The sequence below is a fragment of the Streptomyces durmitorensis genome (assembly GCF_023498005.1).
GTDB lineage: Bacteria > Actinomycetota > Actinomycetes > Streptomycetales > Streptomycetaceae > Streptomyces > Streptomyces durmitorensis.
In genome coordinates this window covers 5,124,500-5,178,800 of the sequence record NZ_CP097289.1, presented here as the reverse complement: position 1 = coordinate 5,178,800, position 54,301 = coordinate 5,124,500, and the positions used below count along the sequence as shown (strand labels likewise).

The 54,301-nt window shown below is 70.0% G+C and carries 61 protein-coding genes and 1 pseudogene (2 of these 62 cut by a window edge); 24 read left to right on the top strand and 38 right to left on the bottom strand.

The window, feature by feature from the left end; genetic code table 11:
- Both M4V62_RS23295 and M4V62_RS23290 read left to right on the top strand, forming a co-directional pair.
- A protein-coding gene (locus tag M4V62_RS23295) for a hypothetical protein (RefSeq protein ID WP_249589169.1) crosses the window boundary here: on the top strand, positions 1-264 show its 3' portion. 195 nt of this gene lie to the left of the window's left edge; the window shows 264 of its 459 coding nt (coding positions 196-459); its start codon lies beyond the left edge, outside the window; its stop codon occupies positions 262-264.
- Positions 265-290: 26 nt separating this feature from the next.
- A complete protein-coding gene (locus M4V62_RS23290; protein ID WP_249589168.1) occupies positions 291-1,022 on the top strand; it encodes a nucleotidyltransferase family protein in 732 nt (243 codons plus the stop codon).
- Between the two features lie 128 nt (positions 1,023-1,150).
- On the opposite strand, the gene M4V62_RS23285 is transcribed toward M4V62_RS23290, so the two are convergent.
- The 7 genes from M4V62_RS23285 to M4V62_RS23255 form a co-directional block, all read right to left on the bottom strand.
- Positions 1,151-2,788 (bottom strand): DoxX family protein, encoded by a 1,638-nt coding sequence (locus M4V62_RS23285; protein ID WP_249589167.1) that lies wholly within the window; start codon positions 2,786-2,788, stop codon positions 1,151-1,153.
- A 125-nt stretch (positions 2,789-2,913) separates the two neighbouring features.
- Positions 2,914-3,873 carry a 23S rRNA (guanosine(2251)-2'-O)-methyltransferase RlmB gene (rlmB, locus tag M4V62_RS23280; RefSeq protein WP_249589166.1) on the bottom strand — a complete coding sequence of 320 codons (960 nt, stop codon included), beginning with the start codon at positions 3,871-3,873 and terminating at the stop codon, positions 2,914-2,916.
- A gap of 124 nt (positions 3,874-3,997) precedes the next feature.
- Complete coding sequence (gene cysS / locus M4V62_RS23275) at positions 3,998-5,398, bottom strand: cysteine--tRNA ligase (protein WP_249589165.1); 1,401 nt, start codon at positions 5,396-5,398, stop codon at positions 3,998-4,000.
- A gap of 90 nt (positions 5,399-5,488) precedes the next feature.
- Positions 5,489-5,893: a PPOX class F420-dependent oxidoreductase gene (locus M4V62_RS23270; RefSeq protein ID WP_249589164.1), complete on the bottom strand. Its 405-nt coding sequence runs from the start codon at positions 5,891-5,893 to the stop codon at positions 5,489-5,491.
- 129 nt (positions 5,894-6,022) lie between these two features.
- Complete coding sequence (gene ispF / locus M4V62_RS23265) at positions 6,023-6,517, bottom strand: 2-C-methyl-D-erythritol 2,4-cyclodiphosphate synthase (RefSeq protein WP_249589163.1); 495 nt, start codon at positions 6,515-6,517, stop codon at positions 6,023-6,025.
- Positions 6,507-7,244 carry a 2-C-methyl-D-erythritol 4-phosphate cytidylyltransferase gene (gene ispD, locus M4V62_RS23260; protein WP_249589162.1) on the bottom strand — a complete coding sequence of 246 codons (738 nt, stop codon included), beginning with the start codon at positions 7,242-7,244 and terminating at the stop codon, positions 6,507-6,509. The genes ispF and ispD overlap by 11 nt, the downstream gene beginning before the upstream one ends.
- Positions 7,245-7,568: 324 nt before the next feature.
- A complete protein-coding gene (locus M4V62_RS23255; RefSeq protein ID WP_003953493.1) occupies positions 7,569-8,051 on the bottom strand; it encodes a CarD family transcriptional regulator in 483 nt (160 codons plus the stop codon).
- Positions 8,052-8,724: 673 nt separating this feature from the next.
- Between M4V62_RS23255 and M4V62_RS23250 the strand changes: the two genes are divergently transcribed.
- A complete protein-coding gene (locus M4V62_RS23250; RefSeq protein ID WP_249589161.1) occupies positions 8,725-9,459 on the top strand; it encodes a copper chaperone PCu(A)C domain-containing protein in 735 nt (244 codons plus the stop codon).
- 226 nt (positions 9,460-9,685) lie between these two features.
- Here the strand turns inward: M4V62_RS23250 and phoP are convergent, their stop codons facing one another.
- Together phoP and phoR are read right to left on the bottom strand one after the other, a co-directional pair.
- Entirely contained in the window at positions 9,686-10,366 is a 681-nt protein-coding gene (gene phoP / locus M4V62_RS23245; RefSeq protein WP_030362171.1) for a two-component system response regulator PhoP, read from the bottom strand.
- Positions 10,363-11,622 (bottom strand): two-component system sensor histidine kinase PhoR, encoded by a 1,260-nt coding sequence (gene phoR, locus M4V62_RS23240; RefSeq protein WP_249589160.1) that lies wholly within the window; start codon positions 11,620-11,622, stop codon positions 10,363-10,365. Before phoR ends, phoP begins: the two co-directional genes overlap by 4 nt.
- Before the next feature lie 283 nt (positions 11,623-11,905).
- On the opposite strand from phoR, the gene phoU reads away from it, so the two are divergent.
- The gene (gene phoU / locus M4V62_RS23235) at positions 11,906-12,586 is read left to right on the top strand and encodes a phosphate signaling complex protein PhoU (RefSeq protein ID WP_249592945.1); all 681 of its coding nucleotides are present in this window, start codon (positions 11,906-11,908) and stop codon (positions 12,584-12,586) included.
- A 124-nt stretch (positions 12,587-12,710) separates the two neighbouring features.
- Here the strand turns inward: phoU and M4V62_RS23230 are convergent, their stop codons facing one another.
- Positions 12,711-12,869: a hypothetical protein gene (locus M4V62_RS23230; protein ID WP_249589159.1), complete on the bottom strand. Its 159-nt coding sequence runs from the start codon at positions 12,867-12,869 to the stop codon at positions 12,711-12,713.
- Positions 12,870-13,109: 240 nt separating this feature from the next.
- Between M4V62_RS23230 and M4V62_RS23225 the strand changes: the two genes are divergently transcribed.
- Positions 13,110-15,122, top strand: a complete 2,013-nt coding sequence (locus M4V62_RS23225; RefSeq protein WP_249589158.1) for an Ig-like domain repeat protein — start codon at positions 13,110-13,112, stop codon at positions 15,120-15,122.
- Positions 15,123-15,129: 7 nt separating this feature from the next.
- Here the strand turns inward: M4V62_RS23225 and M4V62_RS23220 are convergent, their stop codons facing one another.
- Positions 15,130-16,416, bottom strand: coding sequence for an MDR family MFS transporter (locus M4V62_RS23220; protein WP_249589157.1), 1,287 nt, complete (start codon positions 16,414-16,416; stop codon positions 15,130-15,132).
- 212 nt (positions 16,417-16,628) lie between these two features.
- On the opposite strand from M4V62_RS23220, the gene M4V62_RS23215 reads away from it, so the two are divergent.
- The gene (locus M4V62_RS23215; RefSeq protein WP_249589156.1) at positions 16,629-17,390 is read left to right on the top strand and encodes a phosphoglyceromutase; all 762 of its coding nucleotides are present in this window, start codon (positions 16,629-16,631) and stop codon (positions 17,388-17,390) included.
- A 99-nt stretch (positions 17,391-17,489) separates the two neighbouring features.
- Here M4V62_RS23215 and M4V62_RS23210 read toward each other — a convergent pair whose 3' ends face one another.
- From M4V62_RS23210 to mshA, 5 genes are all read right to left on the bottom strand, one after another.
- A complete protein-coding gene (locus tag M4V62_RS23210) occupies positions 17,490-18,278 on the bottom strand; it encodes a polyamine aminopropyltransferase (RefSeq protein ID WP_249589155.1) in 789 nt (262 codons plus the stop codon).
- A 102-nt stretch (positions 18,279-18,380) separates the two neighbouring features.
- A complete protein-coding gene (locus tag M4V62_RS23205; protein ID WP_249592944.1) occupies positions 18,381-18,593 on the bottom strand; it encodes a hypothetical protein in 213 nt (70 codons plus the stop codon).
- Between the two features lie 166 nt (positions 18,594-18,759).
- The gene (locus M4V62_RS23200) at positions 18,760-20,424 is read right to left on the bottom strand and encodes a glycoside hydrolase family 55 protein (protein ID WP_249589154.1); all 1,665 of its coding nucleotides are present in this window, start codon (positions 20,422-20,424) and stop codon (positions 18,760-18,762) included.
- Between the two features lie 105 nt (positions 20,425-20,529).
- The gene (locus tag M4V62_RS23195; protein WP_249589153.1) at positions 20,530-21,027 is read right to left on the bottom strand and encodes a type III secretion system chaperone family protein; all 498 of its coding nucleotides are present in this window, start codon (positions 21,025-21,027) and stop codon (positions 20,530-20,532) included.
- Positions 21,020-22,366: a D-inositol-3-phosphate glycosyltransferase gene (gene mshA / locus M4V62_RS23190; protein ID WP_249589152.1), complete on the bottom strand. Its 1,347-nt coding sequence runs from the start codon at positions 22,364-22,366 to the stop codon at positions 21,020-21,022. The genes M4V62_RS23195 and mshA overlap by 8 nt, the downstream gene beginning before the upstream one ends.
- 177 nt (positions 22,367-22,543) lie before the next feature.
- Between mshA and M4V62_RS23185 the strand changes: the two genes are divergently transcribed.
- From M4V62_RS23185 to M4V62_RS23175, 3 genes are all read left to right on the top strand, one after another.
- Positions 22,544-23,386 carry a class I SAM-dependent methyltransferase gene (locus M4V62_RS23185; RefSeq protein WP_249589151.1) on the top strand — a complete coding sequence of 281 codons (843 nt, stop codon included), beginning with the start codon at positions 22,544-22,546 and terminating at the stop codon, positions 23,384-23,386.
- 217 nt (positions 23,387-23,603) lie between these two features.
- Positions 23,604-24,653, top strand: a complete 1,050-nt coding sequence (locus M4V62_RS23180) for a C40 family peptidase (RefSeq protein WP_249589150.1) — start codon at positions 23,604-23,606, stop codon at positions 24,651-24,653.
- 300 nt (positions 24,654-24,953) lie between these two features.
- On the top strand, positions 24,954-26,291 hold the full coding sequence (locus M4V62_RS23175) for a PP2C family protein-serine/threonine phosphatase (RefSeq protein ID WP_249589149.1): 1,338 nt from the start codon (positions 24,954-24,956) through the stop codon (positions 26,289-26,291).
- Positions 26,292-26,326: 35 nt separating this feature from the next.
- Here the strand turns inward: M4V62_RS23175 and M4V62_RS23170 are convergent, their stop codons facing one another.
- The 3 genes from M4V62_RS23170 to M4V62_RS23160 form a co-directional block, all read right to left on the bottom strand.
- Positions 26,327-26,665 (bottom strand): DUF2516 family protein, encoded by a 339-nt coding sequence (locus tag M4V62_RS23170; protein WP_249589148.1) that lies wholly within the window; start codon positions 26,663-26,665, stop codon positions 26,327-26,329.
- Between the two features lie 107 nt (positions 26,666-26,772).
- Positions 26,773-27,372 (bottom strand): hypothetical protein, encoded by a 600-nt coding sequence (locus M4V62_RS23165; protein ID WP_249589147.1) that lies wholly within the window; start codon positions 27,370-27,372, stop codon positions 26,773-26,775.
- 25 nt (positions 27,373-27,397) lie between these two features.
- Positions 27,398-27,877 (bottom strand): helix-turn-helix domain-containing protein, encoded by a 480-nt coding sequence (locus M4V62_RS23160; protein WP_249589146.1) that lies wholly within the window; start codon positions 27,875-27,877, stop codon positions 27,398-27,400.
- Between the two features lie 141 nt (positions 27,878-28,018).
- Here M4V62_RS23160 and M4V62_RS23155 point away from each other — a divergent pair, with 141 nt between their 5' ends.
- The 5 genes and pseudogenes from M4V62_RS23155 (at position 28,019) to M4V62_RS23135 (ending at position 29,925) form a co-directional block, all read left to right on the top strand.
- Complete coding sequence (locus M4V62_RS23155; RefSeq protein ID WP_249589145.1) at positions 28,019-28,561, top strand: NUDIX domain-containing protein; 543 nt, start codon at positions 28,019-28,021, stop codon at positions 28,559-28,561.
- 156 nt (positions 28,562-28,717) lie between these two features.
- Positions 28,718-28,840, top strand: a pseudogene (locus tag M4V62_RS23150) (membrane dipeptidase); the annotation flags it as partial.
- A gap of 49 nt (positions 28,841-28,889) precedes the next feature.
- Positions 28,890-29,027 (top strand): hypothetical protein, encoded by a 138-nt coding sequence (locus M4V62_RS23145; protein WP_249593235.1) that lies wholly within the window; start codon positions 28,890-28,892, stop codon positions 29,025-29,027.
- A gap of 51 nt (positions 29,028-29,078) precedes the next feature.
- Entirely contained in the window at positions 29,079-29,498 is a 420-nt protein-coding gene (locus M4V62_RS23140; RefSeq protein ID WP_249592943.1) for a helix-turn-helix transcriptional regulator, read from the top strand.
- A gap of 10 nt (positions 29,499-29,508) precedes the next feature.
- A complete protein-coding gene (locus M4V62_RS23135; RefSeq protein ID WP_249589144.1) occupies positions 29,509-29,925 on the top strand; it encodes a VOC family protein in 417 nt (138 codons plus the stop codon).
- A 50-nt stretch (positions 29,926-29,975) separates the two neighbouring features.
- Here M4V62_RS23135 and M4V62_RS23130 read toward each other — a convergent pair whose 3' ends face one another.
- Both M4V62_RS23130 and M4V62_RS23125 read right to left on the bottom strand, forming a co-directional pair.
- Positions 29,976-30,473 (bottom strand): pyridoxamine 5'-phosphate oxidase family protein, encoded by a 498-nt coding sequence (locus tag M4V62_RS23130; RefSeq protein WP_249589143.1) that lies wholly within the window; start codon positions 30,471-30,473, stop codon positions 29,976-29,978.
- Positions 30,474-30,484: 11 nt separating this feature from the next.
- The gene (locus M4V62_RS23125) at positions 30,485-31,450 is read right to left on the bottom strand and encodes a GlxA family transcriptional regulator (protein WP_425575281.1); all 966 of its coding nucleotides are present in this window, start codon (positions 31,448-31,450) and stop codon (positions 30,485-30,487) included.
- 131 nt (positions 31,451-31,581) lie between these two features.
- Here M4V62_RS23125 and M4V62_RS23120 point away from each other — a divergent pair, with 131 nt between their 5' ends.
- Positions 31,582-32,559 (top strand): NAD(P)-dependent oxidoreductase, encoded by a 978-nt coding sequence (locus M4V62_RS23120; protein ID WP_249589141.1) that lies wholly within the window; start codon positions 31,582-31,584, stop codon positions 32,557-32,559.
- A 91-nt stretch (positions 32,560-32,650) separates the two neighbouring features.
- Positions 32,651-34,126 carry a peptidoglycan D,D-transpeptidase FtsI family protein gene (locus M4V62_RS23115; protein WP_249589140.1) on the top strand — a complete coding sequence of 492 codons (1,476 nt, stop codon included), beginning with the start codon at positions 32,651-32,653 and terminating at the stop codon, positions 34,124-34,126.
- A gap of 14 nt (positions 34,127-34,140) precedes the next feature.
- On the opposite strand, the gene M4V62_RS23110 is transcribed toward M4V62_RS23115, so the two are convergent.
- The 3 genes from M4V62_RS23110 to M4V62_RS23100 all read right to left on the bottom strand — a co-directional run bounded on the left by M4V62_RS23110 (position 34,141) and on the right by M4V62_RS23100 (position 37,460).
- Positions 34,141-35,001, bottom strand: coding sequence for an SRPBCC family protein (locus M4V62_RS23110; protein ID WP_249589139.1), 861 nt, complete (start codon positions 34,999-35,001; stop codon positions 34,141-34,143).
- Positions 34,998-35,315: an ArsR/SmtB family transcription factor gene (locus tag M4V62_RS23105; RefSeq protein WP_249589138.1), complete on the bottom strand. Its 318-nt coding sequence runs from the start codon at positions 35,313-35,315 to the stop codon at positions 34,998-35,000. Before M4V62_RS23105 ends, M4V62_RS23110 begins: the two co-directional genes overlap by 4 nt.
- 69 nt (positions 35,316-35,384) lie before the next feature.
- The gene (locus M4V62_RS23100; RefSeq protein WP_249589137.1) at positions 35,385-37,460 is read right to left on the bottom strand and encodes a HelD family protein; all 2,076 of its coding nucleotides are present in this window, start codon (positions 37,458-37,460) and stop codon (positions 35,385-35,387) included.
- Positions 37,461-37,540: 80 nt separating this feature from the next.
- Here M4V62_RS23100 and M4V62_RS23095 point away from each other — a divergent pair, with 80 nt between their 5' ends.
- On the top strand, positions 37,541-38,239 hold the full coding sequence (locus tag M4V62_RS23095; protein WP_249592942.1) for a TetR/AcrR family transcriptional regulator: 699 nt from the start codon (positions 37,541-37,543) through the stop codon (positions 38,237-38,239).
- A 330-nt stretch (positions 38,240-38,569) separates the two neighbouring features.
- On the opposite strand, the gene M4V62_RS23090 is transcribed toward M4V62_RS23095, so the two are convergent.
- On the bottom strand, positions 38,570-39,367 hold the full coding sequence (locus M4V62_RS23090; RefSeq protein ID WP_249589136.1) for a TetR/AcrR family transcriptional regulator: 798 nt from the start codon (positions 39,365-39,367) through the stop codon (positions 38,570-38,572).
- A 174-nt stretch (positions 39,368-39,541) separates the two neighbouring features.
- Here M4V62_RS23090 and M4V62_RS23085 point away from each other — a divergent pair, with 174 nt between their 5' ends.
- Together M4V62_RS23085 and M4V62_RS23080 are read left to right on the top strand one after the other, a co-directional pair.
- Complete coding sequence (locus M4V62_RS23085; protein ID WP_249589135.1) at positions 39,542-40,579, top strand: ABC transporter ATP-binding protein; 1,038 nt, start codon at positions 39,542-39,544, stop codon at positions 40,577-40,579.
- Complete coding sequence (locus M4V62_RS23080; protein ID WP_249589134.1) at positions 40,572-41,318, top strand: ABC transporter permease; 747 nt, start codon at positions 40,572-40,574, stop codon at positions 41,316-41,318. The genes M4V62_RS23085 and M4V62_RS23080 overlap by 8 nt, the downstream gene beginning before the upstream one ends.
- A gap of 16 nt (positions 41,319-41,334) precedes the next feature.
- Here M4V62_RS23080 and M4V62_RS23075 read toward each other — a convergent pair whose 3' ends face one another.
- Together M4V62_RS23075 and M4V62_RS23070 are read right to left on the bottom strand one after the other, a co-directional pair.
- Positions 41,335-43,593: a phosphotransferase gene (locus M4V62_RS23075; protein WP_425575275.1), complete on the bottom strand. Its 2,259-nt coding sequence runs from the start codon at positions 43,591-43,593 to the stop codon at positions 41,335-41,337.
- Positions 43,594-43,757: 164 nt separating this feature from the next.
- Complete coding sequence (locus M4V62_RS23070) at positions 43,758-44,633, bottom strand: winged helix-turn-helix domain-containing protein (RefSeq protein ID WP_249589132.1); 876 nt, start codon at positions 44,631-44,633, stop codon at positions 43,758-43,760.
- Between the two features lie 183 nt (positions 44,634-44,816).
- Here M4V62_RS23070 and M4V62_RS23065 point away from each other — a divergent pair, with 183 nt between their 5' ends.
- Complete coding sequence (locus tag M4V62_RS23065) at positions 44,817-44,999, top strand: hypothetical protein (protein WP_249589131.1); 183 nt, start codon at positions 44,817-44,819, stop codon at positions 44,997-44,999.
- Here M4V62_RS23065 and M4V62_RS23060 read toward each other — a convergent pair.
- Together M4V62_RS23060 and M4V62_RS23055 are read right to left on the bottom strand one after the other, a co-directional pair.
- Positions 44,990-45,697 carry an HAD family hydrolase gene (locus M4V62_RS23060; RefSeq protein WP_249589130.1) on the bottom strand — a complete coding sequence of 236 codons (708 nt, stop codon included), beginning with the start codon at positions 45,695-45,697 and terminating at the stop codon, positions 44,990-44,992. The genes M4V62_RS23065 and M4V62_RS23060 overlap by 10 nt on opposite strands.
- Positions 45,698-45,726: 29 nt before the next feature.
- Positions 45,727-46,623 carry a GntR family transcriptional regulator gene (locus M4V62_RS23055; protein WP_249592941.1) on the bottom strand — a complete coding sequence of 299 codons (897 nt, stop codon included), beginning with the start codon at positions 46,621-46,623 and terminating at the stop codon, positions 45,727-45,729.
- A gap of 125 nt (positions 46,624-46,748) precedes the next feature.
- Here M4V62_RS23055 and M4V62_RS23050 point away from each other — a divergent pair, with 125 nt between their 5' ends.
- Positions 46,749-46,937: a hypothetical protein gene (locus M4V62_RS23050; RefSeq protein WP_249589129.1), complete on the top strand. Its 189-nt coding sequence runs from the start codon at positions 46,749-46,751 to the stop codon at positions 46,935-46,937.
- 9 nt (positions 46,938-46,946) lie between these two features.
- Here M4V62_RS23050 and M4V62_RS23045 read toward each other — a convergent pair whose 3' ends face one another.
- A complete protein-coding gene (locus M4V62_RS23045; RefSeq protein ID WP_249589128.1) occupies positions 46,947-47,852 on the bottom strand; it encodes a FadR/GntR family transcriptional regulator in 906 nt (301 codons plus the stop codon).
- Between the two features lie 213 nt (positions 47,853-48,065).
- On the opposite strand from M4V62_RS23045, the gene M4V62_RS23040 reads away from it, so the two are divergent.
- The gene (locus M4V62_RS23040; RefSeq protein ID WP_249589127.1) at positions 48,066-48,251 is read left to right on the top strand and encodes a hypothetical protein; all 186 of its coding nucleotides are present in this window, start codon (positions 48,066-48,068) and stop codon (positions 48,249-48,251) included.
- Between the two features lie 91 nt (positions 48,252-48,342).
- Here M4V62_RS23040 and M4V62_RS23035 read toward each other — a convergent pair whose 3' ends face one another.
- Both M4V62_RS23035 and M4V62_RS23030 read right to left on the bottom strand, forming a co-directional pair.
- Positions 48,343-49,320: an asparaginase gene (locus M4V62_RS23035; protein ID WP_249589126.1), complete on the bottom strand. Its 978-nt coding sequence runs from the start codon at positions 49,318-49,320 to the stop codon at positions 48,343-48,345.
- Positions 49,321-49,380: 60 nt separating this feature from the next.
- Positions 49,381-50,001 carry an RsiG family protein gene (locus M4V62_RS23030; RefSeq protein ID WP_249589125.1) on the bottom strand — a complete coding sequence of 207 codons (621 nt, stop codon included), beginning with the start codon at positions 49,999-50,001 and terminating at the stop codon, positions 49,381-49,383.
- 177 nt (positions 50,002-50,178) lie between these two features.
- Here M4V62_RS23030 and dtd point away from each other — a divergent pair, with 177 nt between their 5' ends.
- The gene (gene dtd / locus M4V62_RS23025; RefSeq protein WP_249589124.1) at positions 50,179-50,616 is read left to right on the top strand and encodes a D-aminoacyl-tRNA deacylase; all 438 of its coding nucleotides are present in this window, start codon (positions 50,179-50,181) and stop codon (positions 50,614-50,616) included.
- A gap of 81 nt (positions 50,617-50,697) precedes the next feature.
- Here dtd and ygfZ read toward each other — a convergent pair whose 3' ends face one another.
- The 3 genes from ygfZ to M4V62_RS23010 are packed head-to-tail and all read right to left on the bottom strand — an operon-like array spanning position 50,698 to position 52,769.
- Positions 50,698-51,663: a CAF17-like 4Fe-4S cluster assembly/insertion protein YgfZ gene (gene ygfZ / locus M4V62_RS23020; protein ID WP_249589123.1), complete on the bottom strand. Its 966-nt coding sequence runs from the start codon at positions 51,661-51,663 to the stop codon at positions 50,698-50,700.
- Between the two features lie 34 nt (positions 51,664-51,697).
- Positions 51,698-52,144: a Fur family transcriptional regulator gene (locus tag M4V62_RS23015; protein WP_249589122.1), complete on the bottom strand. Its 447-nt coding sequence runs from the start codon at positions 52,142-52,144 to the stop codon at positions 51,698-51,700.
- Positions 52,145-52,196: 52 nt separating this feature from the next.
- On the bottom strand, positions 52,197-52,769 hold the full coding sequence (locus M4V62_RS23010; protein WP_249589121.1) for a heme-binding beta-barrel domain-containing protein: 573 nt from the start codon (positions 52,767-52,769) through the stop codon (positions 52,197-52,199).
- A gap of 285 nt (positions 52,770-53,054) precedes the next feature.
- Between M4V62_RS23010 and M4V62_RS23005 the strand changes: the two genes are divergently transcribed.
- A complete protein-coding gene (locus M4V62_RS23005; RefSeq protein WP_160505840.1) occupies positions 53,055-53,417 on the top strand; it encodes a DsrE family protein in 363 nt (120 codons plus the stop codon).
- Here the strand turns inward: M4V62_RS23005 and M4V62_RS23000 are convergent.
- The 3 genes from M4V62_RS23000 to M4V62_RS22990 all read right to left on the bottom strand — a co-directional run.
- Positions 53,411-53,677, bottom strand: coding sequence for a DUF3099 domain-containing protein (locus M4V62_RS23000; protein WP_249589120.1), 267 nt, complete (start codon positions 53,675-53,677; stop codon positions 53,411-53,413). The genes M4V62_RS23005 and M4V62_RS23000 overlap by 7 nt on opposite strands.
- 92 nt (positions 53,678-53,769) lie before the next feature.
- A complete protein-coding gene (locus M4V62_RS22995) occupies positions 53,770-54,057 on the bottom strand; it encodes a DUF1416 domain-containing protein (protein ID WP_160505842.1) in 288 nt (95 codons plus the stop codon).
- 46 nt (positions 54,058-54,103) lie between these two features.
- On the bottom strand, positions 54,104-54,301 hold the end of the coding sequence (locus M4V62_RS22990; protein WP_249589119.1) for a sulfurtransferase. The gene runs 648 nt beyond the window's last position; the window shows 198 of its 846 coding nt (coding positions 649-846); its start codon lies off the right edge, out of view; the stop codon is at positions 54,104-54,106.

The window sequence follows — 54,301 nt, the reverse complement described above, 5'->3', positions numbered from 1 at the left end:
CCGGCCAAGTCCCGCGCGCCGCAGGACGTCCTGCGCGACCGGCTGCTCCTGGAGCTCCAGGACAGGAACCCGGGCGTCGCGCTCACCCACCTCCAGCAGGAGGTGAACCGCCACCCGTCGCTCGCCCGGCACTGCGTCTCCATCGCCCGTGCCCTCGGCCGCGCCGCAGTCCAGAAGTACGGCCCGAGCCGTGCCCAGTCGTACTCGCGCCCGGTCTGCGACACGTCCTTCGCGGCGGGCGTCGCCGCCCACCAGAACGGCTGACGGGGTCGGCACGTAGGGTTTCCGGCATGACCGGCGACCCTCACGCTCACAGACCCACGCAGGCCGTCATCCTGGCCGGAGGCCAAGGCTCGCGCCTCCGCCCGTACACCGACGACCGGCCCAAGCCGATGGTCGAGATCCCTGGCACAGGGACCCCGATCATCGGCCATCAGCTTTCCTGGCTGGCCGCCGAGGGCGTGACCGACGCGGTCGTCTCGTGCGGCCATCTCGCCGAAGTGCTCCAGGAGTGGCTGGAGTCGGCGGACCTCCCCCTGAACGTCACCACGGTCGTCGAGACCGAACCCCTGGGCCGCGGCGGCGGCCTCAAGTACGCCGCCCGCCACCTCCCGCACGCGGACCGCCCCTGGTACGCGACGAACGGCGACATCTGGACCCGCTTCTCGCTGCGCGACATGGCGGCCTTCCACGCCGAGCGCGACGCCACCGCGACCCTCGCCCTGGCCCGCCCCCGCATCCCGTGGGGCGCCGTCGAGACGGACGCGTTCGGCCACATCACGGACTTCATCGAGTCCCCGCCGTCCCCGTACCTGATCAACGCGGGCGTGTACGTCTTCTCCGCCTCCTTCACCGGGCTCCTGCCGGACCGCGGCGACCACGAGCGCACCACGTTCCCGCGCCTCGCCCGCGAGAAGAGCCTCGCGGGCTTCCCGCTGCCGCAGGGCGCGTACTGGCGGGCCATCGACACGGCCAAGGACCTGACGGAAGCGGCCAAGGAGCTCGCGGCACAGACCGGTTGAGGCCGCCCTCGCCGCCCTCTCCGCCCTCGCCGCCTCGCCACACGCGTCTCCGCATACGCCGACGGGGCCCCGCACAGTGTCTGTGCGGGGCCCCGTCGGCGTACTGCCGGTCACGCGCCTGCTCGGCCTCAGCCGCCGCCGAGCAGCCCGCCCACGAGCCGGTCGTTGCCGCCGCCGCCCGTGCTGCCGCCGCTCGTGCCGCCCTCGGGCGCACCGCCGCTGCCGCCGCTGGACGTGGGTCCTGCGGTGGCCGACGACGGAGGCTGCTGGGGCGAGGACTGCTGGGGCGGGGCCTGCCCCGTGGTGCCCTGCGTCTGGCTCGGCTGCCCCTGGCCCGCGCCCGCGCCCGCGGTCTCGCGCGCCGCGCCCGGCGTGGTCGCAGCGCCTGCACCCTGCGTGGGGCTCGCGGAGCTGCCCTGCGTCGGCGCCCCCGCCCCGGAGGCCGTGGGGCTCTGCGACTGGCCCTGGCGCTGCTGCTGCTTCTTCCCGGGCTCCCCCGGAAGCGGCGAGCCCGGCAGTTCGTTGCGCGGGGCCTCGCCGGGCCCCGGCACGGTCACGCGGTCGGCATCGCGCACCGCGCCGCCGAGCATCGAGCCGATGAGGAGCGTGAGCCCGACGACGATCGAGCCGATGAGCGCGCCGCGCCGCAGCACACGGCGCCGCAGCTCCCAGATGTCCACGCGCGGCCCGAGCGTCCGCCAGGCCTCGCCCGCGAGGCGTCCGTCGACGGAGTAGACGGGTGCGCCCGCGATGATCAGCGGCGACCATGCGGCCAGATAGATGATGTCCGGCGCGTCGTAGGCGGGGACGGTCTTCCAGCTGACGGTGACGATGAGCGCGGCGGACAGGAGCACGCCGATGCTGGCCGCGACCCGCTGCCAGAGCCCGAGCACCGTGAGCACGCCCACGATGATCTGGAGGAAGGCGATGCAGAGGCCCGCGCCCACCGGGTGCGAGAGCGCGAAGTCCCGCAGCGGCTCGGCGAGCGCCCAGGGGTGCAGCGAGTTGAGCCACTTGACCATGGAGCCGCGGTCGCCGCCGTCGAAGTACACGGGGTCGCAGAGCTTGCCCATGCCGGCGTAGATGGAGATGAACCCGAGGAAGACGCGCAGCGGGAGCAGCACGACGCCGAGGTTCATGCGGCGACCGGGGTAATAGGCGTGCCGCACGGGATCGGCCCCGTGCCGCCTGACGACCTGGCGCGTGTCGTCGTCGCCGTCGTCGAACTCGTCGTCCTCGTAGGGGAGCCGCTCGTCGAGGTCGCTCTGGGACATCGGCATGCGCGGGATGAGCCGGGTCTCGGGATCGGGGTGCCGCGGCCCGATGACGGCAGGCGTGGCCTGCGTGCTCTCGAGTTCGTCCTCGTCGATGCGGGGGATGACCTGCGTGGCACCTCCGTCGTCGTAGGAGGAGCCGCCGGCTTCGACCGAATGGCGCACGCCGGTGCCACGCACCGCCTGAAGGAGTCCGGTGGCTCCGGGGTCACCCGGCTCGGACTTCCCGCTCCAGACGACGGGCGAGCGGCGCCGTGCGGCGGAGCCGACTGCGGGGATGCGCACGGTGTCGTCGGCAGTGCTCAAGTGCCGTGCGATACGCGGGGATTGGGTCCGCTGCGCGGTGGGGAGCTGCACGCGGAAGCTCGCGTGATTCACGATGACCTGCGCCGGGTCGCTCGGCACCTTCACCATGCTCAGCGCGGGAGCTTCGTCGAACCCTGACGAGCTTCCCCCCGTGGGATTGCGGGGCGTTCTGGTGTCCACACTCATCTAACCGAGTGATGTGTGTTTAGGACACTGCCTTGACCGCGCGGAAATGTCCGGACCGCGTCAAGATCTCCCACGAACGCCCGTCGGCCCGAGAAATGCGGGCCGACGGGCGTCCGGGGTGCGGACTAACTCCGGCGCCGCGACGCCTCGTAGAGCACGACTCCCGCCGCCACACCGGCGTTCAGGGACTCCGTGCCGCCCGGCATGGGGATGCGCACGCGGTAGTCGCAGGTCTCGCCGACGAGCCGCGAGAGGCCCTTGCCCTCGCTGCCGATGACGATGACGACGGGACCGGACAGCGCCTCCAGGTCGCCGACCTCGTGGTCGCCGTCCGCGGCGAGCCCGACGATCGCGAGCCCGGCCTTCTTGTAGGCCTCAAGGACGCGGGTCAGGTTCGTCGCGCGCGCCACGGGCGTACGCGCCGCGGCACCGGCGGCCGTCTTCCAGGCACCGGCGGTCATCCCGGCGGCACGCCGCTCGGGGACGACCACGCCGTGACCGCCGAAGGCGGAGGCGGAACGCACCACGGCGCCCAGGTTCCGCGGGTCCGTCACGCCGTCGAGGGCGACGATCAGCGGGTCCTCGCCCTGGTCGAACGCGGCGGCCGCGAGCTCCTCGGGGTGGGCGTACTCGTACGGCGGCACCTGGAGCACGAGGCCCTGGTGGTTGAGGCCGTTCGTCATGCGGTCCAGCTCGGGGCGCGGGGCCTCCATGAGGTGGATGCCGCCGCGCTCACCGGCGAGCTGCAGCGCCTCACGCACGCGCTCGTCGTTGTCGATGAACTGCTGGACGTAGAGCGTCGAGGCGGGCACGCCCTCGCGCAGCGCCTCGACGACGGAGTTGCGCCCCACGACCATCTCGGACGTGCCCTTGCCGCGGCCCTTCACGGCACTGGGACGCCGGCCGCCGCCGGGGCCGCCGGAGGCCTTCTTGGCCGCGGCGTTGGCGATGCGGTTCTTCTTGTGTCCCTTGCGCGCCTCGGCGGGCGGCGTCGGGCCCTTGCCCTCAAGGCCGCGGCGTCGATTTCCGCCGCTGCCGACCTGCGCGCCCTTCTTGCCGGACATGCGGCGGTTGTTAGCGGCCATGACCTACCTGTCTCTGTGATGCGTGTGGCTGCCCGCGAACTGCGCGGCGGCCCACTGCGTGACTGCGTACGTATATGAAGTGTGCCGCCCGGGTCGCCGGGCGGCACATCGCGAGGTCAGACGCTCAGCGCGGGCCGAGAGTCCACCGCGGTCCGTTCGGGCCGTCCTCGATGACGAGACCGGACTGGTTGAGCTGATCGCGGATGGCGTCGGCGGTGGCCCAGTCCTTGCGGCCGCGCGCCGCCTCCCGCTGCTGGAGCACGAGGCGTACGAGGGTGTCGACGACCCCGTGGAGGTCTTCTCCGCGGTCGCCCTCACCGGCCCAGTGCGGGTCGAGCGGGTCGAGGCCGAGCACGCCGAGCATGGCACGCACCTCGGCGAGCCGCTCCACCGCGGCTTCCTTGTCGTCGGCGGCCAGGGCGGAATTGCCCTGCCGGACCGTCGTGTGGACGATGGCCAGCGCCTGCGGGACGCCCAGGTCGTCGTCCATCGCGTCGGCGAAGGCGGGCGGCACCTGGGCGGCGGGCTCGACGGTGCCCCCGGCCTTCTCGACCACGCGCTGCACGAAGCCCTCGATCCGCGCGAACGCGGACTCGGCCTCGCGCAGGGCCTCCTCGCTGTACTCGATCATCGAGCGGTAGTGCGGGGTGCCCAGGTAGTAGCGCAGGACGATCGGGCGCCACTTCTTGACCATCTCGGACACGAGGACCGAGTTGCCCAGCGACTTGGACATCTTCTCGCCGCTCATGGTGACCCAGCCGTTGTGCACCCAGTACCGCGCGAACGCGTCGCCGAAGGCCTTGGCCTGCGCGATCTCGTTCTCGTGGTGCGGGAAGATCAGGTCGATGCCGCCGCCGTGGATGTCGAACTCACGGCCGAGGTACTTGTGGGCCATCGCCGAGCACTCCAGGTGCCAGCCCGGACGGCCGCGGCCCCAGGGGGTCTCCCAGCTGGGCTCCCCCTCCTTGGCGGTCTTCCACATGGCGAAGTCACGCGGGTCGCGCTTGCCGGTCTCGCCCTCGCCCGACGGCTGGAGGAGGTTGTCGAGCTCCTGGTTGGACAGCTCCAGATAGCCGGGGAAGGACTTCACGTCGAAGTAGACGTTGCCGTCCGACTCGTACGCGTGGCCGCGCTCGATCAGGCCGCGCATCATCTCGACCATCTCGGTGATGTGGCCGGTGGCGCGCGGTTCGTACGTGGGCGGCAGGCAGCCGAGGACGTCGTAGCCGTCGTTGAAGGCCCGCTCGTTCTCGTACCCGATCGACCACCACGGGCGGCCCTGCTCGGCCGACTTCCGGATGATCTTGTCGTCGATGTCCGTGACGTTGCGGATGAAGGTGACGTCGTAGCCGCGGTGGGCGAACCACCGGCGCATGATGTCGAAGTTGAGGCCCGACCGGATGTGCCCGATGTGCGGGGCCGCCTGCACCGTCGCGCCACACAGGTAGATCGAGACACAACCGTCGATGAGCGGGCTGAAGTCTCGGATCTGCCGGGCGCTGGTGTCGTACAGGCGAATCGTCACCACTCCAGGGTAGTGGTCCAAGGACAGTGCCCTGCGACCTCCTGGGTCAACAGGGCACGGAACTGTGACATGCGCGGGGGCGAGCAGCCCTCAGAGGCGGCCGACGACCTTGCGCGGAGTGACGCGGACGACGACGCGGGGGTCGTCGTTCACGGAGGACGGATTGAACTCCACGTACTTCAGGCCGGTGTACTTCAGGGCCAGCTCGTCGATGAGCTCCTGCCCGCCCTCGGTGGTCATCGTCGCCTCGCCGCGGATCTCGGCGTACGTGTACGGCGAGTCGAAGGGCTGGAGCAGCACCGTCACGCGCGGGTCGCGGCGCAGGTTCTTCTCCTTGCGGCGGCCGAGGGTGGTGGAGAAGAGCAGGTCGTCCCCGTCGCGCTTCACCCAGACCGGTGAGACCTGAGGGCTGCCGTCGGGCTGGATGGTGGCGACGGAGATGAAGACGGGGGTGTCGAGAAGGGCCTTGAGCTTGTCGGACAGTTCGGCGGCCATGGCGGGTGCCTCTCTTCTGCTCTTCTGCGTCGGTGGATGCCGTGCGGCTGTGCGGGGCGTGCTGTCCCGATACTGCTCCAACACACCCCGCCGCAGCGGCATTTCCCCCCTCGCCGGTACGTTCCCCGGTCAGTCCGTCCGCACGACCAGTGCCGTCGCGATCGCGGCCAGGCCCTCGGCGCGGCCGGTGAGGCCGAGGCCGTCCGTCGTCGTGCCGGACACGGCGACCGGGGCGCCCGCTGCGGCGCTCAGCGTCTTCTGCGCCTCGTCGCGCCGCTTGCCGACCTTGGGTCGTACGCCGATGACCTGGACGGCGATGTTGCCGATCTCGAAGCCTTCGGCGCGCACGATCCTGGCCGCCTCGGCGAGCAGCGTCACACCGGATGCGCCGGACCACTCGGGCCTGCTGGTGCCGAAGTGCGCGCCGAGGTCGCCGATGCCGGCCGCGGAGAACAGGGCGTCGCAGGCGGCGTGCGCGGCGACGTCACCGTCCGAGTGCCCGGCGAGGCCGGCGCTCTCGCCCTCCCAGAGGAGCCCGGCACACCACAGCTCACGCCCTTCCTCGAAGGCGTGCACGTCGGTGCCGATGCCGACCTGCGGGAGACGCAGCTGCTCAGAAGCCATCGTTGGCCCTCCTGCGGGCGAGTACGGCCTCGGCAAGGACGAGGTCGAGGGGCCGCGTCACCTTGAAGGCCTCTTCGTGGCCGGGCACGACGACGACCTGGAGGCCCAGCTGCTCGACCATGCTGGCGTCGTCCGTGACGTTCTCGGTAACCGTCGCGTGGGCGCGCACGAGGGTGTCGCGGTCGAAGCCCTGCGGGGTCTGCACGGCGCGCAGGCGGGCCCGCTCGGGCGTGGCCACCACGGGCTCGGGCGCGCCCGGCTGTTTGGGGTCCCCCGGCTCGACCTGCTTGACGGTGTCGGCGAGCGGCAGCGCGGGGACGACGGCCGGTGCGCCCTCGCGTACGGCCTCGATGACGCCGTCGACGGTGTCCACGGGCACGAGCGGGCGGGCCGCGTCGTGCACCAGGACGACGCCGATGCCCTCGGGCAGGGCGTCGAGGCCGAGCTTCACGGACTCCTGGCGGGTCTCGCCTCCGGGGACCACCATGAAGTCGGTGCGCTCGGGCAGTGCGTGGTCGGCCAGGAGTGACTTGACCTCGGCCGCGCCCTCCGGTGGGGCCACGACGACGACGAGCGACACGGCGCGGGACGCGGCCATGGCCCGTACGGCGTGGATGAGCATGGGCGTGCCGTTCAGCGCGCGGAGCGCCTTGGGGGCGCCCGGGCCGAGCCGTACGCCGCGTCCTGCGGCGGGGATCACGACCGCGGTGCGGGATTCCTCAGACATCGCTTCCGTTCAGGTTTGTGGGCTCGGGCGAGGTGGGTATGGCCTCAGCGAGCCGGGCGCGAACGCCTTGACCGGACCCTTCCGTGACATCTGGTCGAGTCAGCTGCCCGAGCCCGGCTCGCACACCGAGCAGAACCGAGTACGTGACGTAGTACTGGGTAGTACGAGGCACGAATTCAAAGACAAAGGAACAGGGACTGCGCCTGGGCATGAAGTCCGGGTACGAACATGCCGCAGCGCCCGGCGACACCATTGAGGGTCAGCGGGCACCGCGGCATTCATGGCGCCAAGACGTATGCGTATGTTGCGTATGTCAGGACGCGATCAGGACGCGAGGACCTCGTCAAGCAGGGCCTCGGCCTTGTCCTCGTTCGTGTTCTCCGCGAGGGCGAGCTCGCTCACCAGGATCTGGCGAGCCTTGGCGAGCATGCGCTTCTCACCCGCGGACAGTCCGCGCTCACGCTCACGACGCCACAGGTCACGCACGACTTCCGCGACCTTGATGACATCGCCCGATGCGAGCTTCTCGAGATTTGCCTTGTAGCGACGGGACCAGTTCGTCGGCTCTTCGGCGTACGGCGCGCGCAGTACTTCGAAGACCCGGTCGAGCCCGTCCTGACCGACCACATCACGTACGCCGACGAACTCCGCATTGTCCGCAGGCACACGTACCGTCAGGTCGCCCTGGGCGACCTTCAGCACCAAGTAGGTCTTGTCCACGCCTTTGATCTGGCGAGTCTCAATGGCCTCGATCAGCGCGGCCCCGTGATGGGGATAGACCACGGTGTCGCCAACCTTGAACGTCATGTGACAGGTACCCCTTCCGTGGCTATCCATCCTAACACGAGAACCGCCTCTTCTGAATGGCGTTTTCGCAGGTCAGGGCATATCTCGGGGCTTGACAACAGCAACAGGAACGTGCTGCGAAGGGCTTGTGGAGCGAGGTATTCGCAGGTGGGAGCGGCTCTCCGGGGAAGCGGAAACGCGCCCGTCACACGCCCTCCGAGAGCGCTCCACGAGGCTGAACGTCCCGGTTTGCCAGGTTCCAAGCGGTGAACTTCCGCTACTCCGTTCGGCGACCGGAGACACGTGCCGGTCGCCGTTCGACGTGAATCCGGAATTGATCAAGCGCCCCGCGGTGATCAATTTCCGGGACTTCCCCGGACTTCCCCGGACCGCCATGCATTCCTTACCGGAAATCCGCAGGACGGGCCGCGGCGACCCTTGACGGCGCTTATGTGAATGGTGAACGAGAGGCCAATGGCGTCAGAGTGACGGAAGTGGCTTGTGCGGCGGGAACGGAAGCAACATGTGCGGCGGGACCGGAGTGCCGCGAGAGAGGCTCGCGGGCCGTAGGGGCGGGTCGGGTGCGGTGGCGCGGGAACGGCTCGGTAACCTAAGCCCGCTGACACACACTTAGGACGGCTTTACGGCCGCCCGCCCCTCCCGTACCGCCCTCGTTCAAGGAGTTGCCGCCGCCGTGAGCCGCAGCCTTCGACGTGGCGCCATCGCCGCCACCGCCATCGCGTTCTCGCTCGCGTCGCTCGCCGCGTGCGGCGCCGGTAACAACGCTCAGACGCACGAGATCAAGCCGGACAACGCCGCGACCGCCGTCGGCGACATCAAGATCCAGAACGCCATGGTGATCACCCAGCCCGACCTGAAGTCGACGGGTCCCGCCGTGGTCGCCGCCACGATCTTCAACAACGGCAGCACCGATCAGACCCTGGACGAGATCAAGGTCATCGGCACCGGCAAGACGGCCAAGATCACGCCGGCCAAGGACGACAAGACCTCCAAGCGCGGGGGTCCGCTGACCATCCCCGCCGGTGGCTCCGTCATCATCGGCGGCAAGGACAACGCGTCGGCCGTCCTGCCCAGCAGCCGCGAGGCCGTCAAGGACGGCAACGCGCAGCCGGTCACCTTCGCCTTCAGCAAGACCGGCGACGTGAAGATGAAGACCTTCGTCGTGCCGGCGGAGAGCTACTTCAAGAAGTGGGGCCCGACCGAGGTTCCCGAGGCCCCGGACGCGAAGCCGTCGACGAAGCCCTCGGGCTCCGCGAGCGGTGAGCCCACCGAGGGCGCGACCGGCGGCGCCAACCCTTCGGGGCAGCCGTCCGGACAGCCGTCGGGCAGCGCGTCCGGTGCGGCGAACACGGACCCGTCCGGCGCCGCGTCGCACGACGCGGCCGCGGGTGCTGGTTCCGGGCACTGATCGACGTACGTACGAGCGAGAGGGCGGGAACCCGGTGCCGGGTTCCCGCCCTCTCGTGTGTCCGCGTGCGCCCGTCTACCGGGGGCCGTCTACGGCTCGGACTTGTAGCCCAGACCCCCAGACCCCGCACCGTCACCAGGTAGCGCGGCGCGCCCGGGTCCGGTTCGAGCCTCTTCTTGACGCACCCCGTAGCGCGCCGACTCGGGGCGCTCCACCCATCTGCGGTTTACGGCTCGAACTTGTAGCCCAGACCCCGCACCGTCACCAGGTAGCGCGGCGCGCCCGGGTCCGGTTCGATCTTGGCGCGCAGGCGCTTGACGTGGACGTCGAGGGTCTTGGTGTCGCCCACGTAGTCCGCGCCCCAGACTCGGTCGATGAGCTGCATGCGGGTCAGGACGCGGCCCGCGTTGCGCAGGAGCATCTCCAGGAGGTCGAACTCCTTGAGGGGCAGGTCGACCTTGGAGCCGGAGACCGTCACCACGTGGCGGTCCACGTCCATGCGGACCGGGCCTGCCTCCAGGGCCTGCGGTGCGACCTCCTCGGGCTCGCCCCGGCGGCGCAGGACCGCGCGGATGCGGGCCACGAGCTCGCGGGACGAGAAGGGCTTCGTGACGTAGTCGTCGGCTCCTATTTCCAGGCCGACCACCTTGTCGATCTCGCTGTCCTTGGCGGTGACCATGATCACCGGGACGTTGGAACGGCTGCGCAGCTGGCGGCAGACCTCCGTGCCGGGCAGGCCCGGCAGCATCAGGTCGAGCAGGACGAGGTCGGCGCCGTTGCGCTCGAACTCGTCGAGTCCGTCGGGTCCGGTGGCCGCGATGGCGACCTCGAAGCCCTCTTTGCGGAGCATGTAGGACAGGGCGTCGCTGAAGGATTCCTCGTCCTCGACGACGAGCACTCGGGTCACGGAAGGACCTCCGGGGCAGGAATGGGTTCGTACGCAGTGGTCTCGTCGGGCCGTGCGGTGTCGGCTTCGCTGCCGACACCGCCGTGACCGGATCCGCGGTCGCGGTTCGCGGCTGCTTCGGGCAGCCGCAGGGTGAAGGTGGAGCCCTGTCCCTCGGAGCTCCACACGGTGACCTCCCCGCCGTGCGAGGCGGCCACGTGTTTGACGATGGCGAGGCCTAGGCCGGTGCCGCCGGTGGCGCGGGAGCGCGCCGGGTCCACTCGGTAGAAGCGCTCGAAGATGCGCTCCTTGTCCTTGTCGGAGATGCCGATCCCCTGGTCGGTGACGGCCACCTCGATGAGGTCTCCGCCCGGTGCGGTGACCCGGCGGGCGGCGATGCCCACGCGGGTGCGTGCGGGCGAGTAGTTCACGGCGTTCTCGACGAGGTTGCCGAGTGCCGCCGCGAGCTGGCCGCGGTTGCCCCATATCTGCAGGTCGGCGGTGCCGCCCGCGGCCATGGTGATCTGCTTGTGGGAGGCCTGGTGACGGCTGCGGTCGATCGCCTCCGCCACCAGTTCATCGACACGGACGGGTTCGGCGTCCTCCAGGGGGTCGTCGTTCTGGACCCGGGAGAGGTCGATGAGTTCCTGGACGAGGTTGGTCAGGCGCGTGGCCTCGATCTGCATGCGGCCCGCGAAGCGCTCGACGGCCTCGGGGTCGTCCGAGGCGTCCATGACGGCCTCGGAGAGGAGGGAGAGCGCCCCTACCGGGGTCTTGAGCTCATGGCTCACGTTCGCGACGAAGTCGCGTCGTACGGCTTCGATGCGGCGGGCCTCGGTGAGGTCCTCCACCAGGAGCAGGACCAGGCGGGAGCCGAGGGGGGCCACGCGGGCGGAGACGGCGAGGGCCTCGCCCCGGCCGGTGCCGCGGCGTGGCAGGTCGAGCTCGACCTGGCGTATCTCGCCGTCGCGCCGGGTGTCGCGCGCCATCTGGAGCATGGGTTCCACGGCGAGCTTGCCGCCACGGACCAGGCCGAGCGCGTACGCGGCCGAGCTGGCCTTGACGACGCTGTCCGCCTCGTCGAGGACGACGGCGGACGAGCGGAGCACGGAGAGCACCGTGTCGACGCCGGGCGGCAGTACGGGGTCTGTGTGCAGGGAGGTCCGGGTGGGGCGTTTCAGGTCGCGCTCGCTCCAGCGGAACGCCAGCATGGCGATGACACCGGTGCACACCCCGGCGATCGCTGCCGCTGCGGCGACCGCCGCGTTCACGTCCATGCCTCCAGGTTATGCGCCCTTTACGCACGGACCACAGCCATACGGGTGCGCACTCGAACACTCGTCGCCCAGAGTTCACCGAGGGGACGGTGATGGTTCACTTCCGCTGAACGGGTTACTCCGGTCCTCGCCGGTGCGGCTCCGGGGAGCGTGCCACGCGTCGCCCACAGTTCACCTCGGTGACAGGGGTGGTTCATTCGGGATGTCGGAAACGGACGCGTCCGACCCGCACCGTGGGAGCGTGGGGGTCACCCCCCGGGACGTACTAGAGAGGGACATCCACATGCGGGACGCGTACCACGAGGAACTTGACTCGATCGGCGAGGGCCTGGTCGAGATGGCCCGTCTGGTCGGGTCCGCGATCGGGCGCGCCACGACGGCCATGCTCGACGCCGATCTGAAGCTGGCGGAGAGCGTGATCGCCGCCGACCAGAAGGTCGACGATCTCCAGCACGAACTGGAGGCGCGCGCGATAGCCCTGCTCGCGCGGCAGCAGCCGGTCGCCACCGACCTGCGCATCGTCGTCACCTCGCTGCGGATGAGCGCCGACCTGGAGCGCTCGGGCGACCTCGCCCAGCACGTCGCCAAGCTGGCCCGGCTGCGCTTTCCGGCGTCGGCCGTTCCGCACGACCTGCACGCGACGATCCTGGAGATGGGCCAGCTGGCGCAGCGCCTCATGGCCAAGGCGGCGGAGGTCATCATCACGAAGGACGTCGACCTGGCGCTCCAGCTGGAGCAGGACGACGACGAGATGGACCTGCTGCACCGGACGCTCTTCCAGCACCTGATGGACGACCGCTGGAAGCACGGCATCGAGACGGCCGTGGACGTGACGCTCCTGGGCCGCTACTACGAGCGCTTCGCGGACCACGCGGTCTCGGTGGCGAAGAGGGTCGTCTACCTGGTCACCGGCGAGCACGCGGACGAAATCCAGACGGCTGGGACGCCGGTCGAGGGCGCCTGAGTCCGGCAGCGGTCGGCCTGCGCGCGAAGGGGTGTGCCCCGCACCATCGGTGCGGGGCACACCCTTCGTGGCGGGGCACACCTCGTCGCGGCGGGGCAGGGCACACCCCGTCACGCCAGATGCCTCAGCCGCAGCAGCCACCGCACTGGCACGGTCCGCCCGACTGGCAGCCGCAGCCGCAGCCCGAGCCGCAGCCGCAGGCGCCGAGGAGCACGAGGGCGGGCAGACCGGGCGTATCGGCCGGCTGCTCGGGGACGGGTTCGGTCATCGGGGACTCAGCCATGGGTCTCCTCCTCGAAGGCGTACTGCCTGATGCCCGTTCCATGCCCACCGGGAAGGGGCGCACCAACGGCGCACGCGCGCGTTCGGCGGGCCCGCGGCGCCGCCCCCGCACCCCACAACTCACGCACGAAACTCTCTCCACAACCTTCACAGCAATGCCTTATTGTGATGGCGCCGTAACGGGGGGTTCGAGGCCCAGGTTGCCTGACCTGGGTTCTTCTTATGTGGGGGGTCACATACCGTGCGCACACACAGCCGTACACGCACACGCACACGCACCATTTCCACCGCGACAGCTCTCGCGGTCCTCTTCAGTTCCGCGGCCCTGGTCGCCGCGACGGCAGGACCCGCGGCAGCCGACTCGGCGCATCTCCTGGGCGTGAAGTCGGCGGCCGACATCCTCGTGGACGGCGCCCACCAGCGCGTCTACGTCTCCGACCCGGTCGAGGGCAAGATCGTCGTCACGGACTACGCGGGCGCGGTCAAGGCGACCCTGGACGGGCTGCCGGACGTCGACGGCCTGGCCCTCTCGGCCGACTCCGGGCAGGTGTACGCGGCGGTGGCCGGGCTCAACCGCATCGTCGCCGTGGACACGTCCTCGTACGCCCAGAGCGCGAGCTACAAGCTGGACGGCGCCGAGAAGCCGCGCACCCTGGCGATGGCGAGCGGCAAGCTGTGGTTCGGCTACGGGTCCGGCGGGGGCGGCATCGGCTCGCTCGACCTCTCCGGCGCCGAACCCGTCGTCGCGCTCGGCCAGGACGGCGAGGCGAGCTTCTACGCCGCGCCCGAGCTCGGCTCCGACCCCGACTCCGGGGTCCTGGTGGCCGGCGAGAAGGACATCAGCACCGGCGAGCTGACCGTGTACGACGTGTCGGGACCGAAGCCGGAGCTGAAGGTCACCAAGTCGGTGGACGGCGCCTTCTTCGACGACATCGCGGTCTCCCCCGACGGGACCCAGATCGTCACGGCCAGCGGCGCCCCGTACTACCACCCGGTGTACTCCACCGAGGACCTGTCCCCCATCGGCCGCTACAACTCCGGCGACTACGGCGCCGCCGTGGACATCGCCCCGGACGGCACCGTGGCGGCGGGCACCTCCTCCTGGTACGGGCCCGACGTGCACATCTACCAGCAGGGCAAGTGGTCCAAGGTGCGGGAGTACGAGTTCCCGAACACCGGCAACAGCAGCGGCGCCGACACCCTGGCCGAGGGCGGCCTCGCCTGGGCGCCGGACGGCAGCCGGCTCTTCGCAGTCTCCGAGAACAGCGAGGGCGTCTTCTCCCTGCGGGTCCTGACCGAGCCGGACAAGTCGCTGCCAGAGCTCACGGTCGCGGCCCCCGAGAAGGGGACGCGCGCCAAGTCCCTCACCGTCTCCGGAAAGATCACCGACACGGCGGCGGCGCTGCCCGCGGGGACCGAACTGACCGTCACGCGCTCGGACATCGAGACCCCGAACGGCAAGAAGCTGCCCGCGGTGAAGACCAAGGCGGACGGCTCCTTCTCCTTCGACGACACCCCGCCCGCCGGCGGCAAGGTGGCGTACAAGGTCGCGTACGCGGGCGACGCCACGCACGCCGCGGCCTCCGGGTCGGACGCGGTGGAGGTCTCGCGGAGCGCGACCAAGCTGACGCTGAACAAGAACGGCAACGTCTACTCCTACGGCGCCGACGTCTCCTTCACCGCGCACCTCGGCACCACGTACAAGAACCGCACGGTCGAGATCTGGGCCGACCCCTACGGCTCCGACAAGCCCAACAAGCTGGTCAAGAAGGGCGCCGTGAACGCCCGTGGCGACCTGTCGGCGACCGTCGACATGAAGCGCGACACGAAGGTCACCGCGGTCTTCGCCGGTGACGCCCGTTACGCGTCCACGAAGGCCACGTCGACGGCGTACGCCAAGGTCAAGGTCTCCGCGTCGGTCGCCGGGCACTACAAGACGGGGAAGATCGGCTCGACGACGTACCACTACTTCCACAAGAACACCGACCCGGTCCTGAAGACGACGATGTCGTACTACAAGGGCCGCAAGCACCGCTTCGAGATGCAGGTGCGCGTGGACGGCCGGTGGCGCTCGGCGGGCGCGTCCGAGTACTTCAGGCTCGGCGCCGACGGCACGTCCGCCGTGCGCGTCGAGGCTCCCGGCGAGTCGGGCATCCGCGCCCGGATGCGCGCTTCGTACGTCAACGGGACGTCGGGCGACAACGTGAACTCGACGACGCACGGGTCCTGGAAGTACCTCAACTTCACCCGGTGACACCGGTTCACCCGGTGACGCCAGGCACGCGGTCGGCGACCGCGTCGGGTGCGGGGACGGTGGGCGTCGGCAGCACGCCGCCCGCCGTCTCCTCCTCGGGCAGCCCGCGCATCAGCGACCAGTAGCCGAGGGCGGCGACCGTTCCGATGACCGCGCAGATGCCCCAGAGCCACCGGGCCCCGAAGCGGTCGATGACGAAGCCGGACATCAGCGGGGCGACGAGCGCGGCGACGGACCACGACAGGGTGTACATGCCCTGGTAGCGACCCCTGCCGTGGGTCGGCGAGAGCCGGACGACGAGGCCCGTCTGCGTGGGGGCGTTGATGATCTCGGCCAGGGTCCAGACGCACACGGTGAGGGCGAAGACGCCGATGGACCCGGCGAAGGCGGTCAGCCCGAAGCCGTATCCGGCGAGCAGCGCGGAAATGACCAACAGGCGTTGTGGGTCGCGGTGTTCGATGAAGCGCGTGACGGGGATCTGGAGGGCGACGATCAGTACGCCGTTGACGGCGATGGCCATGCCGTAGTCGGCGGGCGTGAACCCGGCCTCGCCCATGGCGACGGGCAGCCCCACGGAGCCCTGCATGAAGATCAGCGCGATGAGGAAGGACAGACCGACGACGCCCATGAAGCGCCCGTCGCGCAGGACGGTCCCGAGGCCGACGTCCGGCTCCGACTCCTTCTCCAGGGCGGTGCGCACGGGCCGCGACTCCGGCAGCTTCGCGAAGACGACGACGGCGCAGACCATGGTCATCACGGCTTCGATGAGGAACCCGGCGAGGTAGCTGAACTCGGCGATGAATCCGGCTCCGGCGGACGAGATGGCGAAGCCGAGGTTGATGGCCCAGTAGTTGAGCGAGAAGGCACGGACCCGGTCCTCGGGGCGGACGATGTCGGCCATCATCGCCTGGACGGCGGGCCGGGACGCGTTGCTCGCCATGCCGACGAGGAAGGCGACGGCCGCGATGGCCAGGGGGTCCTTCATGAAGCCGAGGAGGGCGACGGACAGGGCGGTGGAGGACTGGGCGATGAGGAGGGTGGGCCGCCGCCCGAGCCGGTCCGTCATGACGCCGGCGCCGAGCGAGGAGATGACGCCGCCGAGGCCGTGCAGGGCGGCGACGAGACCGGCGTACGTCGCGGAGTAGCCGCGGTCCAGGGTCAGATAGAGCGCCATGAAGGTGGCGACGAAGGCGCCGAGGCGGTTGACGAGGGTGCTGGTCCACAGCCACCAGAACTCGCGGGGAAGGCCGGAGACGGACTCCTTGGCGGCACGTCTCAGGGCGGCGAGTGGCATCGGGGTCCCCCACAGGATCAGGCAGATGTGCAAGCGTGACGTGTAAGCGTCGAATGTAAGCGTCTCTAGCGACGACTGCACATTACGATCCCGAGCCCCGGAAGAGCCAGTGGATTAGCAGAAACCGTCAACTGTCGCCGCCCCCGCGGCCGCACTGTCCGGGGTCCGGGCGGACGCGCGAGGCACCCGGCGGTTCGATTACGCTCAGGGGCATGGCCGACGCACCGTACAAGCTGATCCTCCTCCGCCACGGCGAGAGCGAGTGGAACGAGAAGAACCTGTTCACCGGCTGGGTGGACGTCAACCTCACCGCGAAGGGCGAGAAGGAGGCGACGCGCGGCGGCGAGCTGCTCAAGGACGCCGGCCTGCTCCCCGACGTGGTCCACACGTCCCTCCAGAAGCGCGCGATCCGCACCGCGCAGCTCTCCCTGGAGTCCGCCGACCGCCTCTGGATCCCGGTCCACCGCAGCTGGCGCCTGAACGAGCGCCACTACGGCGCCCTTCAGGGCAAGGACAAGGCGCAGACGCTCGCCGAGTTCGGCGAGGAGCAGTTCATGCTCTGGCGCCGCTCGTACGACACCCCGCCGCCGGCGCTCGACCGCGACGCGGAGTACTCCCAGTTCGAGGACCCGCGCTACGCGACCCTCCCGCCCGAGCTGCGCCCCCAGACGGAGTGCCTCAAGGACGTCGTCGTCCGCATGCTCCCGTACTGGTTCGACGGCATCGTCCCGGACCTCCTGACCGGCAAGACGGTCCTGGTCGCGGCCCACGGCAACTCGCTGCGCGCCCTGGTCAAGCACCTGGACGGCGTCTCGGACGAGGACATCGCGGGCCTGAACATCCCGACGGGCATCCCGCTGGCCTACGAGCTGGACGCGGACTTCAAGCCCGTGAAGGCCGGGGGCACGTACCTCGACCCGGACGCGGCGAAGGCGGCCATCGAGGCGGTCAAGAACCAGGGCAAGAAGAAGTAACCCACTCGTCTGTTGGGTTCACTGAGCCCCCTGCCTGCGGTTTCGCCGCGGGTAGGGGGCTTTTGCCTGCTGGGGGGGGGCGGCTGCTGCCGGGGGGTCTCAGCCTTCGCGCCTGCGGGCGACATAGACCGTGTTCGTCGCCGTCCCGCCCTGGAGCGGATTGGCGAAGTCGACCACGTGCGCGGCGGTCTCCGTGAAGACCTCCGCGAGCACCGCGCCGAACTCCTCGTCCGGCGGGTCGTTCGACCACAGGGCGAACACGCCCCCGGGGTGCAGCAGTTCGGCCAGGGCCGTCAGGCCGGCCGGGCGGTACAGCGCCGCGTGGCCGGGGTGCAGCACGTGGCGTGGTGAGTGGTCGACGTCCAGCAGGATCGCGTGGAAGCGGCGGCCGGGCGTCTCGGGGTCCAGGCCGTGCGGGACCTCGTCGGAGCCGTCGGCCGCCTGCACCCCGTCCGCGGGCACCGGGCCGCCCGCCGCCGCGCCGCCCGCGGCCATCGCGAAGAAGTCCCCGCGGACGAGCCGGCAGCGGGGGTCCGAGGCCAGGCCCGCGCCCAGCGGTACGAGTCCGCGCCGGTGCCAGTCGATCACCTCGGCCAGGGCGTCGACCACGATCAGCGAGCGCACCCGCGGATCGTCGAGCGCGGCCCTGGCCGTGTACCCGAGGCCGAGGCCGCCCACCGCGACATCGAGCGGGCCGTCGGGCAGCACCGCGAGGCCGAGCCGGGTCAGCTCGACCTCTCCCGCGGTGAAGAGGCTGGACATCAGGTACTCGTCGTCCAGCTTCACCTCGTAGACGTCCTCCCCCGATGCCGGGTCCCGCCGGCGCCGCAGGCTGATCTCGCCCATGGGAGTCGCCCGCCAGTCGATCTCTTCGAAACGTGCGCTCATCCGGTGTTCTTCTCCGCGTCCTGTCGGCGTCCGCGGGCGGGTTCAGCTGCGCCGCAGAGAAGCACCGTACTGGCCGGGGCCGGAAATCACGGGCTCACAGGCTCACGGACTGCCCGCGTCCGAGATCCCCTGCGCGACTTCGCCCACGGTGCCCAGGATCCAGTGCCCGAAGGCCGTCGGAGCGATCAGCACCCCGAAGACCAGGACCACGGCCATGGTCATGCCCGTGTCGAGACGGCTCCGGGCTTGCACGCGTCTGCGCCACAGCAAGAAGACGATGACAGCCAGCAGAACCGCGAGATCGATCGTCAGCACCACGTGGCAAGCCCCCTCACCGGGTCCCCCCATCAGGCAAGAACGTCCCAGCTCTCCTGTGTAGCCGGAACTGCCTGATGCGGGCACCTAGTTGGACGGGTTTGGCGGCAAAGCACCCGTCTGGGGCTCAATCGGCGGACTTGCCAGGCTCTGGCTGCAGCTCCCGCTACAGCTCCTGCTTCAGCTCCCTCTGCGCCTCGTACAGGTTCCGCGGCCGCACCACACCCGTCGTCCCGTAGAGCTCGATGCGGGAGTGCAGGTCTCCGGAGAAGTCCGGTACGTCGGTCTGGTCGAACTCCCTGACCTCGTTGATGCCGACCGTGGCGCTGTACGGCGCCAGGCCGTCGATCTTCATCAGGCCCGCCCGCTCGTTGGTGACGCGGATGTTCCAGTGCGTGAAGCGGGCTCCGAACAGCGGGCCCGCGGACGCGTCGCCGCCGTGGCGGCCGTTGTTGTCGACCGTGATGTCCGTGCGCACATTCGCGAAGGGCATGCCCCTGTGGCTGTCGAACGTGCCCATCTCCATGACGCCCCGGGTCCAGACGTTGTAGGAGGACAGGCCCTCCACGTTGATGCCGTGGAGCTGGGTGCCCGAAGGCGCCGGGACCGTGCGCTCGTCGATCCTGAAGTCCTCGACGAGGTTGTCGTGCGAGCCCTCCCGGCAGAAGTACGGGTGGTGCGCGCCCCGGCCCGTCACGCGCGTGCCCCGCAGGGTGCAGGCCGAGGCCGCCACCAGGCCGAAGCCGTTGTCCACGTGCCGGACCACGATGTCGTCCGCCCAGCAGTCGTACGCGCACTGGAACGTGACCCCGTTGTAGCCCTTGTCCAGGAGATGGGGGGACTGAGGGGTCTGAACCGCCTCCAGGGTCAGCGCCTCGACTCCCGCTCCCGTCAGTGCCTTTGCGTGCGTCGTCAGGCGCGGGTCCCACTCCTCGCGTACGTCGAGAGGGAGCGGGCGCTCCAGCGTGACCGTGTTCTTCTTCAGTGACGTGATGCGCACCGGCCACTCGTACGGGACGTACGACGTGAGCTTGGTCTTGTCGTCCCACACGTACGCCTGCGCACCCTCGCCCCCGCCCGCCATGTGCTCCAGGAGCGTGTGGTCCGCGTCGTCCGCCAGGCGCAGCAGCACCAGGTCGCCCGGGTGGAGGCGGGAGGAGTCCGTGACCCTGAGGGTGCGGTCGCCCCGGCTCGCGGGGGCGGTCGTGGTGAGGGTCTGCCACTCGTCCCGCTTGTTGCCCGTCCAGCCTTCGAAGGGCCACGCCTTCGCCTTGATCGCCGTCGTCAGCGTCTCCCAACGGGACTGCGGGCAGAGCCAGATGAGGCCTCCCGCCCAGGACCAGCTCGACTTGTCCCCGCCGTAGCGGGAGCCGTACGGGCCGATCAGTTCCGTGAGGTTCTTCGTGGCATGGAGTGTGGTGCGGGTGCTGCCTGCCCCGCGGAGCACCACGTTGTCGTGGGCGATGCGGATGACGTCGTCGATGCGGTACCTGCCGGGCGGGATGACGACCGTGCCGCCGCCCCTCGCTCCCGCTTCCGCCAGGGCCCGGTTGATCGCGGGGGCGGCGTCCGTCGTGCCGTCCGGCCGCGCTCCGTAGTCCCTTACGTTGGCGACCACTTGGGGGCGGGGCAGGCGGCGGGCGCCGGAGCGGGCGCCCGCTCGGGCGATGTAGGGGATCTGGGGGTGCGTGTACGGGGTTGCCTTGAACTCCCGCCAGAGGGTGGGGGTTTCACCCGTCCCCGCGCTTGCTGCCCCGCCGGTCACGGCGACCGCCGCCACCGTTATCGCACCGCCCAGTACGCCACGTCTCGTGGGGTGTTCCATGCCCATGCCATCCGCCACCTTCCATGGATGTGAACGCCATTCATGTCTGCGATGGGCGCGAGCATGCCACGGGCACCCGTGACGGGGAAGGTGTCCTACGTCAGTCCTACGTCAGCCCTGCGGCTGGGTCAGGTGAGTGAACGCGTCCAGGTTGCGCGTGGACTCTCCGCGCGACACCCGCCACGCGTACTCCTTGCGGATCGCCGAAGCGAAACCCAGCTCCAGGAGCGTATTGAAGGAGCCGTCCGCGTTCTCCAGGACCGAGCCCAGCAGCCGGTCCAGCTCGTCCGGGGTGACCGCCGCGAGCGGGAGCTTGGCGGTGAGGTAGATGTCGCCGAGGGAGTCGATCGCGTAACTCACGCCGTACAGGCGCAGGTTCCGCTCCAGGAGCCAGCGGTGGACCGCGGCGTCGTTCTCGTCGGGGTGCCGGATCACGAACGCCATCAGCGTCAGGGCATGCTTGCCGACCTTCAGGGAGAGCGTCGTCGACAGCTTGCGCGTGCCGGGCAGCGTCACCACGTACGAACCCGGCTCCGGGTTCTCCCACTGAAGGTCCGCCTCCGTCAGCGTCCCCTCGATGATCTCCGCCGCGCGCGCCTCATCAGCCATGATGCGAGCGTACGCGACGCCTGTGCTCATGCACGGCCGCCGTGTACACGTCCGCCGTGGCGGACGCGGCCGTGTCCCAGCCGAAGGATTCCGCGTGCCGTGCGGCGGCCTCGCCCATGCGGTCCACGAGGTGGGGGTTCTCGGCGAAATCACGCAGCACGCGCGCGTAGTGGGCCGGTTCGTGGCCGTCGATCAGGAAGCCCGTCTCCCCGTCGCGTACGGCGACCGGCAGGCCGCCCACGGACGCCGCGAGGACGGGAGTGCCCGCCGCCTGCGCCTCTATGGCGACCAGGCCGAAGGACTCGCTGTACGAGGGCATCACCAGGACCGAGGCCGCCCTGAACCAGTCCGCGAGCTGCTCCTGGCCCACCGGCGGCTGGAAGCGGACCACGTCCGCTATGCCCAGCCTTGCGGCCAGCTTCTGCAGGCCCTCGGGCTTGGCGAGACCGCTGCCGCTCGGACCGCCCACCACGGGGACGACGATGTTCGAGCGGAGCTCGGGGCGCTGGTCCAGGAGGACCGCGACCGCGCGCAGCAGGACGTCCGGGGCCTTCAGGGGCTGGATGCGGCCCGCGAAGAGCGGGACGAGTGCGTCCTGCGGGAGGCCCAGGCGGTGCCGGGCGGCCGCGCGGCCGTCGGCGGGCCGGAAGCGGTCGAGGTTCACGCCGGGGTGGACGACGGCGACCTTGCCCGCCTCCGCTTCGTAGTGACGTACGAGCTCGTCGGCCTCTTCGGAGGTGTTGGCGATCAGGCGGTCGGCCGCGCGGACGATCTGCGTCTCGCCGATCACGCGCGCCGCGGGCTCCGGGGTGTCGCCCACCGCGAGCGCCGCGTTCTTGACCTTGGCCATCGTGTGCATGGCGTGCACAAGGGGCACGCCCCAGCGCTCGGCGGCCAGCCAGCCGACGTGGCCGCTGAGCCAGTAGTGCGAGTGGACCAGGTCGTAGTGGCCGGGGCGGTGGCCCGCCCACGCCTGCATGACGCCGTGCGTGAAGGCGCAGAGCTGGGCGGGCAGCTCCTCCTTGGCCAGGCCTTCGTACGGTCCCGCGTCCACATGACGTACGAGGACGCCCGGGGCCAGTTCGACGGCGGGCGGCAGCGCGCCCGTCGTCGAGCGCGTGAAGATCTCGACCTCGATGTTGATCGCCGCGAGGCGCTTGGCCAGCTCCACGATGTAGACGTTCATGCCGCCGGCGTCGCCCGTCCCCGGCTGGTGCAGCGGGGACGTGTGCACGCTCAGCATGGCCACCCGGCGTGGCCGCCGGTGTGTGCCGGGGAGCCGGAGCCTGCTGGGTGCCGCCGGTGAGCGGCGACCGAGCCTGGTCACGTACTGGCTCACGTGGCGGTCCTCCTTGTGCGCGCGCGGGCATGGCTTAAGGGAGGGCGTGCACGGTCCTCCAGAGGCGAGAACGTCGGAAGGCACAACTCCATTTCCTCTTTGCCAAATGATTACTGGACGCGGCTCAACCGAAGATCGCCGCGTACCCACGCGTCCGCGGCGCATACCCTTTCCCCCATGGCCTCCCGCACCCCTTCCCGCCCCGTGGGAACGGTGACGCGCGGGACCACCAACCCCAACCGCCTGCGCCGCATGGACCGCTGGATCGCCGCCGCGCACGGCGCCGAGCTGCGCCGCTCCACCGACCCCGTCGCCGTCGACCTCGGCTACGGAGCCGCCCCCTGGACCGCCGTCGAGCTGCTCGTCCGGCTCAGGACCGCCGCACCGCACGCGCGCGTGGTCGGCGTCGAGATCGATCCGGCGCGGGTCGCGGCCGCGAAGCCGTACGAGAGGGAAGGGCTCTCCTTCCGGCACGGCGGCTTCGAGGTCCCGCTGCCGGGCAGGCCCGCCCTGATCCGGGCCGCGAACGTGCTCAGGCAGTACGACGAGGAGCAGGTCGCCGCCGTGTGGGAGCGGCTGTGCGGGCGGCTCGCTCCCGGCGGGCTGCTCGTCGAGGGGACGTGCGACGAGATCGGGCGGCGGCACGTCTGGGTCGCGCTCGGGCCCGAGGGCCCACGCACGGTGACCTTCGCGACCCGCCTCGGATCGCTCGACCGTCCTTCCGACCTCGCCGAGCGCCTGCCCAAGGCGCTGATCCACCGGAACGTGCCGGGCGAGCCCGTGCACGCGTTCCTGCGCGACTTCGACCGCGCCTGGGCCGCCGCCGCGCCCTACGCCTCGTACGGCGCCCGGCAGCGGTGGATCAGAACGGTGCGGGACCTGGCCGCCGACTGGCCGGTGGCGGACCGTCCCGCGCGGTGGCGGCAGGGCGAAGTGACGGTGCGGTGGGAGGCATTGGCGCCGCGTCAGGCGGGTCAGGCGCGTCAGGCGCGCCGGGCTCCTCAGGCCCCTCAGGGGTGAACGCGCGGGGTGCCCGCGGGTGAACTCGCGAGGCGACGGCGGGTGAACTCCGCGTGCGGCGCGCCGCGGAGGGAACGATCTCCGCGTGCCGTTCGTCACATGGGGCGGTTGGGGATGGGAGTTGCCTGCGCGCTCTGTCGCATTGCGCGCCGACGTGGCACCATCCCCGGATCAACCGGAAGTTACTGACGGTAAATCAGCTTTGGGGGAGGCGGACGTGACCGGCAAGCGGAGTTCGACAGTGGCTGGCCTGGCGCTGATCTGCGCGGCAGCGGTCCTTGGCGCACCGGGCGCGGCCCACGCGAGTCCGGCGAAGCCAACGCCCGGCACCACCAAGTCCCTTGAGGACCTGCGCAAGCAGATCGAGAAGCTCTACCACGACGCGGGTGTCGCCACGGACGCGTACAACGCGGCGGAGGAGAAGAGCGAGAAGCAGTCCAAGCAGATCGTGAAGCTGGCCCGCTCCATCACCAAGGGCCAGCAGAAGCTGGAGAAGCTCAAGTCCCGCGCGGGCGCCGCCGCCCGCGAGCAGTACCGCAGCGGCGGGGTGTCCTCCGAGGCCCGGTTGATGCTGAGCGACGACCCCCAGGAGTTCCTGGACAGCGCCGGGCGCATGCGGCAGGGCCACAAGGCCACCAAGGGCATGCTGACCGACATGGAGCGGACGCAGGAAGACCTGCGGATCTACGCCAAGGACGCCACGGCCCAGTGGAAGAAGCTCGAGGCCAACCGCAAGGCGAAGGCCGAGTCGAAGAAGAAGATCAAGAAGAAGATCGCGGACGCCGAGGAGATGGAGTCCAAGCTCGAGAAGAAGGAGCTGGAGCGGCTCCGGAAGCTCGAGGAGGAGGCCCAGCTCAAGAAGCAGTCGGCGTGGGTGAGTTCGGGTGTCCTGAAGGACATCAAGGGCAAGGCGACCGGGCCGGGCAAGAAGGCCGTCGAGTTCGCCACCGCGCAGCTCGGCAAGCCGTACGTCTGGGGCGCCGAGGGCCCGTCCTCGTACGACTGCTCCGGCCTCACGTCCAAGGCCTGGGCCGCCGCGGGCAAGGGAATTCCGCGTACGTCACAGGAGCAGTGGAAGCAGCTCCCGCGCATCGACATCAAGAACATGCGCCCCGGCGACCTGATCATTTATCACGCGGACGCCAGCCATGTCGGGATGTACGTGGGCGACGGCGCGATCGTGCACGCGCCGCGGCCCGGCCGCGACGTCACCGTCGCGGGCGCGGGGTCGATGCAGATTCTCGGGGTCGTGCGGCCCGACAAGTAGGGGTCGTGCGGCCCGACAAGTAGGGGTCCCGGACCGGACGGCCGCGGTTGTGCCGTACGTCATGTGACCCACCGCACCCCGTTCCCTTCCTTCGGGCGCCTCTCAACCCTTCAGGCGTGATGTTCGTCATCCCGGTCAGGACCTGTCGTGCCCAATTGCGGTCCTTGATGCGGCATATGACGGTGGCTGTTTTCTGCGCGCCATTCCAATCGGGGCGCGGCTAACGCTATGGTCCCCGTCGGTGGAGCGTTCGACCGTCGATCCACCGTGCCCTCGGGGGGAGGGAAGGAAACCAAAGCGATGCCCGTACCCATACCGCGGCAGAGAGCGATCCCGGCCGTGGAAAGCGGTCAGGCTGACACTCTGCCGACGCCGGCCCCTGCGCCGGTGCCCACCTCCGGACCCACAGCCGTGGGTCCCCTGCCCACGTCCACGGACATCGACCAGCAGGCGAGCAGCACCGGCCTCAGCCTCCTGGTGATCGAGGACGACCCGGTGGGCTCCCTCAGCGTTCCCCAGATGCTGGACTCCGCCGGAAAGCCCATCAGGGTCCGCACCGCCCGCAACCTCACCGAGGCCGAGCGGCTGCTCACCGACGACGTGCACTGCATCCTGCTCGACCTGGCCCTGACGGGCCCCACCGCCGCGGAGGACGACGAGGACGAGCTGGCCACGCTCAAGCACGTCCTGCGCCTGGCACCCCGGCACGCCGTCCTCGCGCTCACCGCGAGCGGCGACACCGAGGGCGGCGCGGAAGCCGTGCGGGTCGGCGCCCAGGACTATCTCTTCCGTGACGAGCTGGACGGGCGCCTCCTCAGCCGCGCCATCCGGTACGCCGTGGAGCGCAAGCGCGCGGACGCCGCCCAGCGCCAGCTGACGGAGTCGCGCCTTCGGGCCCAGGAGAACGCCCGTCTGGAGCGCGGCCTGCTGCCGACGCCGCTGCTCGACGGCTCACCGCTGCGGTTCGCCGCGCGCTACCGCCCGGGACGTTCGCGGGCGCTGCTCGGCGGCGACTTCTACGACACGGTGCGCACCCCCGACGGCTCCGTGCACGTCATGATCGGCGATGTCTGCGGCCACGGGCCCGACGAGGCCGCGCTCGGCGTCGAGCTGCGCATCGCCTGGCGGACGCTGACCTTCGCGGGCCTGTGCGGCGACGAGCTGCTCGGCACGCTGCAGAAGGTCCTGGAGCACGAGCGCGCCGACGAGGAGATCTTCGCGACGCTCTGCACTGTCGACATCGCCCCGGACGGCCGCAGGGCCGGGCTCTGCCTGGCGGGACACCCGTCCCCGCTGATCGCCCGCGACGGCCGCCTCGCCGAGCTGCTTCCGTACGAGAACAACGGCCCCGCGCTCGGACTCCTGCCGAACGCGCGCTGGCCGCGCCGCCAGGTGGAGCTCGGCGGCAAGTGGAGCCTGATGCTCTACACGGACGGCCTGATCGAGGGCCGCATCGGCGAGGGCAACCAGCGCCTGGGGCAGGAGGGCATGGTCGAGATGGTGCGCCGCCAGATCGCCGCGGGCCTGCGGGGCGACGAGCTCCTTGAGGCCGCGGTGAACGAGGTGCGCGAGCTGAACGGCGGCGACCTGACCGATGACGTGGCCGTGCTGCTGCTCGACCGGGACCGCGACCGCTAGCCGAGGGGCAGGCGGCCGGGGCCGGGCGCCAGGGGTCAGCGACCGCCGTTGTACGGCCCGTAAGGACCGTCGCTGCTTGAGCCGCCGCCGCGGCGTCCGCCGCCCCCGCCGGTGATCTGCCGCAGCGCGGGGCGCACGTCGACCATGTAGACGATGGTCGCGATGAGCCCGATGATCGGCAGGAACGACAGGATGTTGAAGATCAGGTTCACGATGAAGGCGAGCGCGAGGATGATCAGCCAGAACGGCTTGGTCTTCTTGTCCGCCGCGCGATAGGCGTCCTCACGCCGGATGGCCGCGTCGACCAGCGCGAAGCCGCTGAAGACGATCAGCGCCAACGACAGCAGCCACATGAAGTTTGCGAACCCCTGCATCAGCACAACGTCCACCACCAGTCTCGGCTCTTGATTACGCGGACACCGTACCCGCTACCCGGAGAACGGGCCGGGCACTTCTGGAGTGCCCGGCCCCTCCTCACCGGTTACTTGGCGGGCGGCGTGGTCTTCTTCGCCGCGGGCTTGCGGGGGGCCGGGGCCTTCTTGGCGGCGGGCTTCTTCGCCGAGGCCGCGGCCTTCGGCTCGGAGGACGCGGACGTCCCCGCGTCGGCCGACGCGGGCTTCTCGTCGGCGTCAGGCTCGACGGCCACGGCCAGCTCGGTGATCTCCTCGGCGGCCTCGCCGCGCCAGGTCTTCACGGCCTGCTCGCCGTGCTCGGCGACCTCTTCGTACTTCTCGCGCGCCTTCACGGCGTACTCGGCGGCGACGCCGACCGAGCTGAGGGCGAGGCCCTGAGCGCTCTCGCCCAGCTTCTTCAGGTCCGTGTCGAGCGTGCCGAGCAGCTCGGCGACCCTGGCCTGAAGGGTCTCCTGCGCCTCCTTGGCGCGGGCGACGGCCTTGTCCTGGACGGCCTTGGTGTCGGTGTTGCGCACGGCGTCGATACGGGCGGGCGCCTCGGCGATCAGCTGCTCGATGGCGCCCGGCACCTTCTTCGCCTGCTGGAACGCCAGGTCGGCGGTGCCGACGACGAAGTAGGCGGGGGTGGTGTCGGTGAGGGTGTTGCGCAGGTCGTCCTTGATGGCCATGGCGATGGTCCTCCCGGATTCGCGTTCAGCTTGAGGGATGGTCCTTGGTGGCGGCATCACTGCCGTCGGCCGTGCGGGGGCCGTCAGCGGTGGCGTCCACGTCGTCCGCGTACGAAGCCTCGTCGGCGTACGACGCGTCATCCGCGTACCCCGAGACCTCGAAGCCGTTCTCTTTTCTGAACGACTCGTAGATCTGCAACAGGACCTGCTTCTGCCGCTCGTTGATGGAGGGGTCGGCGAGGATGACGGCGCGCGTCTCCAGCTCGTCCCGCTCCTTCTCGTCGAGGATCCCGGCCCGGACATACAGCGTCTCGGCGGAGATCCGCAGCGCCTTGGCCACCTGTTGCAGCACTTCGGCGCTCGGCTTGCGCAGGCCGCGCTCGATCTGGCTCAGATACGGATTGGACACCCCGGCGGCGTCGGCGAGCTGCCTGAGCGAGAGCTGCGCGTTGCGCCGCTGCTCGCGCAGATACTCACCGAGATTGCCGACGTTGAGTGATGCCATGCCTCGATACTGCACGCCCCTTGCTAACTATTGCAAGCACCTGCTTGCAAAAGTGCGCTACGCCACTGGACGCCGCCGGCCACCACCACCGGTGAGCCGAGGGAAGCAGCGCTGTCAGTGGGCCCTGTCAGGGTGTGCGGCGTGGATGAAGGTGTGGATGAACTGGTGGAGCGTGTCGACGAGCAGGATCGTGCGCTGGGGTTGGTGGTCGGCCGCCGGCAGGCCGTCCGGGAGGGCTGGCTGCACCGGGTCGCCGTGACGCTGTGCCGTGATGGGCGGGGGCGGATCCTCGTCCACCGGCGGTCGGAGCACCTGTCGCGCTTCCCCGGGCTCTACGAGGTCGTGGCCGGTGGCGCCGTGGGTGCCGGTGAGACCTATGAACAGGCCGCCGCGCGGGAGCTTGCCGAAGAGCTGGGCATCCGTGTGCTGCCGCGCTTGCTGTTCACGTTTCTCAGCCACGGCGGTCTGAGCCCTCACTGGCTCGGCGTGCACGAAGCCGTGGTGCCGGACGCCGTGGTCCCCGATCCCGACGAGGTCGCCTGGCACGGCTGGCTGACCGAGCACGAACTGCGGTCGGCCCTGCTGGAGTGGCGCTTCACCCCGGACAGTCACGACGCCTTCGGCCGGTATCTCAACTGGAGCTCGCGCCGCGGCAGTCGGCATGACGCCTACCGTGCCGAGTGAACCCTCAGGGCCGCGCCGCCCGCCCCTGCTGTGGGAGCAGCCCTGCTGTCCGCACGATGCCGCCCAGCTACAACAACCGGAACGCCGCGGGCGGCGGTTGCCTGGACGAGGTCGACGAGGGGCTCACCGGCTACGACCGGGCGCTCGTGCGGGGAGATGAACGCCGTCGGCATGGTGGCGGACGGATCGCACTGCGACGCCCGTACCGGCCTCGACCTCTGCGAGGTCTCCGAGCAGCCGGTGATCTACAGCCACTCGTGCATGCGCTCGGTGTGGGACCACCCCCGCAACATCACCGACGAGCAGACCAAGGAATGTGCCGCCACGGGTGGAGTCATCGACCACGCCGTCGACCTCGTCGGTCCTGAGCACGGACGCGCTTCTCGCACGGGGATACCCCCACGACGCCGTCGCCGTGATTCTGGGCGGCAACTTCCGCCGCGTCGCCGCGCTGGTGTGGCGGTAGCCCGACCGGCGGCCCCGTTTGCCGGCGGTCGGTAACGTTGCCGGTGTGTCTGTGTCTCTCTCCGACCTCGTCCGGCTGCGCCAGGCCCGTGACCGCATGGACCGCGACTACGCGGAGCCCCTGGACGTCCCGGCCCTGGCACGGGCTGCCCTCATGTCGCCGGGGCACTTCTCGCGCAGCTTCCGCGCCGCCTACGACGAGACGCCGTACAGCTATCTCATGACCCGCCGGATCGAGCGGGCCAAGGCGCTGCTGCGGCGCGGCGACCTGTCGGTGACGGAGGTCTGCATGGCGGTGGGCTGTACCTCGCTCGGATCCTTCAGCTCACGGTTCACCGAGCTGGTCGGCGAGAGCCCCAGCGCCTACCGGGCCCGTGACCACGGCGACAGCGCCGCCATCCCGGCCTGCATCGCCAAGATCCGCACCCGTCCGGTCAGGAACGGAGAAGCGAAACCCCCGGCCACTCCGTAGCGTGAAACGCATGGAAATCAACCTCGCACAGTGTTTCATCGCCGTCGACGACCACGACAAGGCGCTCGCCTTCTACCGCGACGCGCTGGGCCTCGAAGTACGCAATGACGTCGGCTTCGAGGGGATGCGCTGGGTGACGCTCGGTTCGCCGTCGCAGCCGGACGTCGAGATCGTCATCGAGCCGCCGCTCGCGGACCCGAACGCCACCGACGCCGACCGGCAGGCCGTGGCCGAGCTGATGGCCAAGGGCCTGCTGCGCGGCGTCATCTTCCGGACCGACGACGTGGACGCCACGTTCGAGCAGGTCCGTGCCGCGGGCGGCGAGGTGCTCCAGGAGCCGATGGACCAGCCGTACGGCGTCCGCGACTGCGCCTTCCGCGACCCGGCGGGGAACATGCTGCGGATCAACCAGCCGAGCAAGAAGTAGCGGCACGAGCAAAGCAGCGGCACGAGCCAAGCAGCGGCACGCGGCCAGGGCTACGCCACCCATGCCCCGTCACGCATGAGGACCCTGCCGGTCAGCTCGTGCTCGCCGCGCCAGGCACGCACCGTTCCCGGCGTCACGCGCAGGTACAAAAAGGGGCCCTCCTCCTTGCGCGGGTCCCAGCCGAACTTGCCCGCGAACCCGTCCGCGGCGTCCCGCGGGACGTCACGGGCCGGGAAGCACTCCGCCTCGCCCTGCACGAGCACCACGTCGGCGGTGTCCGGCAGCGCGAGGCGTACGCGTGGCTCCTGGAGCGCGTTGCGGGCCGTCGCGGAGTTCGCGCCGGTGCACATCCACAGCGCCCGGCCGTCCCACCAGAACCACAGGGGCACCTGGTGCGGGCCGTGCCGCGGGTGGGACGTCGACAGCCAGATGTCCCGCTCCCGGTCGAGGCGTTCCAGCGTCTCGCGCCTGCGCTCCGGGCCTTCGCGTCGAGCGATGTCCGGGGTCGGCGGGGTCGGCGGGGTCGGCGGGGCCTCCGAGTTCTGCATGATCGTCGAGCCTAGCCCGCACCGAACGCCCGCCGGTAGTCCCCCGGCGACACCCCCACCTGCTTGAGGAAGTGGTGCCGGAGGTTGTTCGCCGTGCCGAGGCCGCTCAGTTCGGCGATCTTGTCGATCGGGGCGGCCGTCGACTCCAGGAGGCTCTGCGCGCGGGCCAGGCGCTGGTTGAGCAGCCACTGGAGCGGGGTCGTGCCGGTGGCGGCCTGGAGGCGGCGGTAGAGCGTGCGTGGGCTCATCGCCGCGCGGCGCGCCAGGTCCTCGACCGTCAGGGGCCGGTCGAGGCGGGCCCGCGCCCAGTCGAGTACGGGGCCAAGGCCCTCGTCGTCCGTCGGCGGGACGGAGAGGTCGATGAACTGGGCCTGGCCGCCGGGGCGGTGGGCGGGTACGACCATGCGGCGGGCCAGTTGGTTGGCGACGTGCGCGCCCAGGTCGCGGCGGACCAGATGCAGGCACAGGTCGAGGCCCGCGCTCACGCCCGCGCTGGTCAGGACGTCGCCGTCGTCCACGTAGAGCACGGAGTCGTCGACCTCCACCTTCGGGTAGCGGGCGGCGAGCTGGGCGGTGTGCATCCAGTGCGCGGTGGCCCTGCGCCCATCGAGCAGCCCCGCCTCGGCGAGCGCGAAGGCGCCGGTGCACAGGGAGACCATGCGGGCGCCCGCGTCGTACGCGCGACGCAGCGTCGCGGCCAGACCGTCCGGCAGCGGGCGGCCCTCCTCCACGCAGGCGTCCGGCACGGACGTGACGATGACCGTGTCCGCCCCGACGATGCCCTCCAGGCCGTACGGCGTGCGCACCGAGAGGCCGAAGTCGGATGCTCCCGGGCCCTCGCCCTCGTAGGCGCTGCACAGCCGGAAGTCGTACCAGTGGTCCGACAGGTCCGGCTGGGGCTTCCCGAACACCGTGCAGGGGATGCTCAGTTCGTACAGATCCCACGACGGGATCGCTATCTCATCGGTCACGACCAGGGCGACGGAACCAGCGCTCATACGGCGAGACTAGGCCGCCGCGCGGCACGGCCGGGGCGTGGCAGGAATTTGGTGGGCGCCGTCATCCCTGTCACTGTCCGGCGACGCCGCCCGCTGCGAACGTGGTCCGCATGAGCACAGAGAACACCGTCACCGCGGGGAAGACCCCCGTCACCGTCATCGGCCTCGGCAACATGGGCTCCGCCCTCGCCGCCACCCTCCTGGAGAACGGCCACCCCACCACGGTCTGGAACCGTTCCGCGGCCAAGGCCAAGCCCCTCGTCGACCGGGGCGCACGCCTCGCCGCGACCCCCGAAGAGGCCGTCGCGGCAAGCCCGTTGATCCTCGTCTGCGTCCTCGACCACGACGCCCTGCACACCGTCCTGGACCCGGTCGCCGAATCCCTCGCCGGATCCCTGGCCGAATCCCTCGCCGGATCCCTGGCCGGATCCCTCGCCGGATCCCTGGCCGGCAAGGCCCTGGTCAACGTCACCTCCGGCTCACCGGAGCAGGCCGACGAGGCGGCGGCGTGGGCCGCGCCGCTGGGGCTCGGCTATCTCGACGGGGCGATCATGACCACGCCGCCGGGCGTCGGGAACCCGGAGATGATGTTCCTCTACAGCGGCTCGGCCGAGGTGTTCGAGGAGCACCGTGCGGCGCTCGCCGTGCTCGGCGACCCGCTCTACCTGGGCCGGGAGCCCGGCAGGGCCTCGCTCTACGACGTGGCCCTGCTCGGCCTGATGTGGTCGACGTTCACCGGCTGGCTGCACGGAACGGCCCTGGTCGGCGCGGACGCGACCAAGGCCGCCGACTTCACGCCCGTCGCCATCCGCTGGATGACGCACGCGGTCGCCGGCTTCCTCGCCACGTACGCCCCGCAGGTGGACGCGGGGCACTATCCGGGCGACGACGCCACCGTCGACGTACAGATCGCGACGGTCGGCCACCTCATCCACGCGGCGGCCGACCGCGGCATCGACAACGCGCTGCCGGAGCTCCTCAAGGCCACCATGGAGCGCGCGAGCGCGGCCGGGCACGGCTCCGACAGCTACGCGAGCGTGATCGAGGTGCTTCGCGGACAACGGCAGGACGACGGGACCCGCGTGTGACCATTCGGCAACAACCCGGGCAGGACCCGTAAATCCGTGCGCATGATGAAGCCTCATCCTGTCCTGGTGTCACGGGTCTTGGGGGGACCGTATGAACAGGCCGCTGCGCCACATAGCCGTTTTCTGCGGGGTGCTCACGCTCGCCCTGCTCCTGCGCGCGACCTGGGTGCAGTTCGCCGAGGGCGAGTCGCTGGCCAAGGACGAGAAGAACCGGCGCGTGCAGATCGAGGCCTTCTCGCACCCCCGTGGCGACATCATCGTCGGCGGCAAGCCGATCACCGGCTCGAAGGAAGTCAGCGGCACCGACTTCAAGTACCAGCGGACCTTCAAGGAAGGCCCCATGTACGCGCCGGTCACCGGCTACTTCTCGCAGGCCCAGGGCGCGACCTTCCTGGAGGGCGTCGAGAACGACGTGCTCAGCGGCGACGACGACCGCCTCTTCATCCGCCGCACCCTGGACATGCTGACCGGTGAGAAGCGCCAGGGCGGCGACGTCATCACGACCATCGACCCCAAGGCCCAACAGGCCGCCTACAAGGGTCTCGTGGACCTGAACGCCCGGGGCGCGGTCGTCGCGCTCGACCCGCGCTCCGGGAAGGTGCTCGCGATGGCGAGCACCCCCTCGTACGACCCCTCCGTCTTCGCCGGGATCTCGCAGAAGGAGGGCAAGGAGTTCACGCGGCTCAGCAAGAACAAGGACAAGCCGCTCTCCAACCGTGCGCTGCGCGAGATCTACCCGCCCGGATCCACCTTCAAGATCCTCACCGCGGCGGCCGCCCTGGAGCACGGCGCGATCGACGACATCGACGAGCCCACCGGCGCCAAGGCACCCTACAAGCTGCCGCTCAGCTCGACGACGATCGGCAACGACGTGACCGGCGCCCCCTGCGACAAGGCCTCGCTGAAGGTCAGCATGCAGTGGTCCTGCAACAACGTCTTCCTCGACACCGCGCTCAAGGTCGGCGAGGACGACATGCGCGAGACGGCGGAGAAGTTCGGCTTCAACAAGCAGCAGTTCATCCCCGTGCGCTCGTCCGCGAGCAGCTACCCGGACGGCCTCGACAAGCCGCAGACCGCGCTGACCGGCATGGGCCAGGGCAGCCTGACCAGCACGCCGCTCCAGATGGCGATGGTCGCAGCGGGACTCGCCAACGACGGCAAGCTGATGAAGCCGTACATGGTCGAGGAGCTGCGTGGACCCGACCTCTCGACGATCGAGAAGGGCAGCCCGGAGGTCCTGAACCAGGCCGTCTCCGAGGACACCGCGGGCAAGGTGCAGGAAATGATGGAGCACACCGTCGAGGAGGGCACGGCGAACAAGGCGAAGATCGACGGCGTCACGGTCGGCGGCAAGACCGGCACCGCCCAGCACGGCTCGGACGTCAACGACGAGCGTCCGTACGCCTGGTTCGTCTCCTACGCCAAGAACGAGGACGGCTCGTCGCCGGTCGCCGTCGCGGTGTTCGTCGACCCGAAGGACATGAACATCCCGCGCGAGGAGATCGCGGGCGGGAAGCTGGGGGCGCCGATCGCGAAGGCGGTGATGGAGGCGGTACTGGACGACTAGTACTGGACGCCCCGTCAGCCCTCCAGGAGCCGTCCCGCGAGCCGCTCGATGCGGGCGTGCCAGGCGGCGAGCGCCTCGTCCGTGGCCGCCGCGCTCCCGAAGGGCCCGGTCTGCGTCAGAACGAGCCGGGTGCCGTAGCCCGTGCCCTCGCCGAGCTCCCAGCGCACCTCGCCCTTGGGATGCACGGCGTACGTGAGCGACACCGGAGCCCGCAGCGCGGTGACCGGACCCGCGGACACGCCGTCCGCAAGGAACCCGTCGGGTGCCGTGTCGCCCTCCAACGGCTCCTCGCCCGAGCAGAGTTCGGCCCACACCGCGTCCGCCGACCGCACCAGCTGACGCTCGAAGCGGATGCCGTCGCCGGTCACCGCCCCGTGCCCCAGGTCGAACTGCTCCAGATACGCCTCGTGCAGCTCGCCCGCGTCCCGGCTCACCTCGGCCTGCCCGCCGTCCAGGAACTGGCCGAGCGCCGAGATGCACAGCTGCCAGCCCGCGGCGAAGCTCGGGGCCCCGAAGCGGTCGCCGAAGGTGTGGACGAGGGTCAGGAGCGAGCCCCGGCCGTCGGGGCCGTCCGGGGCGATCTCCCAGCGCAGGTGGTCGTCGCCCCAGCTGAAGGCGAAGAGGCGGGGCTCGTCGGCGTCGGTGACCTCGCCGGTCATTCCGGGGCCCTCGTCGCCGGGGAAGTGGAAGCCCATGGCACCGCCGGGCCGCAGATCGAGGGTCACCTCGGAGGGGAACCACTGGGCGAGGTGCGCGGGCCGCGTGATCGCGGCCCAGACCTTGGCGGGCGGGTGCGCGAGGCGGCGCTCCATCCGCAGGACGTTCCGGCCGCCGTCGTCGCCGGCGGGGGTGAGGGTGTCGGAGTGCGGGTTCATGAGGAGTCACCGTCCATGACGTCGAGGTGCCGTTCGAGGGCGTCGAGCCGGTCCGACCAGAGGTGCCGGTAGTGCGCGAGCCACGCGTCGAGCTCGGCGAGGGGCTCGGGCCGCAGCTCGTACCACCGGCGCTGCGCGTCCTGCCGCACCCGCACGAGCCCCGCGTCGCGCAGGACCCGCAGATGCTTGGACGTGCCGGGCTGGCTCAGACCGAGCCGCTCGGTGATCTCACCGACCAGATGAGGACGCTGAAGGAGCAGATCGAGGATCTTCCGTCGGCTCGGCTCGGCGAGTACGTCGAACGGTATGGGCATACATCGAACATACCGCTCAGGCTATATAACTGCAACGGAATGTTACATGTCCGCACGCCACCCCTTGCCTCACGCCTCCCAGGGCAGCGGCCTGCTGTGCAGTACGTCGAGCCGGGACACCGCCCTGGTCAGGACCACGTAGAGGCGGTGGCGCCCGCGGCTCTCCGCCTCCGCGATGGCGGCGGGCTCGACGGCCACGACATGGTCGTACTCCAGGCCCTTCGCCACGGACGCGGGCAGCACCGTCACCCGCGCGCCCAGATCGTCCGGACCCGCGCACTCGACGCCCGCCACGGCGAGGGTCTCGCGCAGACAGTCGATGTCGGCATCGGAGGCGATGACGCCGACCGAGCCCTCGCGGGAGAGCGCGGCCCGCACCGCGTCGACGGCGGCGACACCCACGTCCCGCACCTCCCGGATCCTCAACTCACCGTCCGTACGCAGGGATCGAGCGGGCGGTACGTCGACGTCGAGCGAGGCGAGAACGCGGTTGGCGAGCCCCACGACCGCCTTCGGCACGCGGAAACCGACGGTGAGAGGGGTGACGGAGGCGTCGGGCTTCCCGAGGTGGGCGAGGAGTTCGGGCCAGCCGCGGGCGGCCCACGGGGTGGTGCCCTGGGCGAGGTCGCCGAGGACGGTGAGCGAGCCGAAACCGGCGCGGCGGGCGATCACGCGGGCCTCCATCGGGGAGAGGTCCTGCGCCTCGTCGACGACGATGTGGCCGTACCCCTCGGGCCGTTCGAGCAGCCCGGCGATCTCGTCGAGCAGCACGAGATCGGCGGCGGACCACTTCGCCGACTTGTACGAACGCGGGGGCTTGGCCCAGCCGATCGCCCGCTGCTCCGCGGCATCGAGAACACCGTCCGCCGCGGCGGCGAGCGCATCTGGGTCGGCCAGCAGCGCGGCGAGCACCTCCTCCGGCTTGACCTTGGGCCAGGCCTGGTCGACGAAGGCCGAGACGGAGCGGGCGCGGGAGATCTTCTGCAGCCAGACGTTGTTCACGGCGCCGGCGCGGCGCTCGGCCTGATCCTGGATGTGCCGGACGGCACGGGTGCGCACGCGCTCGCGCCCGACGGCGTACGGAGGTTCCTCGGCGCGCACGTCCGCGATGATCCGCTCCAGGTCGTCGAGCGCGACCCGCCAGGTGTACGAACCGTCCGGCACCGCGATCGAGTCGGTGGGCGCCGCCACACGCGAGTAGAGCGCGCGGCGCAGGACGGCCGCCATCCGGGCGTCGTGCTTGACGCGCGCCGCGGCCTCGTCGTCCCGGGCCCGAACGGGGGCGGCGGACCGGGCGATCTCGTCCGCGACGGTGGACTGACGCACACCGGTCTCGCCGAGGGAGGGCAGCACCTCGGCGATGTAGCGCAGGAAGGTGCGATTGGGCCCGAGGATGAGAAGTCCGGCGCGCTGCACGCGCTGGGGGTGGGTGTACAGAAGATAGGCGGCACGGTGCAGGCCGACGGCGGTCTTGCCGGTGCCGGGGGCACCCTGAACACACACGGAGGCGGTGAGTTCACCGCGGACGAGATCGTCCTGCTCGGGCTGGATGGTGGCGGCGATGTCACGCATGGGGCCGACGCGGGGCCGCTCGATCTCTCCGGCGAGGATGCGGCTGCCTTGGGAGGGCGGGGTGTTCGGCGTGCCGCCGGCCAGCGGCTCGTCCTCCAGGCCCGTGAGGTCGGCGGATTCACCCTTGCTGCCGGGCGCCCAGCCGAAGCGGCGGCGCACGGCGACGCCTTGGGGGTCGCGGGCTCCGGCCTGGTAGAAGGCGCGGGACACGGGGGCGCGCCAGTCGACGACGAGGGGCGGGGCGGAGGGATGTTCCGTGATACGGAGACGGCCGATGTGGTAGCTCTGCCCGCGATGATCACCGGCTGCGGCGGCTTCGTCCCCGTCGGCGGCGAAGTCGAGGCGGCCGAAGAAGAGGGGAGCTTCGGGGAGTTCGCGCATCGCTTTGGCATGGCTGCGGAACTGATAGCCGAGAACTTCGGCGTCGGCACCGGACGCGGAGACGTCCGCTCCCCTGACAACCTGCTCCTCCGCCCCGTCGACCATGCCGGTGAGGGCGGTGCGGCAGGTGTCGTGGTAGCGGCGTTCGACGGCGAGGGCAGCTTCGAGGGGGCCTGAGTCGCTTGGCGTCATGCGGCCAAGGATAACGAAAAATGTAACCGAGTTAAATTTATTACCGAGAATCAAATCTGCGATAGGCTCACCCCATGGCCATGACGGACGAAGAGGCAGGCACCCCGGCCGAAACCGGAACCGACCCTGGGGGCCCCGGCCTGCGCGAGCGCAAGAGGCAGCGGATGTACCAGGCAGTCTCCGACGCGGCGATCGCGCTCTTCCTGGAGAAGGGCTTCGAGAAGGTGCCGGTGGCGGAGGTGGCGGCAGCCGCCGAGATCTCCAAGCCGACCCTGTTCCGGTACTTCCCGGCCAAGGAGGACCTCGTACTCCACCGGTTCGCCGACCACGTGGACGAGGCGGCACGGGTGGTCACCGAGCGCCCCGCGAAGCGCTCCCCCCTGGACGCCCTGCAGCACCGGTTCCTCGACGGCCTGGAGCACCGGGACCCGGTGACCGGCCTGTGCGACAACGTCCACGTACTCGCCTTCCATCGACTCCTGTACGGAACGCCGTCACTGGTGGCACGGCTGTACGGCTACCAGGAGCGGTCGGAGGCAGCGCTGGGCGAAGCGTTGACCGGACCATCAGACGCGGACGCACTGGCCGCACGACTGGCCGCACGACTGGCCGCACGACTGGCCGCCGGCCAGATCATCGCCGTACAACGCATCCTCGCCCTGGAGAACTGGCGCCGGATCGACGCGGGCGAGAGCGCGGAAGCGGTGTGGCCGGAGGCGGTGGCGGCGGCGAACAGAGCGTTCGCACAGCTGCGTTCGGGATTGACGGCATACGCGTGAAGAGCGCCTAGGGCAATCCCGGCTCAGCGGAGGACCGGGACGAACCGACCTGGAGAGCCCGGCGGGACCCACGCGCCCGCAGTCGGCACCGAGACGTGAGGGGACGTGCCGGTATGTCCGCACGGAGCACGGTACGAACCAACTCCCCCGCCGAAGCACCCATGCGCTCGGACCGAGATAGCGAGTACGGACATACCGGCACGGCCCCGCAGCCACCAGCGAGGCGACTCCGCACCCGCAACCCCCACCCACCGCCGCTGCGCCGCAGGCCTCCCCACCCACAGCCCGCACCCCCCAACGACCCACAACCCGCAACCCGCAACCCGCGCCCTACAGATCCCCCACCAGCACAGCCACCCCATCCAGCACCCGCCCGATCCCGAACTCGAACTCCATGGGCTCGGCGTCCGCGACATCGAGGACCCCCGCCGCGAGAGTCCGCCGCAGCGCCGGAAACCGTTCGGGTTCGGTCGAGGTCAGCGCGTCGATGGTGCGCGCGTACCGCCGCATCACCTCGTCGGGCTCCTGACCCCCCGCCCTCATGACCCCCTCCAGATCGGCCATGAGCGTGACCTCGTTGCGCACGAACCCGCCCACCAGCATGAGCACGGACAGCTTCCAGCCCTCCTCGAGACCGCTGTCGTCGAGTGCCGCGAGCCCCTGCTCCATCCACTCCAGATAGTGGGGTGAAGCGGGCGGCGAGGTGATGGGGATGCGCACGAGCCACAGATTGCGCCGGAAGACCTCGCGCTGAGCCCGCGCCCACCACTCCAGACGCGCACGCCACCCCGTGACCTCCGGGGGCATCTCGGGCGGCGCCCCGGTGGCCACGTCCTGCATCAGGACGTACAGCTCGTCCCTGGAGGAGACGTACCGGTAGAGGGACATCGGCGAGACGCCGAGCGCCTTGGCGACCCGCCCCATGGTGACCGCACCGATCCCCTCCGAGGCGGCGATGGCGATGCCCGCGTCGACGATGCGGTCAAGACTCAGGCCGGGCTTGGGCCCTTTGGACGGCCGCTCACGCAACCCCCAGGCGGTCTCAAGACTCACGGACAGCCCCGTGCCGCCGTCGCCCTGCGCGCCTTCGCCCGGCGCGCCTTCGCCCCGCGCACCTTCGCCCCGCACGCCTTCACCCCGCGCACCTTCGCCACTTGCCGCCATAGCCCGCCGTCGCCTCCTCCTCCTGAGCTGCCGCGCTTGACGCACATCGTAGTTCTGCGTAACCCTTACTCAGTAATGCGTAGGCCTTACGCAATAAACGCTGACGCGACGAGAGCGCCACAAACCCCAGGAGCAAACATGCGACCCAAGCCACCCCCACCACCACTCACAGAGGCCCCGGCCGCCATCGAGGCAAGGGCCCTCACCAAGACGTACGGCACCCCCGGCGACCGCAACGCAGTCCCCGTCCTGCACGGCATCGACCTCCACGTCCCGCCCGGCACCGTCTTCGCCCTCCTCGGCCCGAACGGCGCAGGCAAGACGACCGCCGTCCGCATCCTCACCACGCTCACCACCCCCGACGCGGGTACGGCGCGGGTGGCGGGCCACGACATCCGTACGGGGCGGCGCGAGGTCCGCCGCGCGATCAGCCTCACCGGCCAGTTCGCGGCGGTCGACGAGACGCAGACCGGCGCGGAGAACCTCCGCATGATGGCGAGGCTCGCGGGCCTGCCCCGCCAGGCGGCCCGCGCCAAGGCCGCCGAACTCCTGGCCCGCTTCGGCCTCACGGAGGCGGGCGACCGCCTGGTCCGCACGTACTCGGGAGGCATGCGCCGCCGCGTGGACCTGGCGGCGGGCCTCGTGGGCGACCCGGAGGTCATCTTCCTGGACGAGCCGACGACGGGCCTGGACCCGCGCAGCCGCCAGGAGATGTGGGAGGTGGTACGGGACCTCACGGCGCAGGGCACGACGGTCTTCCTCACCACCCAATACCTGGAGGAGGCGGACCAACTGGCGGCCCGCATAGCGGTACTGCACGAGGGAGTGATCGCGGCGGAAGGCTCACCGTCGTCGCTGAAATCCCGGGTGTCGGGCCACCGCCTGGACGCAACGCTCACCACCAAGGAGGCCTACCTGCGCCTCTCCCCCAGGGCGACACACCACTCCCCGGAGACGCTGACGCTCGGCTTCCCGACGGACGGCGCAGCCAACGCCGTACGAGAACTACTGACGGAACTCGACCCACACCAAACCGACTTGGCAACATTCAACATCCGCACGGCAACGCTGGACGAAGTCTTCCTGTCCCTCACAACCCCGTCGACCCCACCGACCCTGCCGACCCCACCGATGCCGCCCATGCCGCCCATGCCGAAAGGGCTGACAAATGTCTGAGGCCCTGATCATGACCGGCCGGGCGATCCGCATCAGCCGCCGCAACGTGGACGCCCTGATCACCTCGATGGCGCTCCCGGTGATGCTCCTGCTGATCTTCGTCTACTTCTTCGGCGGCGCGATCAAGACGGACACGCAGTCGTACCTCACGTACGTCGTCCCGGGAGTCCTCCTCCTCTGCGCCGGCTTCGGCTCGTCGAACACGGCGATGGCGGTGACGGAGGACATGAAGGGCGGCATCATCGACCGCTTCCGCTCCCTGGACATCGGCGGCACGCAGATCCTGACGGGCCACGTCATCGCCTCGGTGGCCCGCAACCTCATCGCCACGACCCTGGTCCTCGCGCTGGCCTTCGCCATCGGCTTCCGCCCGTCGGCGACGCCCGCGGCCTGGCTGGCGGCAACAGCGGTCCTCCTGGCCTTCATCCTGGCCCTGTCCTGGCTCTCGGCAACGGTGGGCCTACTGGCCAAGTCCCCGGAGGCGGCAGGAGGCTTCACCTTCTTCGTGAGCTTCCTCCCCTACCCGAGCAGCGCCTTCGTAGAGACATCGACCATGCCGGACTGGCTCCGCCCCTTCACCGACAACCAACCGGTGACGCAGGTCATCGACTCCCTACGGGGCCTGCTCCTCAACCAGCAGGTGGGCTCGACCCCTTGGGTGGCCCTGGCCTGGTGCGCGGGAATCCTTGCCGTCTCGGTGGGGGCTTCGGGGGTGTTGTTCAGGAGGCGGACGGCGTGAGCGACGCAGCCAGCCGTCATGACATCGCCCTCATCGCCCTCATCGCTCTCGTCGCTCTCATCGCCCAGTGCTGACCGGGTGATAGCGCCCGGGCAAGATAGGGATTGGCAGTTGGGCCGGGCCGGAGCCCCAGAGAAGCCGTCGCCGTGTCCAAGGTCATCGCGTACGAATCCACGGCGCGCTGCACATTGGGGGCGTCCAGGCCTGTGCCGGTGACCAACCGGTCCAGGTCCACGTAGGCGGACCGGATCACCTCCACCCAGCGGTACACCGGCCAGTCCTCCGCCCATCCCGTAGTGCACTCCAGCGGGAGACTGCCGACCCAGCGGATGAACATGCGCTGTCTGATCTCAGGTCGGACCGGAGTGAGATGCATGTGGCGGACCAGGTCATACAGCGGATCGCCGACCATCGCCATCTCCCAGTCGATGACGGTGAGCCCGCACAGATCTTCATGGCGTACGAGATTCCAGGGGTTGAGGTCTCCGTGCAGCAGGGACGAACGGCGCCGCGCCAGTCGGTGGCGGCTCAGCAGCTCTCCCAACCGGGAGGCACCCGGCAGGCCCAGCTCCCTGGCCAGTTTCAGCGACTCCTTGGGAAGAGCCTCGACCAGCTGGACCAGTTCTGAGCAGAGCCAGGGGTAGAAGTCCCTCTCACAGGCCGTGGGATCCAGCTCATGGCCGTCGATGCGGGCCAACGCGCCGAGCTGGTCCACCAAATGGTCGGCCTCGGCGGGGCGCAGACCGTCGACGGGGTGGACCGGCGGAAGGTCTCCCGTGCCTGGCCCTTCAAAGGAATGAATCGCGAACTGATCCTTCAAATCACTTGTGCCCAGAGCCAGTACACGGGGAGCCCGCACCGGCTCACGTGACTGCTCGATGAGCCGCAGCACGGCATGCTCGCTGAGAATGCGGCGCTCTCGGCGCTCGTCCGAGGTCAGCATGCGCCGCACCACGACCGGAAAATCGATCGCTGGCACCCTGACCACGGTGTTGAGGTGGGCCGTCCCCTTGAAGACCCTGGAGGCCGGCGCTGCCCCTTCGGCGACAAGTGCTTCGAACACGGCGGACCGAGGGAAGGCAGGGTGCTCGGGTACACGCTGGCTCGGCTCCCAGGAGATCCGGGTCATCTGCCGGCCCCCCTCGGAGCGGCCGCCGAACCGGGCTGCCCTCCACCGGAACAGGACCCGCTGAACCTCCTCGTCACCCGGCACACCCGGCAGCTGCAGGGGAGCGGCTGCTTGTTGCAGCGCCCCGCGCACCGTGCGGGTCGCCTCGTCCAGGCTCTTCTGGTCGGGCGCGTCACCCAGCGACTTGGCCGCGCGTATCACGTCCGGAAAGACGGACTGAGCGTGTTCGAAGGCGATGTAGTGGTCCAGGTCCTGGTCCAAACCGTTGACTGCCATGGGTCTGAGGTGACCCATGGCTTTCGCCCAGGCCTCGATCACCTCGACCCGCTGCTCGTCCGGGTACTTCATGCGCACGAGGTGAGTGGCCAGATCGTGCAGCGGATCCCCGTAGGAGGCCATTTCCCAGTCGACGCAGATCAGCGGTGGGACACCGTCGTCGTAGGAGAAGATCACGTTGTCGCGATGCAAATCCGTGTGGAGCAGGCTGTAGGGACGGGGAGCCATGCTCGGTACGCGCTCCGCGTATCTGAGCATCGCGTCCTCGGGGATGCCGAGAGCCGCGAACAACCCACCGAACTCAGTCCAATTGGGCTGCCGGATCTGTTGCTCCACGAGCCGCGCGAGAGTCCGCAGGAACGACCGCCCGCCCCTGTCCGTACGGGGCCAGCTCTCCGGCAGCGGGGGCAACGACTCACGGCGTACCTGAGTCATCTGCGCGAGCATGGTGGCCAGGCAATGGATCAGCATCGCGTCGACCGGTTTGCCGTTCTGGCAGATGCTGGAGAACGGCACACCATCCACGTAGCTGTGCACCGCGGAGTCACCGCGCTCAGCCAGGCACTCGGGCACGTGGGGCAGCACGCCCTTGATGGCCCGCAGGATCCCCGCCTCATCCTGCCAAGTCCTGACGACTACCGGCAGCCTGTCCTTCCTCCGCAGCCGCACGGATACAAGTTGCCCAGGAGTGCGGCCGATTTGGTGGGCCATGGGCTCCGTCAGCGGCAACACGTAGTTCCGGTTGTGGTGACCCCTGCTCAGCTTCCCGTGCTGCAGCGCATGCGCGATGAACCGCCCGTACACGTCGCGAGACGCACGCTCCTCCGGGCGCGCAAGGGAAGAGGGACTGGGCACAGGTGACTCGCCCACGGGCCGCTCCTGAATAGTCACGCGAGGGAGGCGAAAGTGATGCACACCCTAGTGGCGCAGGAGCACACCCACGACGCGTGGGCGGTAAACGATGGGCTCAATGAGGTATGCGCCACTCCAAGGGGGCGTGACGTTCGAGAAACTTCCGCTCTATGGCGTTTCGCTTACGGCTTCGCGAGAAGGTCCCAGCAGGAGTTGAACCAGTTCTGCATGCTGTCGACGAAGACCGCGCCCTGCGATTCTGGTCCGTCGTCCCGAACGTACTGCGTGAGGACCGACCCCATGCCGAGTACGTCCAGCGCTTCGACCACCTCCCCGTCGTCCAGATGAATCCTGCGCTCGATCACCTCGTACGGGCCGTGCAGTGCCTCGGCCCCATTGAGCAGGTAAAGCTTGAACGTGGGCACCAGAGGGACGCGGCGCACCTCCACGCTCACATCCGGCACCAGTCCCACGGTGTGCAGGTCCCGCAGTGCGTTGCGCAGCGATGCCGTGTGCCGCCGTGTGATTTCGCGCAGGCGCTGCTGCGGACGCGAGTCGGCCGGGTCGTCCTTGGCGCGGGGGTAAGGCAGCTCGATGTCTTCCGAGGGCAGCAGGATACGAACGGTTATCCGCTCCGGTGCGATCTCTCGGACATGTATACGTTCCGCCTGCCTGTGGATGTGCGCGTCCAGTGATTCGGATGTCAGCGTGAATACATCCAGGGTGACCTGCGGGGCCTCGAAAGCCGCCCCGATGACCGGCCCGAGCGAGACCCGACCTGAACGACTCCTCTGGCGGCGGCTGCTGCTGCGGGCCAGCTGCGCCTTCACCACCCTCGACCCGCTCCCCTGTTTGGAGCGGATCAGCCCCTCGCTGCCGAGTTCCTTCATCACCCGCTGGATGGTGTCCCTGGAGACATCGAATTCGCGCGCGAGCTCGCGCTGAGTGGGGAGCAGGCTGTCCAGCGGGTACGTACCGTCGGCCAGCCGGGAGTGCAGCGCGTCCGAGACCCGCTGGAACTCGCTGCCGCCACCCTCACTGGTCCGCTCGTCGGCCACACGGCGACCGTACCTCCGCCCGGCCCCGAACAAACCGCTTTCAGTCAAATTGACTGCGCTACAAGCCAGTTGGTTAAGGGATCAATCGGCCAGGGCAAACCAATCCCAAGTCAACCAGTCCAATTGGACGGAAAGTTGATCGCTTCGCTGGTTCGGCCGGCGAACGAAGAGGGGTGGGGACCCATGATCTTCTTCCAACTGCTCTCGGCCGCAATCGGCTTCGGGATGGAACAGTTGCTCACGTCGCGCTACGGCAGCCTGGGGGTTCTCGCCCTGGTCCTGCTCGGCATCGGCATACGGGCACAGAACAAGACCTGCCTGTCCGCCTCGGCCATGATCTTCTTGCTCCTGATGGCTCAGGCCTGACCCCGCAACACCTTCAGGACCGGCTCCAGCGAACTCACCACACAAGCCGCCCCCGCCTTCTTCAGTAGCTTCGCCTTGCGCTCGTTACGCGCGTAGCCCAAGAAGTCCACTCCTGCCGCCAACGCCGCTTCGTAGTCCGTGGGGGCGTCGCCGATCATCAACGCCGCCGACGGGGCCGCGCCCATCGCACTCAGGGCGCGGTTGATGCAGTGCGGATGCGGCTTGAGGAGGTGGAGGTCCTGGGTGCGGCCGTAGATGTGCGGGTCGAAGCAGTGGTCGAGGCCCCTGCCTTCGAGGTAACGATTCACCGCCCGCGGCGAGTTGTTCGTGGTGACAGCCAGGCGCGGCCCCATCGCGTGCCACGTCATGATGAGCGGATCCGCGTACTGCGTGGGCCACGCCGATGCCACCGCCGTCAGCTCCTGCTGGGTGAGCCGTTCCTCGAGCTCGGCCACCAGATCGCTGCCGGGGTGTCTGCGGTCGACCGCGCGCAGGACCGCGTGCGGGTCCGGCTCCGCACGCTCCTCCTCGGTCAGCAGCCCCCGCAGCCCCCGCTCCTCGAGCCAGCGGACCTGATCGCTCGCGATCCGCTCGGCCGAGTGCCCGGCGAACAGCCGGCAGATGGGTCCGTCGAAGTCGAAGAGTACGAAGCGGGCGCGTTTGATCAGTTCCCGCAGTTTTTCGGTCTCTTCTGCCATCCACTCAGTCTGCGTCGTATCAGGAGTCACTAAGAGAGTGTCAGCTCCGTCGCAATGGTTGCCCAGAGCGCGTCGAACCATTTCTGGGACTCTTCCACGAACGCGGCGTCCCGCGGTGCCGCGTCCTTCTCGAAGGAGAAGAGCGGCGATCTCAGCCCCGAGACGTCGAACGCCTCCACCTCCGCGCTGTCCACGTCCAGCGTGCTGCGCTCGACCGTGTAGTAGGCGAGGAGCGCCTCCCGCTGGTTCAGGAGGTACAGCTTCACCGGCGGTGTGAACGGCAGCGCGCGGAAGGAGACGTCCACGTCGATGCCGTGCGAGGACCGCAGCGCGCGCAGGTTGTGGCGCAGGACCTGGCCCTGGGTGTTGCGCAGCGCCAGCCACCGCCCATGGACCTTGCCGCCCTCGTCCCTGCCACTGATCGGGCGGGGGAAGGCCAGGTCGATGTCGCTGCTGGGGAGCATGATCCGTACGCTGATCGACTCGGGGCGGATGAGTCCCTCGTGGATGTGCCGCACCGGCTCCCCCAGCGCGATCATCAGCGTCTCCGCCGTGTACGAGACGACGTCTATCCGCACCTGGGGCTCCGAGAACGCCGCCGCGAGCCTCGGCGCGAGGCCGACCATCGACGCCTGCGGTTCCACGCCCGCCGACGGCGACGCCGCCCCCAGTGGCTCCGCCGCGATCCGCGGCGGGCTGCCCTTGCTCACGTTGGCAAGGAGGCCGTCGCCCTGCAGCGTCTTCAGTGCCTGGCGCACCGTCCCCCGTTCCACGCCGAACTCCTCCGCGAGCACCGCCTGCGTGGGGAGGCGGTCGCCCGGTTTGAGGTCGCCGGAGCGGATGCGGTCGCGGAGGGTGTCGGCGATGTCCTGGGGGGTGAGTTTTCTGCTGCCGTTCACTGCAACGTTCTCCTGGGTCACGACCAGACGATACAACTCCGCACCATCTCAGGGCAGTTGTCTTGAAGTTGTTTATGTTATGGGACCAAGTGGGGACAACTTAAGTGAAGTTGGTTGCCAACTCATCCGAGATGGCAGAAGGGGGAACCATCATGGCCGTCCTCGCCCTCCTCGCAGCCGTGTTCGCCATCACCCTCGAACAGTTCGTGCAGTGGCAGTACGGGGCCACCGGCCTCATCGGATTTCTGCTGCTCACCATCGGGATCAAGGCGAAGAGCCCCACCTGCAGCTCCATCGGCGCCGTCGTACTCGCACTGATGATGACCGGCCCCGCGATCTAGTCTCACGATCTAGCCGCGCGCCAGTTCCAGGTCCTGGCTGATCGTGACCCACAGCGCGTTGAACCACAGATGCGACTGCTCCACGAACGTCGTGTCCCGCAGCCCGTCGCCCTGGTGGAAGGGGAAGAGCATCGACTGCGCGCCCTGGGCGTCGTACATCTCCAGCGGCTCGTGGTCGATCTGCTCGCTCTGCCTGGTGAGGGTGTAGTACGCGAAGAGCGCCTCCGAGCCGTTCAGGAGGTACAGCTTCACCGGCGGGGTGAACGGCAGCGCGCGGAACGAGACGTCCACGTCGATGCCGTGCGACGACCGCAGCGCCTGGAGGTTGTGGCGGAGTACCTGCCCCTGTGCGTTGCGCTGGTCGAGCCAGCGCCTGTGCACCTGCCCGCCCTCGTCGTCCCCGCTGTCCACCGGCGCGGGGAAGGCGAGGTCGATGCTGCGGCTCGGCAGCAGGACGCGGACGGAGACCTTGGCCGGTTTCCGCTGCCCGGCGTGAATCTGACGGAGCGGTTCCCCGATCGCCATCGTGAGCGAGATGGACGTCAGGCAGAGCGCGTCGATCTCCACGTGGTCGGCCTCGAACGCCGCCGCGATGCGCGGGGCGAGACCGACCATGGTGGGCTGCGGCTTGACGCCGCCGGGCCCTGACAGCGCGTGCTTCGAATTCACGGCGACCGTGGCCGGGCTCCCCTTGGACACGTTCGCCAGCAGGTTCTCGCCCTGCAGCGTGCGCAGCGCCTCGCGGATCGCGCCGCGCTCGACACCGAACTCGTCGGCCAACTCGGCCTGGGTCGGCATGCGTTGGCCCGGTCGCAGCGATCCGGACCTGATCCGGTCGCGCAACACGTCGGCCACCTCGCGGTGAGACCTGTGCGGCCTCTTCAACCCATTGACTGGTGCAGGATCCGGGCTCACAACCAAACAGTACAACTTCGCGCCATCTTTGGGGAGTTGCTCGGAAGGTGGTTATGAATCGAGCCATCGCGGAGATAACTCAGGTGAAGTTGGTAGCCAACTTAGGCAACCTGGCAGGAACCCTCAGGGGTTGGCCACCAGGCATCGCCCACCGGAAGGCCGCCAACCTGATGGGCCGGGGCCCGACAGCCCCGTCCCGAAAGGGGGAACGTCATGCCGCTCATCGCCATCGTCATCGCCGCCCTCGCCATCGGATTCGAGCAGCTCATCCAGTGGAAGTACGGACCGATGGGCATCGTCGCCTTCGTCCTGCTGACCGTGGGCATCAAGGCCAACAGCCTCAAAATCAGCGGTGCCGGGGCTGCGCTCCTCGTCCTGCTGCTCGCCCAGTCGGGCTGACAGAGCTGGCTGACCGGGCTCCCATCCGGAGGGGAGCCGGGAGTCCGGTCAGCCACCAACCGAAGAGATGCAAGGCAAGAGAGGCGTCGCGCTAGAACGCCGCGCGGATCTCCCCCACCTCCGCGGCGCCGCCCAGCAGGGGCGCGCGGCCGACGCGGGCGAGTACGTCCGCCTCCACGCCCGCCAGCTGAAGCGCACGGGCCAGGACGGGGCCAAGGGCCCGGATCCCTCCGTCGTCCACCTTGAACGCGAGCGCACGGCCGTCCGGCAGCGCGAACGCCTGGACCGCCTCGGCACCCATCTTGGAGAGCGCCCCGGGGATCTCCCGCATGAGCCAGGTGTCGGGGCGGCGCGTGCCGGCGACGTACTCGGGGTGGGCCCGCATCGCGTCCGCGACCCTTCGCTCGGCCGAGTCCTCGGGGGCGAGGACGAAGTGACGGAAGGCACGGGCGAGGCCGGTCAGGGAGATCGCCATCAGGGGCGCCCCGCAGCCGTCCGTGCCAACGGCCGCGACCTTCTCCCCCGCCGCTTCCTCGACCACCTGGAGGATCAGCCGCTGGAGGGGGTGGGCCGGGTCCAGGTAGGAATCCGTGGACCAGCCGTTGAGCTCGCACACCGCCAGCATCGACGCGTGCTTGCCGGAGCAGTTCATCGTGACCCGGTCACGAACGGCACCCGCTGCCAGATATGTCTCGGCCTCGACCACGTCCAGCGGCAGGTCCGGCGGGCACTGGAGGTCCGCCGCCGTCAGTCTGTGCTCGGCCAGCATCTTCTGGACCAGGTCCCGGTGGAAGATCTCCCCGGAGTGGCTCGCCGCGGTCAGCGCGAGCCGCTCGCCCGCCAGGTCGAGCCCCGCCCGCAGCACGGCCGCCGCCTGCATCGGCTTGTTGGCGGACCGCGGGAAGACGGGAGCCGTCACGTCCCCCATGGCAAGATCCACGCTGCCGTCCGCCGCGAGCAGCACCAGGCTTCCCCTGTGACGGCCCTCCACGAAGCCGGAACGTACGACCTCGGCGAGGACCGGGGATATGACAGGTGTGGCTGCGGACTCGGCGGACGTCGAGGTCATCTTCGGCCTTCCGGGGCGGGGGTGGCGTGACGGCCGCCCGCGGAGGCCGGGATCACCGGGTCACGAGAGCAGGTCGTCTACTTGTGCTTCACCTTCACGGTACCTGCGGGCGATCTCCGCGCTGCAATCGTCCGCTGTGCGCTGCAGCTGCTGGCGGCGCCGGGAAACCTGCTGTTCGTAGCGGATGAGCCGTCCCATGGCCGTGTGCAGCTCGTCGTCCGTGCGCGCGTCCAGGTCGGAGAGCTCGACCTCGGCGAGCATCTCCGTGGCCAGGAGGCCGTACTCCGCGCTGTGCGGTGTGCCCAGCGTCACGTGCCGGGCCGACGAGCGGTGCCGGGCGGGCGCGTCCGTGAGGATCTCCGAGAGCCGGTGCACGAGCGGTCCCACGGGGCCCGGCGCCGACGGGTCCTTGCGGCGCGCGACCTCCGCCCGCAGGATGTCGATCCGCCCCTGGAGCAGGCGCCGGACATAGCTCAGGTCCGCCTCGTTCTGCTGCGCGTCCCTGCGCAGCTCACGCAGCTCGCGCAGGAGCAGCGTGGCCAGGTCGTGCTCGGTCTTCTCGGAAAGGACCGCACTGCCCGTGCGCTGCATGGGCGGCCGCGGCACGTTCGTCCGTCGCGCAGCGCTCATGCGGGTCAGCGACACAGGTCCGGGCGGCTGCCCCGTACTGGATGTGCTCATGTGGCTCTACCGTCCCCTCGACCGGCGCGGTACACCGCGTGTGAGCATGGTGCCACCACCAGTGGCCGCTATGTGAGCGAGTGGCCCCATTCGGCCCCAGATGGGGGGTTCAGGCCAACCTCTCGGGCGGCGCATCCGGCGCATCGCGGCCGTACGGAGCACGGCATGATGGGCCATATGCGTGCTGTGGTGCAGAGGGTGGACGGAGCGAGCGTCGTCGTCGAGGGCGAGAACGGCCCCGAGACGGTCGGCGAGATCAACGGCGAGGGACTGTGCGTCCTGGTGGGCGTGACCCACGAGGACACCAAGGAGAAGGCGGCCCAACTGGCCCGCAAACTCTGGTCCGTTCGCATGCTGGCCGACGAGAGGTCCTGCTCGGACATCGACGCCCCGCTGCTGGTCATCAGCCAGTTCACGCTGTACGGCGACGCGCGCAAGGGCCGCAGGCCCACCTGGAACGCGGCCGCACCCGGCGACGTAGCCGAGCCCCTCGTCGACGAGGTGGTGGCCCAACTCCGCTCGCTGGGCGCAACCGTGGCGACGGGGCGCTTTGGCGCCCAGATGCGAGTTTCACTGACGAACGACGGGCCGTTCACGGTGCTTTTGGAGATGTGACACGGGGCAATCGGGTGGGTGGGCGGGAAAGACTCGCCGCGAAGCGGCGGACAGCACACCGCCCAAGGCCGGCCGCCCAGGCTACGGCTCGACCACGACCTCCTGCGCCGCAGCCGTCGTCCCCGCAAGCAGCGCCGCGTCCAGCGGCACGTTCCGCTTCACCAGGGCAAGGGCGATCGGGCCCAGCTCGTGGTGGCGTACGGCCGTCGTGATGAAGCCCAGCTTCCGGCCCTCCTCGCCCTCCGAGGCCAGGCGCAGCTCCGTCCCCGCCACCGGCAGGTGGACCTCGCTGCCGTCCAGGTGCAGGAAGACCAGGCGGCGCGGCGGCTTGCCCAGGTTCTGGACGCGGGCCACCGTCTCCTGGCCGCGGTAGCAGCCCTTCTGCAGATGCACCGCCGTACCGATCCAGCCCAGCTCGTGCGGGATCGTGCGGTGGTCCGTCTCGAAGCCGAGCCGCGGCCGGTGCCCCTCCACGCGCAGCGCCTCGTAGGCGAGGATGCCGATCGCGGGGCCGTTCTCGGCGGCGTACGACTCCAGGGACGCACGCGGCAGGAACAGGTCGCGCCCGTGGGCGGTCTCCCGTACGACGACACCGTCCGGGACCGGCGCGATCGAACCGGCCGGCAGATACACGACCGCGAACTCGTCCGTGCGGTCGGCGACTTCGACCCGGTTGAAGAACTTCATGCTCTCCAGATACGCGACGAGCGCGTCCTGCGTGCCGGGCTCGACGTGCGCCCAGACCGTCTCGCCGTCGTCGACGAGATAGAGGGCGTGCTCGATGTGGCCGTGCGCGGAGAGGATCAGGGCCTCGGTGGCCTGTCCGACGGGCAGCTCGGTCACGTGCTGCGTGAGCAGCAGATGCAGCCAGCTCAGCCGGTCGGGGCCGGAGACGGAGACGACACCGCGGTGCGAGAGGTCGACGAGACCGGTGCCGTCGGCGAGGGCGCGCTGCTCACGGAACAGGTCGCCGTAGTGGGCGGCGACGCCTTCGTCCACGCCCTCGGCGGGGACGGCGCCGGGCAAGGACAGGAGGGGGCTCTTCATGTTCACCCACACTACGACCAGGTGGCGGGCGTTCTTATTCCTCGGCCCCGTCGGCGCCCTTGCCGGAGCAGTTCTCGCAGCGGCCGAAGATCGCGAAGTGCTTCAGATCCGTGTCGAAGCCGAACGTGTCCCGCAGCTTCGCGGTGAACTCCGCGGCCACCGAGACATCCGCCTCGATGACGTTCGTGCAGTCCCGGCACACCAGGTGCATGTGGTGGTGGCGGTCCGCGAGGTGGTACGTCGGAGCCCCGTGCCCCAGGTGCGCGTGGCTGACCAGGCCGAGCTCCTCCAGGAGCTCCAGGGTCCGGTACACCGTGGAAATGTTGACCCCCGACGCCGTCTTCCGCACTTCGCAGAGGATGTCGTCGGGGGTCGCGTGCTCAAGGGTGTCGACGGCTTCGAGGACAAGCTGACGCTGCGGCGTCAGGCGGTAGCCGCGCTGTCGCAGGTCGCTCTTCCAGTCGGAATCGGTGCTCGCCACACACGCAGTCTAGGCCCACCGGACCCAGGACCCGCTGGGAGAAGCCGACGGCCTACTTGAAGAAGGCGATGCCGTCGTCCGGCAGATCGCCGAGGCCCCTGGCCATCTCGGCGACGTCCTCGGGCGAGACGACCTTCTTCAGCTGCGCCGACATGTACGGACGGAGCGGCACCTCGGGGGTCTGCTTCTCGCCGACCCACATCAGGTCGCCCTTCACGTACCCGTACAGGCGCTTGCCGCCGGTGTACGGGCCGGAGGCCGCCGTACGGGCGACCGCGTCCGTGACCAGGTCGATCTGCGGCTTCTGGTCGGCGAGCTCGCCGTACCAGACCTCGACGACGCCGTCGTCGCGCACCATCACGGTCTCGACCTTGCGGTCCTTGTCGATGCGCCAGAAGCCCGACTCGGACTCCAGCGGCTTGACCTTGTTGCCCTCGGCGTCGAGCACCCACGTGTGCGAGTGGTACTCGATGAAGTCCCGCCCGTCATGGGAGAAGGACACTTCCTGGCCGAAGTTCGCCTTCTCGGCGCCGGGGAAGTCGGTGACGCCCGCGCCGGCCCAGTTGCCGAGGAGCCAGACGAGGGGCACGAGGTCGGGGTGCAGGTCGGACGGAATCTCGATCATGGGAAGCTCAGGCGATCTCTAGGTGGCGTACGGGGTGTACGGGGCTCAGCGCTGACCCTGGTACAGCTTCTTCACGGACAGTCCGGCGAACGCGATGACGCCGACGCAGACCAGAACCAGCAGGGCGGAGAAGAAGGCCTCAAGCACGGGGTGCTCCTCGGTGAGCTATTGGGGCAGGTATCAGAGCCGCTCCCACTCTAGTCGTGCGCGGCCCGCCCCTCTCTGCGAGGTGGCCTTACGGGTGGTCGCGGGGGGTGATCGCAGAGGTGGCCTTACGATGCGGCCATGGCGAAGAAGCTCGTGATCAAGGTGACCGCCGGGGCCGACGCACCCGAGCGCTGCTCGCAGGCGTTCACGGTGGCGGCCGTGGCCGTGGCCAGCGGCGTGGAGGTCTCCCTCTGGCTGACCGGTGAGTCCGCGTGGTTCGCGCTGCCGGGCCGCGCGGCGGAGTTCGAACTGCCGCACGCGGCACCGCTCCCCGACCTGATCGACTCGATCGTGGCCGCCGGACAGATCACCCTCTGCACGCAGTGCGCGGCGCGCCGCGAGATCACCGAGAAGGACGTGATCGACGGGGTGCGGATCGCGGGCGCGCAGGTGTTCGTGCAGGAGGCCATGGCGGAGGGCACCCAGGCGCTGGTCTACTGACCGGGCGGTCGCCGCTTCCCGTCCAGCTCGTCCCACCACTCGTCGGACTTCGCGTCCCCCGAGGGGTCGTCCCACCAGCGGTCGTCGGGACCGCGCCGGTTGGCGACCATGGCGGCGACCGGCGGGATCACCATCGCCACGACGCACATCGCGACCGCGGCGGGAATCGACCAGAGCCGGACGACACCCCACGCCAGGACGAAGAGGGCGATGCACGTCCCCATCATGGCGAAGTAGGCATGCCGCCTTCGCGCGTACATGGATCCAGCGTAAGCCGAAGAGCCGCACCCCGTTCCAAGTGGCGTCCAACCCCCTGGGGTGCGGCTCTCCGGCCGTCAGTGATCCGCGGTCGTCAGACCGCGATCGCGACCTCCGCGAGGCCGCCCGTCTGCGCCACGACCGTGCGGTCGGCCGTGCCGCCCGGGATCAGGGCGCGCAGCGTCCACGTGCCCTCGGCCGCGTAGAAGCGGAACTGGCCGGTCGCCGAGGTGGGGACCTCGGCGGTGAACTCGCCGGTCGAGTCGAGCAGGCGCACGTAGCCGCTGACGGGTTCGCCGTCGCGGGTCACCTGGCCCTGGATGGTGGTCTCGCCGGGCTTGATCGTCGAGGCGTCGGGTCCGCCGGCCTTCGCTCCACACATATGCGTTCGTCCTTAACTGGTCACTGCGGGGGTTCGGGGAGGGGTACTACTTGTTGGCGCCGAGCTCGATCGGGACGCCGACGAGGGAGCCGTACTCGGTCCAGGAGCCGTCGTAGTTCTTGACGTTGGTCTGGCCGAGCAGCTCGTGCAGGACGAACCAGGTGAGCGCCGAGCGCTCACCGATGCGGCAGTACGCGATGGTGTCCTTGGCCAGGTCGACCTGCTCGTCCTCGTAGAGGGCCTT

Coding starts and splice junctions, on each gene's coding strand:
- M4V62_RS23290 (WP_249589168.1), top strand. CDS start 291: ATGACCGGCGACCCTCACGCTCACAGACCCACGCAGGCCGTCATCCTG.
- M4V62_RS23285 (WP_249589167.1), bottom strand. CDS start 2,788: ATGAGTGTGGACACCAGAACGCCCCGCAATCCCACGGGGGGAAGCTCG.
- rlmB (WP_249589166.1), bottom strand. CDS start 3,873: ATGGCCGCTAACAACCGCCGCATGTCCGGCAAGAAGGGCGCGCAGGTC.
- M4V62_RS23270 (WP_249589164.1), bottom strand. CDS start 5,893: ATGGCCGCCGAACTGTCCGACAAGCTCAAGGCCCTTCTCGACACCCCC.
- ispF (WP_249589163.1), bottom strand. CDS start 6,517: ATGGCTTCTGAGCAGCTGCGTCTCCCGCAGGTCGGCATCGGCACCGAC.
- ispD (WP_249589162.1), bottom strand. CDS start 7,244: ATGTCTGAGGAATCCCGCACCGCGGTCGTGATCCCCGCCGCAGGACGC.
- M4V62_RS23255 (WP_003953493.1), bottom strand. CDS start 8,051: ATGACGTTCAAGGTTGGCGACACCGTGGTCTATCCCCATCACGGGGCC.
- phoR (WP_249589160.1), bottom strand. CDS start 11,622: ATGGACGTGAACGCGGCGGTCGCCGCAGCGGCAGCGATCGCCGGGGTG.
- phoU (WP_249592945.1), top strand. CDS start 11,906: ATGCGGGACGCGTACCACGAGGAACTTGACTCGATCGGCGAGGGCCTG.
- M4V62_RS23230 (WP_249589159.1), bottom strand. CDS start 12,869: ATGGCTGAGTCCCCGATGACCGAACCCGTCCCCGAGCAGCCGGCCGAT.
- M4V62_RS23220 (WP_249589157.1), bottom strand. CDS start 16,416: ATGCCACTCGCCGCCCTGAGACGTGCCGCCAAGGAGTCCGTCTCCGGC.
- M4V62_RS23215 (WP_249589156.1), top strand. CDS start 16,629: ATGGCCGACGCACCGTACAAGCTGATCCTCCTCCGCCACGGCGAGAGC.
- M4V62_RS23210 (WP_249589155.1), bottom strand. CDS start 18,278: ATGAGCGCACGTTTCGAAGAGATCGACTGGCGGGCGACTCCCATGGGC.
- M4V62_RS23200 (WP_249589154.1), bottom strand. CDS start 20,424: ATGGGCATGGAACACCCCACGAGACGTGGCGTACTGGGCGGTGCGATA.
- M4V62_RS23195 (WP_249589153.1), bottom strand. CDS start 21,027: ATGGCTGATGAGGCGCGCGCGGCGGAGATCATCGAGGGGACGCTGACG.
- M4V62_RS23185 (WP_249589151.1), top strand. CDS start 22,544: ATGGCCTCCCGCACCCCTTCCCGCCCCGTGGGAACGGTGACGCGCGGG.
- M4V62_RS23175 (WP_249589149.1), top strand. CDS start 24,954: ATGCCCGTACCCATACCGCGGCAGAGAGCGATCCCGGCCGTGGAAAGC.
- M4V62_RS23170 (WP_249589148.1), bottom strand. CDS start 26,665: ATGCAGGGGTTCGCAAACTTCATGTGGCTGCTGTCGTTGGCGCTGATC.
- M4V62_RS23165 (WP_249589147.1), bottom strand. CDS start 27,372: ATGGCCATCAAGGACGACCTGCGCAACACCCTCACCGACACCACCCCC.
- M4V62_RS23160 (WP_249589146.1), bottom strand. CDS start 27,877: ATGGCATCACTCAACGTCGGCAATCTCGGTGAGTATCTGCGCGAGCAG.
- M4V62_RS23135 (WP_249589144.1), top strand. CDS start 29,509: ATGGAAATCAACCTCGCACAGTGTTTCATCGCCGTCGACGACCACGAC.
- M4V62_RS23130 (WP_249589143.1), bottom strand. CDS start 30,473: ATGCAGAACTCGGAGGCCCCGCCGACCCCGCCGACCCCGCCGACCCCG.
- M4V62_RS23120 (WP_249589141.1), top strand. CDS start 31,582: ATGAGCACAGAGAACACCGTCACCGCGGGGAAGACCCCCGTCACCGTC.
- M4V62_RS23115 (WP_249589140.1), top strand. CDS start 32,651: ATGAACAGGCCGCTGCGCCACATAGCCGTTTTCTGCGGGGTGCTCACG.
- M4V62_RS23110 (WP_249589139.1), bottom strand. CDS start 35,001: ATGAACCCGCACTCCGACACCCTCACCCCCGCCGGCGACGACGGCGGC.
- M4V62_RS23105 (WP_249589138.1), bottom strand. CDS start 35,315: ATGCCCATACCGTTCGACGTACTCGCCGAGCCGAGCCGACGGAAGATC.
- M4V62_RS23100 (WP_249589137.1), bottom strand. CDS start 37,460: ATGACGCCAAGCGACTCAGGCCCCCTCGAAGCTGCCCTCGCCGTCGAA.
- M4V62_RS23095 (WP_249592942.1), top strand. CDS start 37,541: ATGACGGACGAAGAGGCAGGCACCCCGGCCGAAACCGGAACCGACCCT.
- M4V62_RS23085 (WP_249589135.1), top strand. CDS start 39,542: ATGCGACCCAAGCCACCCCCACCACCACTCACAGAGGCCCCGGCCGCC.
- M4V62_RS23080 (WP_249589134.1), top strand. CDS start 40,572: ATGTCTGAGGCCCTGATCATGACCGGCCGGGCGATCCGCATCAGCCGC.
- M4V62_RS23065 (WP_249589131.1), top strand. CDS start 44,817: ATGATCTTCTTCCAACTGCTCTCGGCCGCAATCGGCTTCGGGATGGAA.
- M4V62_RS23060 (WP_249589130.1), bottom strand. CDS start 45,697: ATGGCAGAAGAGACCGAAAAACTGCGGGAACTGATCAAACGCGCCCGC.
- M4V62_RS23050 (WP_249589129.1), top strand. CDS start 46,749: ATGGCCGTCCTCGCCCTCCTCGCAGCCGTGTTCGCCATCACCCTCGAA.
- M4V62_RS23040 (WP_249589127.1), top strand. CDS start 48,066: ATGCCGCTCATCGCCATCGTCATCGCCGCCCTCGCCATCGGATTCGAG.
- M4V62_RS23035 (WP_249589126.1), bottom strand. CDS start 49,320: ATGACCTCGACGTCCGCCGAGTCCGCAGCCACACCTGTCATATCCCCG.
- M4V62_RS23030 (WP_249589125.1), bottom strand. CDS start 50,001: ATGAGCACATCCAGTACGGGGCAGCCGCCCGGACCTGTGTCGCTGACC.
- dtd (WP_249589124.1), top strand. CDS start 50,179: ATGCGTGCTGTGGTGCAGAGGGTGGACGGAGCGAGCGTCGTCGTCGAG.
- ygfZ (WP_249589123.1), bottom strand. CDS start 51,663: ATGAAGAGCCCCCTCCTGTCCTTGCCCGGCGCCGTCCCCGCCGAGGGC.
- M4V62_RS23010 (WP_249589121.1), bottom strand. CDS start 52,769: ATGATCGAGATTCCGTCCGACCTGCACCCCGACCTCGTGCCCCTCGTC.
- M4V62_RS23005 (WP_160505840.1), top strand. CDS start 53,055: ATGGCGAAGAAGCTCGTGATCAAGGTGACCGCCGGGGCCGACGCACCC.
- M4V62_RS23000 (WP_249589120.1), bottom strand. CDS start 53,677: ATGTACGCGCGAAGGCGGCATGCCTACTTCGCCATGATGGGGACGTGC.
- M4V62_RS22995 (WP_160505842.1), bottom strand. CDS start 54,057: ATGTGTGGAGCGAAGGCCGGCGGACCCGACGCCTCGACGATCAAGCCC.